The organism is Streptomyces sp. NPDC029041, from assembly GCF_040637515.1.
Lineage (GTDB): Bacteria > Actinomycetota > Actinomycetes > Streptomycetales > Streptomycetaceae > Streptomyces.
In genome coordinates this window covers 409576-467246 of the sequence record NZ_JBEZWO010000004.1, presented here as the reverse complement: position 1 = coordinate 467246, position 57671 = coordinate 409576, and the positions used below count along the sequence as shown (strand labels likewise).

The 57671-nt window shown below is 70.4% G+C and carries 54 protein-coding genes and 2 pseudogenes (2 of these 56 only partly in view); 43 read left to right on the top strand and 13 right to left on the bottom strand.

Translation table 11 applies throughout. The features are described 5' to 3' along the window. Positions 1–594, top strand: partial view of a serine protease gene (locus tag AB0F04_RS12485; protein ID WP_362040529.1) — the 3' portion only. 333 nt of this gene lie to the left of the window's left edge; only the last 594 of its 927 coding nucleotides appear in the window; the start codon falls outside the window, past its left edge; it ends in the stop codon at positions 592–594. A gap of 115 nt (positions 595–709) precedes the next feature. Here the strand turns inward: AB0F04_RS12485 and AB0F04_RS12480 are convergent, their stop codons facing one another. Beyond that, complete coding sequence (locus AB0F04_RS12480) at positions 710–2323, bottom strand: D-aminoacylase (protein WP_362040526.1); 1614 nt, start codon at positions 2321–2323, stop codon at positions 710–712. A 13-nt stretch (positions 2324–2336) separates the two neighbouring features. Further along, positions 2337–3617, bottom strand: coding sequence for an amino acid deaminase (locus tag AB0F04_RS12475; RefSeq protein ID WP_362040524.1), 1281 nt, complete (start codon positions 3615–3617; stop codon positions 2337–2339). 141 nt (positions 3618–3758) lie between these two features. Between AB0F04_RS12475 and AB0F04_RS12470 the strand changes: the two genes are divergently transcribed. The 4 genes from AB0F04_RS12470 (at position 3759) to AB0F04_RS12455 (ending at position 6627) form a co-directional block, all read left to right on the top strand. Beyond that, positions 3759–4811, top strand: a complete 1053-nt coding sequence (locus AB0F04_RS12470; protein WP_362040522.1) for a sugar kinase — start codon at positions 3759–3761, stop codon at positions 4809–4811. Then, positions 4808–5569, top strand: coding sequence for an IclR family transcriptional regulator (locus AB0F04_RS12465; RefSeq protein ID WP_362040521.1), 762 nt, complete (start codon positions 4808–4810; stop codon positions 5567–5569). Before AB0F04_RS12470 ends, AB0F04_RS12465 begins: the two co-directional genes overlap by 4 nt. Beyond that, the gene (locus AB0F04_RS12460; RefSeq protein ID WP_362040519.1) at positions 5566–5976 is read left to right on the top strand and encodes a RidA family protein; all 411 of its coding nucleotides are present in this window, start codon (positions 5566–5568) and stop codon (positions 5974–5976) included. The genes AB0F04_RS12465 and AB0F04_RS12460 overlap by 4 nt, the downstream gene beginning before the upstream one ends. A 108-nt stretch (positions 5977–6084) precedes the next feature. Next, on the top strand, positions 6085–6627 hold the full coding sequence (locus AB0F04_RS12455) for a hypothetical protein (RefSeq protein WP_362040517.1): 543 nt from the start codon (positions 6085–6087) through the stop codon (positions 6625–6627). On the opposite strand, the gene AB0F04_RS12450 is transcribed toward AB0F04_RS12455, so the two are convergent. Continuing rightward, positions 6624–7976, bottom strand: a complete 1353-nt coding sequence (locus tag AB0F04_RS12450; RefSeq protein ID WP_362040516.1) for a M14 family metallopeptidase — start codon at positions 7974–7976, stop codon at positions 6624–6626. The genes AB0F04_RS12455 and AB0F04_RS12450 overlap by 4 nt on opposite strands. Before the next feature lie 273 nt (positions 7977–8249). Between AB0F04_RS12450 and AB0F04_RS12445 the strand changes: the two are divergent. From AB0F04_RS12445 to AB0F04_RS12420, 6 genes and pseudogenes are all read left to right on the top strand, one after another. Continuing rightward, a pseudogene (locus tag AB0F04_RS12445) lies at positions 8250–9146 on the top strand (AAA family ATPase); the annotation flags it as partial. Positions 9147–9998: 852 nt separating this feature from the next. Next, positions 9999–11492, top strand: coding sequence for a LuxR C-terminal-related transcriptional regulator (locus AB0F04_RS12440; RefSeq protein ID WP_362040822.1), 1494 nt, complete (start codon positions 9999–10001; stop codon positions 11490–11492). Continuing rightward, positions 11489–12388 (top strand): MEDS domain-containing protein, encoded by a 900-nt coding sequence (locus AB0F04_RS12435; RefSeq protein ID WP_362040514.1) that lies wholly within the window; start codon positions 11489–11491, stop codon positions 12386–12388. Before AB0F04_RS12440 ends, AB0F04_RS12435 begins: the two co-directional genes overlap by 4 nt. An 81-nt stretch (positions 12389–12469) precedes the next feature. Continuing rightward, entirely contained in the window at positions 12470–12955 is a 486-nt protein-coding gene (locus tag AB0F04_RS12430) for an ATP-binding protein (RefSeq protein ID WP_362040512.1), read from the top strand. A gap of 101 nt (positions 12956–13056) precedes the next feature. Continuing rightward, entirely contained in the window at positions 13057–14373 is a 1317-nt protein-coding gene (locus AB0F04_RS12425) for an Nramp family divalent metal transporter (RefSeq protein WP_362040510.1), read from the top strand. A 24-nt stretch (positions 14374–14397) separates the two neighbouring features. Further along, entirely contained in the window at positions 14398–14865 is a 468-nt protein-coding gene (locus tag AB0F04_RS12420; protein ID WP_362040509.1) for a hypothetical protein, read from the top strand. Positions 14866–14877: 12 nt separating this feature from the next. On the opposite strand, the gene AB0F04_RS12415 is transcribed toward AB0F04_RS12420, so the two are convergent. Continuing rightward, positions 14878–16566, bottom strand: a complete 1689-nt coding sequence (locus AB0F04_RS12415) for a glycoside hydrolase family 18 protein (RefSeq protein WP_362040507.1) — start codon at positions 16564–16566, stop codon at positions 14878–14880. Positions 16567–16995: 429 nt separating this feature from the next. On the opposite strand from AB0F04_RS12415, the gene AB0F04_RS12410 reads away from it, so the two are divergent. From AB0F04_RS12410 to AB0F04_RS12330, 17 genes are all read left to right on the top strand, one after another. Continuing rightward, positions 16996–17829, top strand: a complete 834-nt coding sequence (locus tag AB0F04_RS12410; RefSeq protein WP_362040819.1) for a hypothetical protein — start codon at positions 16996–16998, stop codon at positions 17827–17829. Between the two features lie 70 nt (positions 17830–17899). Then, positions 17900–18607: a Flp pilus assembly protein CpaB gene (gene cpaB / locus AB0F04_RS12405; protein WP_362040505.1), complete on the top strand. Its 708-nt coding sequence runs from the start codon at positions 17900–17902 to the stop codon at positions 18605–18607. 9 nt (positions 18608–18616) lie between these two features. Further along, on the top strand, positions 18617–19849 hold the full coding sequence (locus tag AB0F04_RS12400; RefSeq protein WP_362040503.1) for an AAA family ATPase: 1233 nt from the start codon (positions 18617–18619) through the stop codon (positions 19847–19849). Beyond that, complete coding sequence (locus tag AB0F04_RS12395; protein WP_362040500.1) at positions 19846–20238, top strand: TadE family protein; 393 nt, start codon at positions 19846–19848, stop codon at positions 20236–20238. Before AB0F04_RS12400 ends, AB0F04_RS12395 begins: the two co-directional genes overlap by 4 nt. Further along, on the top strand, positions 20238–20594 hold the full coding sequence (locus AB0F04_RS12390) for a TadE family protein (RefSeq protein ID WP_362040498.1): 357 nt from the start codon (positions 20238–20240) through the stop codon (positions 20592–20594). The genes AB0F04_RS12395 and AB0F04_RS12390 overlap by 1 nt, the downstream gene beginning before the upstream one ends. A 25-nt stretch (positions 20595–20619) precedes the next feature. Then, positions 20620–21957 carry a CpaF family protein gene (locus AB0F04_RS12385; RefSeq protein ID WP_362040496.1) on the top strand — a complete coding sequence of 446 codons (1338 nt, stop codon included), beginning with the start codon at positions 20620–20622 and terminating at the stop codon, positions 21955–21957. A 9-nt stretch (positions 21958–21966) separates the two neighbouring features. Next, entirely contained in the window at positions 21967–22911 is a 945-nt protein-coding gene (locus AB0F04_RS12380) for a type II secretion system F family protein (protein WP_362040493.1), read from the top strand. 16 nt (positions 22912–22927) lie between these two features. Then, positions 22928–23815 carry a DUF5936 domain-containing protein gene (locus AB0F04_RS12375; protein WP_362040491.1) on the top strand — a complete coding sequence of 296 codons (888 nt, stop codon included), beginning with the start codon at positions 22928–22930 and terminating at the stop codon, positions 23813–23815. Between the two features lie 15 nt (positions 23816–23830). Further along, positions 23831–25549, top strand: coding sequence for an ATP-binding protein (locus AB0F04_RS12370; RefSeq protein WP_362040490.1), 1719 nt, complete (start codon positions 23831–23833; stop codon positions 25547–25549). 41 nt (positions 25550–25590) lie between these two features. Further along, positions 25591–26550, top strand: a complete 960-nt coding sequence (locus AB0F04_RS12365) for a response regulator transcription factor (protein WP_362040488.1) — start codon at positions 25591–25593, stop codon at positions 26548–26550. Positions 26551–26694: 144 nt separating this feature from the next. Next, positions 26695–26928 (top strand): hypothetical protein, encoded by a 234-nt coding sequence (locus AB0F04_RS12360; protein ID WP_362040486.1) that lies wholly within the window; start codon positions 26695–26697, stop codon positions 26926–26928. Then, positions 26925–27545 (top strand): pilus assembly protein TadG-related protein, encoded by a 621-nt coding sequence (locus AB0F04_RS12355; RefSeq protein ID WP_362040483.1) that lies wholly within the window; start codon positions 26925–26927, stop codon positions 27543–27545. Before AB0F04_RS12360 ends, AB0F04_RS12355 begins: the two co-directional genes overlap by 4 nt. Positions 27546–27561: 16 nt before the next feature. Continuing rightward, a complete protein-coding gene (locus tag AB0F04_RS12350) occupies positions 27562–28146 on the top strand; it encodes a hypothetical protein (protein WP_362040482.1) in 585 nt (194 codons plus the stop codon). Between the two features lie 8 nt (positions 28147–28154). Next, entirely contained in the window at positions 28155–28805 is a 651-nt protein-coding gene (locus tag AB0F04_RS12345; protein WP_362040480.1) for an OmpA family protein, read from the top strand. A gap of 230 nt (positions 28806–29035) precedes the next feature. Further along, entirely contained in the window at positions 29036–30421 is a 1386-nt protein-coding gene (locus tag AB0F04_RS12340; protein ID WP_362040478.1) for a cytochrome P450, read from the top strand. Positions 30422–30565: 144 nt separating this feature from the next. Next, complete coding sequence (locus tag AB0F04_RS12335; protein WP_362040476.1) at positions 30566–32764, top strand: hypothetical protein; 2199 nt, start codon at positions 30566–30568, stop codon at positions 32762–32764. Then, complete coding sequence (locus AB0F04_RS12330) at positions 32761–33591, top strand: hypothetical protein (RefSeq protein WP_362040475.1); 831 nt, start codon at positions 32761–32763, stop codon at positions 33589–33591. The genes AB0F04_RS12335 and AB0F04_RS12330 overlap by 4 nt, the downstream gene beginning before the upstream one ends. A gap of 368 nt (positions 33592–33959) precedes the next feature. Here the strand turns inward: AB0F04_RS12330 and AB0F04_RS12325 are convergent, their stop codons facing one another. Beyond that, entirely contained in the window at positions 33960–34337 is a 378-nt protein-coding gene (locus tag AB0F04_RS12325) for a DUF192 domain-containing protein (RefSeq protein WP_362040473.1), read from the bottom strand. A 315-nt stretch (positions 34338–34652) separates the two neighbouring features. Here AB0F04_RS12325 and AB0F04_RS12320 point away from each other — a divergent pair, with 315 nt between their 5' ends. From AB0F04_RS12320 to AB0F04_RS12280, 9 genes and pseudogenes are all read left to right on the top strand, one after another. Continuing rightward, complete coding sequence (locus AB0F04_RS12320) at positions 34653–35312, top strand: hypothetical protein (RefSeq protein WP_362040472.1); 660 nt, start codon at positions 34653–34655, stop codon at positions 35310–35312. Next, positions 35300–36328 (top strand): hypothetical protein, encoded by a 1029-nt coding sequence (locus AB0F04_RS12315; protein WP_362040469.1) that lies wholly within the window; start codon positions 35300–35302, stop codon positions 36326–36328. Before AB0F04_RS12320 ends, AB0F04_RS12315 begins: the two co-directional genes overlap by 13 nt. Positions 36329–36454: 126 nt before the next feature. Then, positions 36455–36778, top strand: a complete 324-nt coding sequence (locus tag AB0F04_RS12310; protein ID WP_352095673.1) for a hypothetical protein — start codon at positions 36455–36457, stop codon at positions 36776–36778. Next, a complete protein-coding gene (locus AB0F04_RS12305; protein WP_362040467.1) occupies positions 36775–38151 on the top strand; it encodes a hypothetical protein in 1377 nt (458 codons plus the stop codon). Before AB0F04_RS12310 ends, AB0F04_RS12305 begins: the two co-directional genes overlap by 4 nt. Then, positions 38148–38813 carry a hypothetical protein gene (locus tag AB0F04_RS12300; protein WP_362040464.1) on the top strand — a complete coding sequence of 222 codons (666 nt, stop codon included), beginning with the start codon at positions 38148–38150 and terminating at the stop codon, positions 38811–38813. Before AB0F04_RS12305 ends, AB0F04_RS12300 begins: the two co-directional genes overlap by 4 nt. A 1-nt stretch (position 38814) precedes the next feature. Beyond that, positions 38815–39459, top strand: coding sequence for a hypothetical protein (locus AB0F04_RS12295; RefSeq protein WP_362040458.1), 645 nt, complete (start codon positions 38815–38817; stop codon positions 39457–39459). 171 nt (positions 39460–39630) lie between these two features. Next, the gene (locus AB0F04_RS12290; RefSeq protein WP_362040456.1) at positions 39631–40515 is read left to right on the top strand and encodes an LLM class flavin-dependent oxidoreductase; all 885 of its coding nucleotides are present in this window, start codon (positions 39631–39633) and stop codon (positions 40513–40515) included. A 145-nt stretch (positions 40516–40660) separates the two neighbouring features. Beyond that, positions 40661–41053 (top strand): annotated as a pseudogene (locus tag AB0F04_RS12285) (GNAT family N-acetyltransferase); the annotation flags it as partial. Between the two features lie 60 nt (positions 41054–41113). Continuing rightward, a complete protein-coding gene (locus tag AB0F04_RS12280) occupies positions 41114–41992 on the top strand; it encodes a class I SAM-dependent methyltransferase (protein ID WP_362040817.1) in 879 nt (292 codons plus the stop codon). Between the two features lie 18 nt (positions 41993–42010). On the opposite strand, the gene AB0F04_RS12275 is transcribed toward AB0F04_RS12280, so the two are convergent. Continuing rightward, positions 42011–43354, bottom strand: a complete 1344-nt coding sequence (locus AB0F04_RS12275) for a winged helix DNA-binding domain-containing protein (protein WP_362040455.1) — start codon at positions 43352–43354, stop codon at positions 42011–42013. Between the two features lie 905 nt (positions 43355–44259). Between AB0F04_RS12275 and AB0F04_RS12270 the strand changes: the two genes are divergently transcribed. From AB0F04_RS12270 to AB0F04_RS12255, 4 genes are all read left to right on the top strand, one after another. Beyond that, a complete protein-coding gene (locus AB0F04_RS12270) occupies positions 44260–45033 on the top strand; it encodes an isoprenyl transferase (protein ID WP_362040453.1) in 774 nt (257 codons plus the stop codon). 354 nt (positions 45034–45387) lie between these two features. After that, entirely contained in the window at positions 45388–46713 is a 1326-nt protein-coding gene (locus AB0F04_RS12265; RefSeq protein ID WP_362040451.1) for a PhoH family protein, read from the top strand. A 420-nt stretch (positions 46714–47133) separates the two neighbouring features. After that, a complete protein-coding gene (locus AB0F04_RS12260; RefSeq protein ID WP_362040450.1) occupies positions 47134–47826 on the top strand; it encodes a transglycosylase SLT domain-containing protein in 693 nt (230 codons plus the stop codon). Positions 47827–47962: 136 nt separating this feature from the next. After that, a complete protein-coding gene (locus AB0F04_RS12255) occupies positions 47963–49270 on the top strand; it encodes an AI-2E family transporter (protein ID WP_362040448.1) in 1308 nt (435 codons plus the stop codon). 74 nt (positions 49271–49344) lie between these two features. Here the strand turns inward: AB0F04_RS12255 and AB0F04_RS12250 are convergent, their stop codons facing one another. Together AB0F04_RS12250 and AB0F04_RS12245 are read right to left on the bottom strand one after the other, a co-directional pair. After that, on the bottom strand, positions 49345–49878 hold the full coding sequence (locus tag AB0F04_RS12250; RefSeq protein WP_031103031.1) for an alkyl hydroperoxide reductase: 534 nt from the start codon (positions 49876–49878) through the stop codon (positions 49345–49347). A 6-nt stretch (positions 49879–49884) separates the two neighbouring features. Continuing rightward, entirely contained in the window at positions 49885–50439 is a 555-nt protein-coding gene (locus AB0F04_RS12245) for a peroxiredoxin (protein ID WP_031132607.1), read from the bottom strand. A gap of 133 nt (positions 50440–50572) precedes the next feature. Here AB0F04_RS12245 and AB0F04_RS12240 point away from each other — a divergent pair, with 133 nt between their 5' ends. Beyond that, entirely contained in the window at positions 50573–51523 is a 951-nt protein-coding gene (locus AB0F04_RS12240; RefSeq protein WP_362040446.1) for a LysR substrate-binding domain-containing protein, read from the top strand. Positions 51524–51602: 79 nt separating this feature from the next. Here AB0F04_RS12240 and AB0F04_RS12235 read toward each other — a convergent pair whose 3' ends face one another. The 5 genes from AB0F04_RS12235 to AB0F04_RS12215 form a co-directional block, all read right to left on the bottom strand. Further along, positions 51603–53930 carry an FtsX-like permease family protein gene (locus AB0F04_RS12235; protein ID WP_362040443.1) on the bottom strand — a complete coding sequence of 776 codons (2328 nt, stop codon included), beginning with the start codon at positions 53928–53930 and terminating at the stop codon, positions 51603–51605. Next, positions 53927–54616, bottom strand: a complete 690-nt coding sequence (locus AB0F04_RS12230) for an ABC transporter ATP-binding protein (RefSeq protein WP_362040441.1) — start codon at positions 54614–54616, stop codon at positions 53927–53929. Before AB0F04_RS12230 ends, AB0F04_RS12235 begins: the two co-directional genes overlap by 4 nt. Continuing rightward, on the bottom strand, positions 54613–55137 hold the full coding sequence (locus AB0F04_RS12225) for a PadR family transcriptional regulator (RefSeq protein ID WP_352095685.1): 525 nt from the start codon (positions 55135–55137) through the stop codon (positions 54613–54615). Before AB0F04_RS12225 ends, AB0F04_RS12230 begins: the two co-directional genes overlap by 4 nt. Before the next feature lie 129 nt (positions 55138–55266). Then, entirely contained in the window at positions 55267–55530 is a 264-nt protein-coding gene (locus AB0F04_RS12220) for a hypothetical protein (protein ID WP_362040438.1), read from the bottom strand. Further along, a complete protein-coding gene (locus tag AB0F04_RS12215; protein WP_362040435.1) occupies positions 55527–56462 on the bottom strand; it encodes an SPFH domain-containing protein in 936 nt (311 codons plus the stop codon). The genes AB0F04_RS12220 and AB0F04_RS12215 overlap by 4 nt, the downstream gene beginning before the upstream one ends. Positions 56463–56724: 262 nt before the next feature. Between AB0F04_RS12215 and AB0F04_RS12210 the strand changes: the two genes are divergently transcribed. Beyond that, positions 56725–57671, top strand: the 5' end (the start) of a protein-coding gene (locus tag AB0F04_RS12210; protein WP_362040433.1) for a transglycosylase domain-containing protein. 1351 nt of this gene lie beyond the right edge of the window; 947 of the gene's 2298 nt are visible here — the first part of the coding sequence; it begins with the start codon at positions 56725–56727; the stop codon falls past the right edge of the window.

Here is a 57671-nt window from a genome sequence, read left to right as displayed (position 1 = left end):
CAGGTCCTCGTCGACAAGGCCTCCAGCCGCACCTTCACCCTGCTGAACGCCTCCGGCTCGCGCGTGGCCACCCTGCGCGCCGCCAAGCTCGCCTACGGCACGATGACCGACACGGACGTCGCGCTGTACCAGCTCACCACCACGTACGCGCAGATCAAGAGCTCGTACAACATCAACGCGCTGACCCTGAACGACAGCCACCCGGTGGCCGGCACCGCCATCAGCATCCCCTCCGGCTACTGGAAGCGGATCTACAGCTGCACCATCGACGGGTTCGTCCCCACCCTCAAGGAGGCCGACTGGACCTGGAAGGACTCGGTCCGTTACACCTCCGCCTGCAACACCATCGGCGGCACGTCCGGCTCGCCCGTCGTCGACCAGGCCACCAACAAGGTCGTCGCCGTCAACAACACCGGCAACGAGGACGGCGAGCGCTGCACGGTGAACAACCCGTGCGAGGTCGACGCGAACGGCAACGTCACCGTCCGCAAGGGCATCAACTACGCCCAGGAGACCTATGGGATCCCGGCCTGCTTCGGGATCGACAACAAGCTCGACCTGAGCGCGAGCGGCTGCACCCTGCCCAAGCCGTAGGGCCTGTCGTTTGGATCAGGTCGGCCGAGAGCGACTGCGCCTCTCGACCGACCCGAGCCCCGCGACGCCGGCATGATCCAAACGACAAGCCCTGAGGCTGTGTGCCGCCGGGCGGTCACGCGGGAGGAGTCCTGCGGACCGCCCGGCCCGCCAGCACGTCCGTGCGCCGGCCGTCCTCGATCACGAACCGGCCGTCGACCAGGACGTGGGGGATGCCCACCGGGAGCGTGCGCGGCCGCGCGAAGGTGGAGCCCGCCGCGACCGTCGAAGGGTCGAACAGCACCAGGTCGGCCTTGTAGCCCTCGCGGACCAGCCCCCGGTCGGGCAGCCGGAGCCGCGCCGCCGGGCGGGAGGTGAGGTGCGCGACGCACTCCTCCAGCGACAGCACCCCCGACTCCCTGACGTAGTGCCCCAGATAGTGCGGGAACGTGCCGTACGCGCGCGGGTGGGGCTTCGCGCCCTGGAGGATGCCGTCCGAGCCGCCGGTGTGCACCCGGTGGCGCATGATCGCCCGGACGTTCTCCTCGTGGCCGACGTGCTGGAGGATCGTCGGGGCCAGCCGGTCGGCCAGCAGCAGGTGGCGGGCGGTCGCCCAGGGCGTCTCGCCCCGCAGGTCCGCCGACTTCCGGACCGTCCGGCCGACGCATTCGGCCAGGGCCGGGTCGTTCACCCCCGAGATCTCGATCGTGTCCCACTCGACGGGCACGCCGTGACAGCCGTCCGAGCCGGTGACCTCCAGATGGTGCCGGATGCGCTCGGCCGTCTCCTCGTCCGCCAGCCGCTTCAGGGTCTGCTCGGGGCCGCCCTCGCTCGCCCAGCTCGGCAGCACGGCCGCCAGCGTCGTACAGCCCGGTGTGTACGGGTACGTGTCGAGGCTGATGTCGGACCCGGCCGCGAGGGCCTCGTCGAGCAGGGTCAGCAGCTCGGGCGCCCGGCCCCGGTTCACGCCGAAGTTCATGGTGGCGTGGGCGAGATGGAGGGAGCAGCCCGCCTCGCGGGTCAGCGCGACCATCTCCTCGTACGTCCGCAGGGCCCCGGCGCCGTAGGAGCGGTGGTGGGGGCAGTAGTAGCCGCCGTAGGAGGCCACCACCCGGCACAGCTCGGTCAGTTCGGCGTCGGGCGCGTACATGCCCGGTGTGTACGTCAGTCCCGACGACATGCCGACGGCACCCTGCTCCATGCCCTCGGCCACCAGCTGACGCATCCGGTCCAGCTCCCGCTCGGTCGCCTCACGGTCCTCCCAGCCGACGGCGAGCGCCCGCACCGTGCCCTGCGGGATCAGGTAGGCCGCGTTCACGGCGATGCCGCGGTCCAGCCGGTCCAGATACTCGCCGACCGTGCGCCAGTCGAAGTCGACATCGTCGCCCGGGCCGTTCCACCCGGCGATCGCCCGCCGCACCTCGCCGAGCGTGCGGTCGTCGACCGGCGCGTACGACAGTCCGTCCTGGCCGATGACCTCCAGGGTCACACCCTGCGCGGCCTTGGCGCTGTGGCCGGGGTCGCGCAGCAGCGCCAGGTCGCTGTGGGCGTGCATGTCGACGAAGCCGGGGGAGAGGACCAGGCCCTCCGCGTCCAGCTCCCGGCGGGCCTTCGGCCGCTGGCATCCGGCCGCCGCGGCCTCCTTGACGATGGAGACGATCCGGCCGCCGTCGACCACGACATCGGCGCGGTAGGCGTCCGCGCCGGAGCCGTCGACGACGTCGGCGTCCCGGATGACGAGCTCTTCCACCGCTGCCCGCCTCCTAGAAGAACGTGCGGACGTAGTCCACGACCGTGCCGTCCGCCTCCGCGACCGGGATCAGCGGCCACTTGTCGAACGAGGTGCACGGGTGGGACAGCCCGAGCCCGACCCAGTCGCCGACCTCCAGGTCCGCCTCCGCAGCGGTGGCGAGCCAGGCGTGCTGGTCGGACAGGCCGGTCACGGACACGCCGGTGGCCGGGCGCTCGGCACCGTCCCGGCGGATCACCTGGGCGAAGGGCAGATCGATGTCGTAGGCCGCGTCCCGCTTGCCCGCGTTGACGAAGGCCTGCTCGGCGGAGGGCCGCGAGACCACCTGCGTCCACAGGCGGAACGCCGGCTCAAGGGCGCCCTCCTCGGGGACCCGGTTGAACGGGGTCAGCTTGCGGTAGTGGCCGTCGTCGTGCGAGACGTACGCGCCCGAGCGCAGCAACTTCAGGACGGGCAGGGAGAGTTCGGGGATCTCCGCGAAGACCTCGGCGACCGCGTCGAACCAGGCGCTGCCGCCCGCGCTGACCACGATCTCGTCCAGGCCCGCGAAACGGCCCGCCCTGTCGAAGTCGGCGGCGAGCGCCACCAGCCGCCGCAGCCACGCCGACACCCGCTCGGCGTCGGCCTTCGGCACCTCGCCCTCGTAGCCCGCCACGCCGACGAGCCGCAGGGTGCCGGTGCCCGCCACCGCGTCCGCGACCGCCCCGCACTCGGTCTCCGTGCGGACACCGGTCCGGGCGCCCTCGCCCGCGGCGAGCTCGACGACGACGTCCACGGGGCGTGTGGCGCCGGTGTCCCGCAGCGCGGCGTCCATGAGCTCGACGCCGCGCACGGAGTCGACGTAGCAGACCAGTTCGAAGTCCGGGTCGGCGTCGAGCTCGGCAGCGATCCAGCGCAGGGCCGCCGCGTCGACCAGTTCGTTCGCCAGGAACACGCGCCGGGTCCCGAACGCCCGCGCCACCCGCACCTGGTGCGGCACGGCCAGCGTGATGCCCCACGCCCCGTGCTCGATCTGCCGCTGGAACAGCTGCGGCGCCATGGAGGTCTTGCCGTGCGGCGCGAAGGCCAGGCCGTGCCGGGCCGCGTAGGTCTCCATGAGCCTCAGGTTGTGCTCCAGCCGCTCGGCGGACAGCGCGAGCACGGGCGTGGCGAAGCCGCCGGTGAAGAGGTTGCGGCGCTGGCCGGCCAGCTCGGCCACGGTGAGCCCGTCCGCGTCCGGCGGGAGGCCCTTGAAGCGGTGGTCGACGCGCTCGGCGGCGAGCCGGGCGAGGGACTGGGCGGTGTCGGCCGTCATGAAGCCTCCTGATCTGCTGTGTTGCAGTATCTGCAACCTTCGTTGCGTAGGGCGCTCACCGGTGTCTAACATCTCGGCCACCCCCGGTCAATGAAACGCCACCGGCCGTCCCGACGGCCCCGACGAGGAGCTACGAGCATCGTGCCCCCCACCGGACCCTGCGACGTCTCCGACGTCCCCGGCGTCCCCGAGGTCGTGGACGTCGTCGCGCTCGGCGAGTCCATGGTCACCTTTCTGCCGTCCCGGCCGGGGCCCCTCGCCGACGTGCCGTCCTTCGAGCGGGGGATCGGCGGGGCGGAGTCGAACGTGGCCTGTGTGCTGGCGGCGGCGGGCCACTCCGTACGGTGGATCAGCAGGGTGGGTGCCGACCCGTTCGGCGACCACCTGGTGAAGACGATCGGCGGGTACGGGGTCGACGTGACGCACGTCCGGCGCGACCCGGACCGTCCCACCGGCATCTACTTCCGCACCGCCGGGGACCGGTCCGGCGACGCCCACGAGGTGGCCTACTACCGCGCCGGTTCGGCCGCCTCGGCGATGTCCGCCGACACGGTGCACCCGGCGGCGGTGCGAGCGGGCCGGGTGCTGCACCTCTCCGGGATCACCGCCGCCCTGTCCGGGACCTGCCTCGGCCTGATGCGCGAGCTGACCACCCGCCGCCCCGGCCGCCCCCTGGTCTCCTTCGACGTCAACCACCGGCCCGCCCTGTGGCGGGACGGCGACGCCGCCACGGTTCTGCGCGACCTCGCCCGGGGCGCCGACCTGGTGTTCGTCGGACAGGACGAGGCGTGGGGGCTGCCCAGCGCCGAAGCCGTCCGCGCCGCCCTCCCCGAACCCGAGGTGCTCATCGTCAAGCAGGGCGCCGCCGGAGCCACCGTCTTCGAGCGGCGGGACGTCACCTTCGTGCCCGCACCCCGGGTCGACGTCGTCGCCGCCGTCGGTGCGGGAGACGCCTTCGCCGCCGGGTTCCTCTCCGCCACCCTGCGCGCCCTGCCCGTGCGGGACCGGCTGCGGCACGGGCACCTCATGGCCGCCGCCGCCCTCACCGTGCCCGGCGACCTCGCGACACCGCCGGCGCGGGAGCACGCCGACCGGCTCGCCGCCCTGGACGACGCGGCATGGGGGAGACTGCGACTCGGCCCGGGCTGGACCGAGGGGATACAGCGGGCCCCCGAGGAGGTACGCACGCCATGAGCCAGACCGTCGACCGCGCGCTCAGCATCCTGCCCCTGCTCGCCGAGGGCCCCGCGGACCTGGGACGGGTCGCCGACCGCCTCGGTGTGCACAAGTCCACGGCCCTGCGCCTGCTGCGCACCCTCCACGAGCACGGCCTCGTCTACCGCCAGTCCGACCAGCGCTACCGCCTCGGCGCCCGGCTCTTCGCGCTCGCCCAGGAGGCGATGGAGAACCTCGACGTCCGCGAGATCGCCCACCCCCACCTGGTCCGCCTCAACGAGAACTGCGGGCACACCGTGCACCTCGCGGTGTACGAGGAGGACGAGGTCCTCTACATCGACAAGGTCGACAGCCGCTATCCCGTGCGGATGTACTCCCGCATCGGCAAACCCGTCGCCCTCACCGTCGCGGCGGTCGCGAAGCTGCTGCTGGCCGACCTGCCGGAACACGAGCGACGGGCGATCGCGCAGAAGCTCGACTATCCCGCCTACACGTCCCGTTCGACTCCCGACGCGGCCGCGTTCCTGCGCGAGCTGGAGAAGGTGCGCGAACAGGGCTGGGCCACCGACCTCGGTGGTCACGAGGAGTCCATCAACTGCGTCGCGGCGCCCGTGCGCGGCGCCGACGGCCGGGTCGTCGCCGCGATGTCGGTCTCCGCGCCGAACGTCGTCGCCACCGCCGACGAACTCCTCACCCTCCTGCCGCTGGTGCGCCGCACGGCGGACGCCATCAGCGGCGAGTACTCCGGCAGGACACCAGTGAAGGGCACCGCATGACGGACAAGATCGCGCTCACCCCGAAGACCCACACCACTCCGCCGGCGAAGTTCTCCCACGGTGTGAGGAAGGGCAACATCCTCCAGGTCGCCGGGCAGGTCGGCTTCCTGCCCGCCGAGGAGGGCAAGGCGCCCACGCCCGCCGGGCCGACCCTGCGCGAACAGACCCTCCAGACCCTGGCCAACGTCAAGGCGATCCTGGAGGAGGGCGGCGCCGGCTGGGACGACGTGATGATGATCCGCGTCTACCTGACCGACGTGGCCCACTTCGCCGAGATGAACGAGATCTACAACGCGTACTTCGAGGAGCAGGGGCTGACCCAGCCGCCCGCCGCACGCACCACCGTCTACGTCGGCCTCCCGGCGGGCCTGCTCATCGAGATCGACGCATTGGCCGTACTCGGCTGACGGTTCGCCCTGCGAAGCGTCCTCCAGGAGTCCGTTCGTGTAGGCGTCTGATAACGAAGTCGGGGTCGACTGTGTGCCGCACAGGTTTGTCGACCATACTGCTCCGCTGTGGAGCAGCGCATAGGTTCGAGCAGCCAGCCCCTGGAAGGTGCCGGATTCGACCCGGCTTTCATCCCCGGGCTCACGTCACCCGCGTCCGGACGGACCGGGGAGGACGGGCCGGAGAAGGAGCCTGAGGTCGCAGCGGCCGAGGAGGACGAGGAGGTCGAGGAGGCCGTCCCCGAGCCGGAGGAAAGGGCGGAGACGGAACCCTCCGGGCAGGAGGAGGAACCCGCGGCCGACGGTCCCGTCTTCGAGGCGTCCGACCGCCGCGCCCGGCTGGTCGCCGACCACAGAGGCGTACGGATGTCCCTGGACGACCAGGAGTGCGAGTTCCGCTGGGACGAGATCGGCGCGGTGGAGACGGAGACGGCCCGCTTCGGCAAGCGGTACACCGTCACCGTCCACACCCCTGACCGGCGCTGGTACCCGATCGAGATCGAGGCGCCGGCCAGGAGCCGTTTCACGGAGTGGGACGAGCAGTTGGACGCCGTCCTCGACGCCTACTTCGAGGACGGCGCACCCGAGGTGCGTGAGGAACCGGGCACCTAACTGCAGTACTGCGATTCCTTGCCGATCGACCGGTACATACAGTCGGCGTTCTCCAGCAACTGCAGTACCGCGTCGCGGTTACGGGAGGTCTCCCGCTCGATCACCTCGTCGGGCGGGTAGAACCCACCCCCACCGGAGCGTGGGTACATCTCGAAGGTGTACGCGAAGATCTTGTGCGTGCCCCAGAGGTAGTCGTCGATCGACCCGTCGGTGATGTACAGGTCGCTGGACTGCTCCGCCGTGTAGCCGTTGCTCGCGGCCATCTTCCGGCCGACCGCCTTGAACGCCGCGTTGTCGTCCGCGGTCATCCCGGTCGTGGTGTCGGAGTACGTGTAGCCGAACGGCCACAGCACCAGCTCGCTGTAGGTGTGGAAGTCGACCCCCGCCTTGATCTGCTGCTTGCCGCCGACGACACGGCTGCGCACGAAGTCGGAGACGACCTTCACCTCGGGCGCCGACTCCGCGGCCGTACCCCGGTAGGTGTCGGAGGACGCGGAGCCCGAGGAGCCGCCGCAGCAGCCCCAGCGGTAGTCCCAGTTGCGGTTGAGGTCCGTACCGACGTACGACGAACCGGAGTTGGGCTGCCGGTTCTTGCGCCAGGAGCGGTACGAGCCGGTGGCGATGTCGTACTCGCCGCCGTCCGGGTTGATGTCCGGGACGATCCAGATCTCGCGGTTGTTCACCATGGCGGTGACGCGTGAGTCGGAGCCGTAGCCGGAGGTCAGCTCGCGCAGCAGGTAGAGCGCCATCTCGACGGTCAGGTGCTCGCGGGCGTGCTGGTGGTGCGTGAACAGCACCTCCGGCTCGGACTCGTCGGCGCTCACGTTGTCGCTGATCTTGATGGCGACGATGTTCCGGCCCTGGTAGGACTTGCCGATCACGCGCTGGCTCGCGATGGAGGGATTGGCCGAGACGACCGAGTTGATCTCGTTCGTCATCTCCGCGTAGTTGTGGTACTTCGAGTCGGCCGACGGGAAGTCGAGGAGCCGGACGTCGTCCTCGCCGGCGGACCGGTCGGGCGCGGCGCCGAGCGGGGTGACCTCGTACCCCAGGGCGCGCAGCTTCTTGATCTGGTCGGCGCGGCCGGAGACCACGACACCGTGACCGTGGACCTCGTCGACGGTCACGCCCGTGCGCTGAAGTGCCGTGCGGTCCTTGGCGGTCGAGTGCAGATGGATCTCGTACTGCCGGACGTCGTCCGCCGAGGCGGCCGGCTTGCGGGCGCTGTCGGCGGTGGCGTCGCCGGTCGTCGCGGACAGGGGCGCCGCGAGGACAAGGGCGAGGAGGCCGGCGAGGGCGGCGGTGCGTCTGCCGGTGCGGGCACCGGAGCCTCGTATGCGAAGTCGCATGAAAACTCCTTGCGGGAGGTGGGGTTGTTCCGTGCGACGTACGTGGTGCGGGTGGCGCACATCGTTGTGCCAATGGCATGAGCAGGTCAAGACTGAAAGTGGCCGCGCAGTGTACGCGCGCGGCGCCACGGTCGAGGTGTCACGACGGAAGTGCACCCCCAGGGGTGGCTCCGGCGTGCCCGTACGTACGGGACTCGGAGAGAGTGGGGCCCGCGCACAGGGAGCCGGAGCGTCCGGATCCCCGGACCCCCACCCTCAGAGGACTGGCTGATCATGGGCGGACCAGCGCCACGACGGGACCACCACCTGCCGGCCGAGACGACCAGCTTCGTCGACCGGCGTGGCGAACTCACCCAGGGCCGAGAACTGCTGGCCCGCGCACGGCTGGTGACGCTGACCGGACCGGGCGGCGTCGGCAAGACCCGGCTCGCGGCGCGCATCGCGACCCGGGTGCAGCGCGCCTTCCCGGACGGCGTGCGCTACGTGCACCTGTCCGGGCTGCACGACCCCGCCCTCGTCCCGCTGGCCGTCGCCGACGCGCTCGGGCTCCACGACCGCTCCGCCCAGCCGCCCCTGGACGCCCTCGTCGAACAGGTACGGGACCGGCGGCTGCTCCTCGTCGTCGACAACTGCGAGCACCTGGCGGACGCGTGCGCCCGGCTCGCCGCGGCCCTGCTGCACGGCTCCGAGGGCGTCCGGATCCTCGCCACCAGCAGGCACCGGCTCGGCCTCACCGAGGAGCACCTGCTGGAGGTGCGTCCGCTGCCGGTGCCCGATCCGGACGGCGACCTGTCCGCCGCCGAGGGCTACCCCGCCCTCCGGCTCTTCAGCGACCGGGCCGCCGCCGTCGTCCCCGGCTTCCGCCTCACCCCGGCCAACCGCGCCTCCGTCGCCCGGCTGTGCCACCGCCTGGACGGTCTGCCGCTGGCCATCGAACTCGCCGCCGTCCGCATGCGGGTCCTCGACGTCGACCAGCTCCTGGACCGCCTCGACGACCGCTACCGCTTCCTCACCACCGGCAGCCCCGCGGCCCTGCCCCGTCACCAGACCCTGCGCGCGGCGGTCGCCTGGAGCCACGACCTGTGCACCGTCCCCGAGCAGACGGTGTGGGCCCGGCTGTCGGTCCTGCCGGGCAGCTTCGACCTCGAGACGGCGGAGGCGGTGTGCGCGGACGCCGCCGCCCCGGAGAGCAGCGGGCCTTCGGCGGGGAACGCGGGTGTGGCCGGGGCCGGCCTCCGGGACGGTGCCGGGGTTCCGGGTGGGGCTGCGGGGCCGGAGGGTGCGGGGCCTCCCGGTGGGGCTGCGTGGTGCGACGGTGCGGGGTTTCCGGGTGGCGCCGACCTTCGCGGCGGTGCTCGGCTTCCAGGTGGGGCTGCGGGGCCGGAGGGTGCGGGGCCTCCCGGTGGGGCTGCGTGGTGCGACGGTGCGGGGCCGGACGGTGCGGGGCCTCCCGGTGGGGCTGCGTGGCGGGACGGTGCGGGGTTTCCGGGTGGCGCCGACCTTCGCGGCGGTGCCCGGCTTCCGGGTGGGGCTGCTGGGCCGGACGGTGCGGGGCCTCCCGGTGGGGCTGCGTGGTGCGACGGTGCGGGGCCGGAGGGTACGGGGCCTCCCGGTGGGGCTGCGTGGCGGCACGGTGCGGGGTTTCCGGGTGGCGCCGACCTTCGCGGCGGTGCTCGGCTTCCGTGTGGGGCTGCGGGGCCGGACGGTGCGGGGCCTCCCGGTGGGGCTGACCTTCGCGACGGTGTCGGGCTTCGCGGTGGGACTGACCTTCCCGGCGGCGCCCGGCTTCCCGGTGGGGCTGACCTTCCCGGCGGTGTCGGGCTTCCCGGTGGGGTTGCGGGTCCCGACGGTGCCGGGCCGGCGGCGGGCACCCGCCCTGGCGGGGGCGTCTTCCCGGTTCCGCGGGGCCGGGGACAGCTCGTCGCGCTGCGGCGTGCGGCACCGCCCTCCCTGCCCGGCCCGCCGGACCGGTGCCCGGACGGCTCCGCCCCACACGCCCGGACCGCGGCAGCGCTCGCGGGGATGGAGGCCCCGCCGCCCGGCCTGCGCACGGACGACGTCCTGGAGGCCGTCGCCGGGCTCGTGGACAAGTCCGTGCTCTGCCGGGAGCCCGGGCCCGACGGTGTGCGCTACCGGCTGCTCGACACCCTGCGGCAGTACGGGCTGGAGCAGTTGCGGCGGAGCGCCGGGCAGGAGGAGGCCGTCCGGCGGCGGCAGCGGGACTGGATGGTGCGGCGGGCCGAGGAGTGCGAGCGCGGCTGGTTCGGGCCCGGGCAGCCGGAGACGGCCGCCCGGCTGCGCGCCGACCGGGACAACCTCCGCGCCGCCCTCGACTTCAGCCTCTCCACCCCCGGCGAAGCCCTCGCCGGGCTGCGTCTCGCCGGCACGCTCTGGTTCCACTGGCACGCCTGCGGCGCCTCCCGCGAGGGCCTGTACTGGCTCGACCGGGCCCTTGCCACCGCCCCCGGACCCACCCGGGAACGCGCCCGCGGCCTGTGGGTCGCGGGGCTGCTGGCCGCCGCCGGCCGGGACTTCCCCCGGGGCCGCCGCCACGCCACCGACGCCCTCGCCCTCGCCCGCGCCCTCGGCGACGCCGCCGAAGCCGCACACGCCGAGTACGTCATCGGCGTCATCCGGCTGTTCTCGGACGACCTCCCCGGAGCGCTGCGGCACTTCGAGGCCACCGTCGCCCGCGGCCCCGTACCCGGCCAGCACCTCAGCCTCGCCGGCCTCGACCAGGTCGAACTCGCCTGCGCGCTGGGCTACCTGGGGGAGGCCGAGCGGGCCGTCGAGGTGTGCGAGAGGGCCCTCGCGCTGTGCGAGCGGCACGGCGAACAGTGGGTCCGGTCCTACGTGCTGCGCATCCTCGCCCTCGCCCACACGGTGCGCGGCGACTGGTCCCGGGCCGAACGGCACGCCCGTGAGGCCCTGCGGCTCAAACTGGCCGTCCACGACGTCATCGGCATCGCCCTCACCCTCGATCTGCTCGCGTCGGTCGCGGCCGCACGCGGCGAACACGAGCACGCCGCCGTGCTGCTGGGCGGCGCCGACCGCGTCTGGGCCGACATCGACACCGGCCGCTGGGGCTCGCGCACCCTCAACTCCGTACGCCGGGACAGCGAGGAGCAGGCTGCCCGGGCCCTGGGACGCGAGGCGTTCGAGCGGGCCCACCGCCGGGGCGCAGCCCTCGGCCCCGCGGGACTGGCCGGCCACGAGCCCCGGGAGCCGGGCCGCCCGCACCCCGCGGAACCCGCCACCGCCGGCGCGCCCCCGCACGACGACGGCACGGTCCGTCTGACCCGCCGTGAGACCGAGGTCGCCCACCTCGTCGCCGAAGGGCTCGCCAACCAGCAGATCGCCGACCGCCTGGTGATCGCCCGCCGCACCGCCGAGGGCCACGTGGAACGCATCCTCGGCAAGCTCGGCTTCAGCAACCGCAGCCAGATCGCCGCCTGGGTGACGGCCCAGCGCTGCCCCGCCCCCACCCGCACCCACTCACCCGAGGGGATCACGTGAGCACCGCAGCACTCAGCCCGTTCGACCACCGCATGGCCGTCTTCGACTCCGACGAAGGCTTCCTGGCCGCCGCTCTGCCCTTCCTCGGCGAGGGCCTCGACGCCTCCGGCGAACCACCGCCGGTGGCCATCGCCGCCCCGCACCACCTGGACCTCCTGCGCGACGCCCTCGGCTCCGGCGCGAAGGACGTCACCTGCATCCCGCACACCGACTGGTACACCGGCTCGGCCGCGAACGCCGTCGCCCGGGCCGCCGCGTACCTGGCGGCGCACGCCGGCCCCGACGGCCGGCTCCACCTCGTCATGGAGCCCGTCTGGAGCGGCCGCGCCGGCCGTTCGGCCCGGGAGACCACCGAGTGGATCCGCTACGAGGCCCTGGCCAACCTCCTCTTCGCGCCCATGTCCACGACCGCCCTGTGCGCGTACGACACCCGCACCGCCGGGCCCGCCGTCGTCGCCGCGGCCCGCCGCACCCACCCCGACACCGAGGTGTACGAGGACCCGCTGCGGCTCGCCGCCGAACTCGACGCCGTCCCCCTGCCGTTGCCCCCCGCCGGTGCGCTGCGCCTGCCGGAGCCGCACGGCGCGGCCGTACAGAGCTGGGCCGTGGGGCGGGGGCTGTCCGATGCGGACGCCGAGCTGTTCGCCGCCGCCGTGGCGGAGAGCGCGGCCGCCCTCGCGCCCCTCGGCGGAGACCTCCTGCTGTGGGGCGAGGCTCCCGGCTGCGTCTGCGAACTGCGCTCGGCCCACCGTCTCGACGACCCGCTCGCCGGCTTCGTCCCGCCGGCCGCTGCCCCGGATCCGGGCCCGGGACTGTGGTACGCCCGTCAGGTCTGCGCCTACGTGGACATCCGCGACGACGCCGGCGGAGCGACGGTCCGTCTCCAGTACGCGTGACGTCCTCACCTGCACAAGCAGGTAGCGGATCGGGTAGTCCTCCCCGTGCGCGGGACCGCCCGGGGGGATCACCCTGGACCCATGCTGCAACTCTCCGGGCGGCACCACCTCCCCGACCCCGACGCCCGCTACGGCCCGTTCCCGCAACCACCCCTGGGAGCGGGACATCTGAGGGCCGAGTACGCACCCCGGCCCTCCGCCGTCCGTGAGGCACGCGCGGAGGTCCGCAGGCAGTTGGAGGCCTGGGGGCTCGCCGAGCGCGGTGACGTCGCGGAGGTGGCCGAACTGCTCGTCGGCGAACTGGCCGCCAACGCCGTGGTGCACGCCGGGAGCCCCTTCCGGCTCACCCTCTTCGCCGCGCACGGCCTCCTGCGCTGCGAGGTCGCCGACGTCGCACGCGGTCTGCCGCGGGTGCTGGACGCGGGCACGGGGGAGAGCGGCCGCGGCATGTTCCTGGTGGACGCGCTCGCCCAGCGCTGGGGCTGCCATCGGGACGGGCCGGGCAAGACCGTGTGGTTCGAGCTCGGCACGTGCGGGGCGGACGGCTGTGGTCGGCGACGGCCGTAGCGCTCCGCCGGGCCTGACCGGGCCGGGTGTCCTACGGGCATCGGGTGAAGATCCGGTCAGGCCCTCTTGTCCCGCGGGCTCCTTTGGGATTTCTTGACCACATGGCGGACACCACGGGAAACACCACTGAGAACGAGGCCACCCACCCCCCACAGCCCCGGAAGGCGAGCTGGAAGTACATCGGCCCGGGCATCGTCGTCGCGGCGACCGGTGTCGGCGCCGGTGACCTGGTCGCCACCCTGATCGCGGGCAGCAACTTCGGCTACACCCTCCTGTGGGCCGCGGTCATCGGCTGCCTGGTGAAGATCTCGCTGGCCGAGGCGGCGGGCCGCTGGCACCTGTCCACGGGCCGCACCCTGTTCGACGGCTGGGCGAGCCTCGGCCGCTGGACCACCTGGTTCTTCGCGGTCTACGTCGTGGTCTGGGGCTTCGTCTACGGCGCCGCGGCGATGTCCTCGAGCGCGCTGCCGCTGCAGGCGCTGTTCCCGGACGTGATGGACCTCAAGTGGTGGGGCATCGCCTGCGGTCTGGTCGGCCTGGTCTTCGTCTGGTTCAACAAGTACGCGGTGTTCGAGAAGGTCATGACGGTCCTGGTGGGCGTCATGTTCGTGGTGACGGTGTACCTGGCGATCCGCGTCACGCCGAACCTCCCCGACGCCCTCGCCGGACTCCTGCCGGTGCTGCCGGACGAGAAGGACTCGATCCTCAACACGCTCGGCCTGATCGGCGGTGTGGGCGGCACGATCACCCTCGCGGCGTACGGCTACTGGGTCAACGCCAAGGGCTGGACCGACACCGGCTGGATGAAGATCATGCGGCTGGACAACCGCGTCGCCTACGCCACCACCGGCATCTTCGTCATCGCCATGCTGTTCGTCGGCGCCGAGCTGCTCCACTCCGCGAACGTCGCCATCGCCGGCGGCGACAAGGGCCTGATCCAGCTGGGTGACATCCTGGAGAAGGAGTACGGCCCGGCCACGGCGAAGTTCTTCCTGATCGGCTTCTTCGCCACCTCCTTCACCTCGCTGATCGGCGTCTGGCACGGCGTGAGCCTGATGTTCGCCGACTTCGTGGCCCGCCTGTCGCGCACGAGCCGGGCGGGGGGCGAGGAGGTCGCCTCCGGCACGCGCGAACGCTCCTGGCCGTTCCGCGCCTACCTGCTCTGGCTGACCTTCCCGCCGATGATCCTGCTCTTCGAGGGCCAGCCCTTCCGCCTGATCATCATCTACGGCGTCCTCGGCGCGGCCTTCCTGCCCTTCCTGGCCGGCACCCTGCTCTGGCTCCTCAACTCCTCGCGCACGCCACGGGAGTGGCGCAACGGGGCCCTCAGCAACGCCATGCTCGCCGTCGCCGGCCTGTTGTTCCTGATCCTGTGCGTGAAGCAGATCTGGGACCAGCCGTGGGGGGAGTTCTTCTAGGGCAGGTGCAGGGAGAATGGCCGGGTGACCCAGCAGCCACCGCCCCCCGGCCCCGGCTTCGGCCCGCCCCCACCGCACTACGCGCCGGCGCCGCCCCCGTACGCGGCCCCGCGGCAGCCGCCGTACGCCCAGGCGCCGCCGCGGCAGCCGCCGTACGCCCACGCGCCGCAGCAACCGTCGTACGTCCAGGCTCCGCCGCAGCCGGCGGCGGGCGGGCCGGACTTCCTGGCCGTCGACAAGCGCAACGCGGTCGTCGTCGACGCGGCGGGCGTCGCCTTCGAGTCGTCCGGCCTCTCGATCGAGTTCCGCTGGCCCGAGATCCGCAGCGTCCACTACCAGGCGAGTGCGAGCGGCAAGGCCCTGATGGTCGCCGTGGTCCACGTGGACGGCCGGTTCTTCGAGTGCGTGGTGGAGGCCAAGCCCAGGTCGCGGCTCCAGGAGTGGTTCCCGCAGCTGGCCCGGGTGCTCGGCCACTACCGCCCGAGGGGCTAGAGCCAGGGGCGGCTACGGCAGCCCGTGCACATGCGGCCCCACCGCGCTGGACCAGGCGTTGCCCGCCGTGGCGTCCCAGTTGGTCGACCAGGTCATCGCACCGCGCAGGTCGGGGTACGTCCGAGGCGGCTTGAAGGTGCCGCAGCCGGTGGCCCTGGTCAGGCAGTCCAGGGCGTTGTTCACCACGGCCGGTGAGACGTAGCCGCTGCCCGCCCCGCGCGTCGAGGCTGGCAGGCCCAGGCCCACCTGGGACGGGGCGAGGCCGTTCTCCAGCTGGATGCAGGCCAGGGCCGTCAGGAAGTCGACCGAGCCCTGGCTGTAGACCTTGCCGTCACAGCCGAGCATGGAACCGCTGTTGTAGTACTGCATGTTGACGACCGTGAGGATGTCCTTCACGTTCAGCGCGGTCCGGAAGTAGCCGTTGGACGTGGACTGCATGTCGATCGTCTGCGGGGCCATCGTCAGGACGAGCGAGGGGCCCGCCTTCGCCGACAGGGCGCGCAGCGCCTGCGTCATGTACGTCGCGTTCAGGCCGTTCTCCAGGTCGATGTCGACGCCGTCGAAGCCGTACGTCCGCATGACGGAGTACACGCTGTCCGCGAAGTTCGCCGCCGAGGCCGCGTCGTTGACCGACACGGTGCCGCGTTCGCCGCCGACCGAAATGACGACCTTCTTGCCGGCCGCCTGCTTCGCCTTCACGTCCGCTGTGAACTGGTCGACCGTGTAGCCCTTCAGCCCCGCCGAGTCCAGGGTGAAGGACACCGCCCCGGGCGTGCCCGTCGCGTCGGCGAAGGCCACGGCGATGATGTCGTAGGCGGCGGGGACGTCGGAGATGCGCTGGACGGTCGCCCCGTTGTCGAAGTTCTGCCAGTAGCCGGTCACCGCGTGCTTCGGCAGCGCGGGACCCGGGCCGTTCGGCTTGTTCGTGGTGCCCGTCACGGCTGCCGACCTCGGTGATTCACCGGCCCCGTTGGTCGCCGTGACCTGGAAGGAGTACGACGTCGAGGCCGCGAGCCCGGTCACCGTCGCCGAAGTCCCGGAGACGGCCGTCACCTTCGTGCCGTCGCGGTAGACGGTGTAACCCGTCGCCCCCGAAACCGTGTTCCACGCCAGGGAGACCGAGGAGGACGTCGTCCCCGAGACGTTCAGGCCGCCGGGAGCGGAGGGGATCGTGGGCCCCGGGTCCGTGCCCCCGCCGCCGTCGGGGCCGAACACCGACACGTCGTCCGCGTAGTAGGCCGCCTGCCCGTACCAGCCGTGCGTGTACACCGTCACCGAGGTCGTGGAGGGGCCCGTGGTGAAGGTGGTCGCCAGCTGTTTCCAGGAGGCGGAGTCGGGCGTCCAGGCGGACACGTCCGTCGTGCCCGTGCCCGTCACGCCGAGGTAGGCGTACCCGCCGCGGACCCAGGCGCCGAGCGTGTACGTCGAGCCCGGCTTCACCCGGACCGTCTGGGAGCACCGGGCGTTGTCCTGCCCCGAGGGGGTCGCCCGCAGCGCGGCCGTGCCGGTGCGGACGGGGGAGGAGACCGTCGTGCCGCTGCCGGCCGAGCAGGTCCAGTCGCTCAGTCCCGCCTCGAAGCCGGCGTTCCGGGCGTTGTCGACGTCGGCGGCGTTCGCCTGGCCGACGGTCGTGAGAGAGAGGGCCAGGGCAGCCGTGACGGCACCCGACCAGAGCCGCAGGGATCGTCTGTGTGGGGACATGACAAGAAAATGGTCCAGACCAAAGCGGCTGTCAAGAGGTCCAGACCAACTGGGCGGGTGGCGGTCCCGCCGCGCGGTCCGAGGGCGGGCATGGTGAGCGTCGCCGCGTCGGGCGTGGACCTCGGGACCCGGACGAAGGGCCGTCATCGTCACCGGGTCTGCGGCGGATGCCGCCCGGAAGGGGCCCCCGGCCCGTCAGGACGACCGGCGAGATGCTCAGCCTGCCCCGTTTTGACGCCTCTTGTGCAACGGCAGTTGCGCTCCAGCTACACAAACGCTGTTCTCCGGTCACAGAGGCGTGGATACAGTGCTGAGGTAGTCACGCAGTGAAGTCGACACGGTGCGCCGGAGTGACACCCGGCGTTCCGACCGGCATGGGGAAACGGGGAGCTGCGCGTGCCAACTGCCATTGCCGTGACCAGCGCCGACATGGCGCTGCCGCCACAGGACGAACGCACCCTGCCCGCCGTCGTGCTGCGGGACGTCGACCGGCGCCCCCTGGAGCAGACGCTGGCCGAGATGCAAGCGCTGGTCGAGCACCACGGGCATGTCATCGTCGTCTGCTCACAGGCCGCGCCCACCGCCGTGCGGCGACGGCTGCACACCCTGCGCTCCCTCATGGAGAGCGACCGCATCGCCCTCTTCCTGCCGGACCTGCCGCCCCTCGGACTCGCCGTCCTGGCCCGGCAGTTACGGCAGCTCGCCTCCTGCGACATCAGCCCCGGCGTGCTCGCCTCGGCCGGCCGGCTGCTCGTGCACTACATCCACGCCGGCGCGCTGCTGAACTCCGTCGCCCGCCTCGACCGGGTCCCCGTCGGCCTGAAGTCCCACGCCAAGTCCTGGGTGCCCGGCAGCCAGTTCGGCGTCCTCGCCCACCCCGAGCCGCACCTCGTGAGGATCACCCCCGAAGCGCAGCTGCCCGGCCCCGAGTTCGGCACCTGGATGCTGCTCGCCAAGGGGCAGCTCCCCTCCGACTGGGTCACCGGCACCCTCGCCCCCTCCTGGAAGGTGCAGGGACTGCGCGAGACCCCGCTCCCGGCGGAATCACCCGGCTGGTGGGGCACCGGCAGGCTCGTCGAGTTCTGCAGCTACCTGCCCGACCTTTCCGTCCTCTACCAGCTGGTCACCTCCGTGCGGCGCAGCCGGTGCCACTGGTGCGGCATCGACGTCATCGGAGACCGCTGCGTGTTCTGCTCGGCCCTGCCACCCGTCCACGACAGCCCGCCCCACCAGCAGCTCGAGAGCCGAACGGCCGTCGGCTGAGGCCTGACACCGCTCGTCAGCACTGTTCCGATCCCGCTCGACCGATATCCCCAACGAGGTTGTACGGTTCATGAACTCCCGTCAGCGCCGCGGCGTGATTCTCCTGCTCCTGTCGGTCGTCTGCGCCCTCGGCGCCTTCGCCGGCGTGCTCTCCGTCATCAGCGACGTGAAGTCGAAGGTCGGCCCCGAGGTCACCGCCTACCGGCTCAAGTCCGAGGTGCCGCCCTACACCACCCTCAGCACGGGCCAGTTCGAGAAGATCAAGATGCCCGAACGGTGGCTGTCCGACAACGCGGTCACCGACCTGCGGGAGATACGGGGCAAGATCGCCGTCACCACGCTGCGCGCGGGCTCCCTGCTCCAGTCCGACATGATCGTCCGCCGGCCGGCCCTCCAGCCCGGCCAGCAGGAGGTCGCCATCATGATCGACGCGGCGACCGGCGTGGCCGGCAAGATCACGCCCGGCGCCTCGGTCAACGTCTACGCCACCTTCGAGGGCGCCCGCGAGGGCGACCCCGACCAGTCGAAGATCATCGTCACCAGCGCCAAGGTCATCGACGTCGGCGAACTCACCCCGCTGGACCCCGACGAGAGCAACCGCACCCAGCAGCCCACCGACGGCGTCCCGATCACCTTCGCCCTCTCCGCCCTCGACGCCCAGCGCATCACCTACGCCGAGTCGTTCGCCAAGCGCGTGCGCCTCGCCCTCGTCGCGCCCGGCAGCGACACCACCGTCCCCGAGCGGGACCGGACGTACGAACTCGCGAAGGACAAGTGAGAGGCTGCCATGCCCACGAGGATCCTCCCGGCGGTCGGTGACACGGACGCGGTCCGGTCCGTCACGACACTGCTCAGCCAGCTCCCGGACGCCGAGCCCGTCTCCCCCGTGGTCGACTCCACCCAGCTCATCGACACCCTCGCGCGTCTCGCCGCCGAGTCGGTCGACGAGCTGCCGGAGGTCGTGATCGTCCACGAGCGGATCGGCCCGGTCCCCGCGCTGGAACTGATCCGCGAAGTGGCCCTGCGCTTCCCGGCCGTCGGCGTCATCCTCGTCACCTCCGACGCGAGCCCCGGCCTCTTCCAGGCCGCCATGGACTACGGCGCCCGCGGCCTGGTCGCCCTGCCCCTCAGCTACGAGGAACTCGCCAGCCGCGTCCAGGCGGTCGCCCAGTGGTCCACCGGCGTACGACGGCACCTCGGCGCCGGCGGCGACGTCTTCACGGGCGTCGGCGGCACCGTCGTCACCGTCAGCGGCGCCAAGGGCGGCGTCGGAGCCACCCTCACCGCGATCCAGCTTTCCCTCGCCGCCCAGGCCTCCGGCCGCAGCACCGCCCTGGTCGACATGGACCTCCAGACCGGCGACATCGCCTCCTACCTGGACGTCCAGTTCCGCCGTTCCGTCGTCGACCTCGCCGCCATCACCGACATCTCCCCGCGCGTCCTCGCCGACGCGGTCTACCGCCACGACACCGGCCTCGCCCTGCTGCTCGCCCCCGCCGAGGGCGAGCGCGGCGAGGACGTCACCGACCGCGCCGCCCGGCAGATCGTCAGCGCCCTGCGCTCGCGCTACGAGGTCGTCGTCATCGACTGCGGCGCCCAGCTCGGCGGCGCCGGCGCGGCGGCCGTGGAGATGGCCGACCGGGCCCTGCTCGTCACCACGCCGGACGTGGTCGCCGTACGGGGCGCGAAACGGGCCGTGCGAATGTGGGACCGGCTGCAGATCCGCAAGGCCGAGGAGACGACCGTCGTCGTCAACCGGCACTCGCGCGGTACGGAGATCCAGCCGCCCCTCATCCAGAAGATCACCGGCACGGCGGTCGCGGCCACCGTGGTCCCCGCCAACTTCAAGGAACTGCAGAGCGTCGTGGACGCGGGCCGCATCCACGAACTGGAGAACAAGAGCTCGGTGAAGCAGGCCCTCTGGGGTCTGGCGGGGGAGCTGGGGCTGGTCAAGACCCCGCAGGGCGCCCAGAAGGGGGGCCGGGGAGCGGGGGGATTCCGGCGGAGGAAGGAGGGATGAGGATGCTGAGGGTGCCATCAAGGGAGCGGGACAAGGGTCAGGTGACGATCGAGTTCCTCGGGATGACGCCGACGATCATCGTGACACTGATCGCCCTGTGGCAGGCCGTCCTCATCGGCTACACCTACATCCTCGCGGGCAACGCCGCGGACGAGGCCGTACGGCAGGGAACGGCTGCGGAGCCCGGGGTGCGGCAGGGCGTGTGCGAGGCGGCCGGGCTCAGGCATCTGTCGGACGCGTGGCGTTCCGGGGCCCGGGTGACCTGCGGCGGCTCCGGCTACGTGACGGCCGACGTGGCCCTGGAAGTCCCCGTCCTCTTCCCCGGCACGCTGTCCTTCGGGTTCACGGTCGAAGGCCACGCCGGGGCGGTCGAGGAGGCGAAACCCTGATGACCGACATCCGCAAGGGCCGCGACCGCGGCCAGGTCGCCATCGAGTACATCGGATTCCTGCCGATCCTGCTGATCGTCGCCCTGGGCGCCGTGCAGCTCGGCCTGATCGCCTATACGGCCCAGCAGGCCGGCACGGCGGCCAGGACGGGGGCGCGCAGCGCGTCACTGGACGGGCCGTCCGAGGCGGACTGCAAGGCGGCGGTGAGCAGTTGGCTGGCCGACGGGACGAGCTGCCCGGCGTCGATCGGCGGGGACGAGGTCACCGTCACGGCCACCGTGCAGATCCCGTCCCTCGTGCCGGGCTGGGAGTTCGACCCGGCCGTCAAGACCGCCACGATGCCACGCGATCACTGAGCGACGAGCGAGGAGCACCGCACTCATGAGCCTGCGAGCACGCATCAACACCCCCGAGGAGAACGGCAACCGGGGCGAGGACGGCCACATGGTCGCCTCCTACCGGGCCAAGCTCCTGGAGGAGATCGACCTCGCGGAGATGAGTTCGCTGGCCGCCGCCGAGCGCAGGGCCCGGCTGGAGCGGGTGCTCGGGCACATCATCAGCCGCGAGGGCCCGGTCCTGTCGACGGTGGAGCGCTCGCAGCTGATCCGCAGGGTGGTCGACGAGGCACTGGGGCTCGGCATCCTGGAACCGCTCCTGGAGGACGCGTCCATCACCGAGATCATGGTGAACGGCCCCGACGCGATCTTCGTGGAGCGCGGCGGCCGGGTCGAGCAACTGCCCCTGCGCTTCGCCTCCAACGACCAGCTCATGCAGACCATCGAGCGCATCGTCTCGACGGTCAACCGGCGCGTGGACGAGTCCAACCCGATGGTCGACGCCCGCCTGCCCTCCGGCGAGCGCGTCAACGTCATCATCCCGCCGCTGTCCCTGACGGGCGCCACCCTCACCATCCGCCGCTTCCCGCGCTCCTTCACACTCCAGGAGCTGATCGGCCTCGGCTCGCTCGACGAGCACATGCTGTACCTGCTGGCGGGCCTGGTGCAGGCGAAGTTCAACGTCATCGTCTCCGGCGCGACGGGCACCGGCAAGACGACCCTGCTGAACGCCCTGTCGGGGCTCATTCCGCAGGGCGAGCGCATCATCACCATCGAGGACTCCGCCGAACTGCAGCTCCAGCAGCCGCACGTGATCCGCCTGGAGTCGCGCCCGCCCAACGTCGAGGGCAAGGGCCAGGTGACGATTCGCGACCTGGTCCGCAACTCCCTGCGCATGCGCCCCGACCGGATCGTCGTCGGTGAGGTCCGCGGCGGCGAGTCCCTCGACATGCTCCAGGCGATGTCGACGGGCCACGACGGCTCGCTCGCCACCGTCCACGCCAACAGCGCCGAGGACGCGCTGATGCGACTGCAGACCCTGGCCTCCATGTCGGACGTGGAGATCCCCTTCGTCGCGCTGCACGACCAGATCAACAGCGCGGTCGACGTCATCGTGCAGCTGACCCGGTTCGCGGACGGCGCCCGCCGCATCACCGAGATCGCGCTGATGGACAGTCACGGCAGCGACCCGTACCGGCTGGTCACGGTCGCCCGCTTCCACGCACGGCCCATGACCTCCGACGGCCGCATCCACGGAGCCTTCGAGTACTTCCCGCTCCCGCGCCGCACCGCCGACCGCCTCTACATGGCGAGCCAGCCCCTTCCCCAGGCGTTCGGCATCGCTCAGTCGGCGGACCAGCTAGCCACCCGAGAAGCCAGGTAGGACCGACCGATGGAACTGCACACGCTCATCACGCTCACCACCGGCGTCACTCTGCTGACCTGCGCCCTCGTGGTCGTCGGCCTCCACTCCTACGCCATGGGCAAAGCGCAACGGCAGGCCCTGGTCGACCGCCTGTCCGCCACCGGACAGATCGAGGCCGGCGGCCGGCGCCGCGCCTTCCGCGGGATCGACCGCCGTCTGCGACGCACCAGGCTCGGCAAGAAACTGGAACTGCGCCTGGCGGCGACCGGCCTGGACATCACTCCGGGCGAGTTCTTCGTCTACATGCTCGCCACGGTCGCGGGCCTCTGGCTGATCGGCCAGGCGGCCCTGGCACCGTTCTTCGGGCCGCTCGCGGGACTGCTCGGCATCGGGGTCGCCGTGCAGTTCCTCAACTGGCAACGCCAGAAACGCATCGAGAAGTTCATCAACCAGCTCCCCGAGATGGCCCGGATCCTCGCCAACGCCACCCAGGCGGGCCTCGCCCTGCGTACGGCGATCGGCATGGCCGCCGAGGAGATGGAGGCCCCGGCGGGCGAGGAACTCGGCAAGGTGGCGAACCAGTTGGCGGTCGGTGCCTCGATGGACGACGCGCTCGGCGAACTGGCCGACCGTCTCCCGTCCCGCGAACTGGTCGTCCTCGTCACCACACTGGTCCTGTCGAACCGGGCCGGTGGTCAGGTGGTCAGCGCCCTGCGCAACCTGACGGAGACTCTGGAGGAACGCAAGGAGACCCGGCGCGAGGTCCGCACCCAGCTCTCCCAGGTCAACATGACGTCGTACGCCGTCCCGGTGCTGGGCGTCGGCTCCCTGTTCCTGATGAACGGGGTGAAGGACGGCGCCCTGGACCGCATGACCGGCTCCGCCTTCGGCCAGGCGGCGGTCATCATCGCCTTCTCGCTCTACGCCGTGGGCTTCGTCCTCATCCGCCGCCTGTCCCGCATCGACGTCTGAGAGCCAGGAGGCAACCATGGGACTGCTGCTCGCCTTGCTGATGGGCCTCGGTGTGTGGGGCGTCTTCGCCGGCATCCGCATGTACCGGGCGGAGGCCAAACTGCCCGGCGACCTCGCCCTCGCCCTGGAGGTCGGCTCCACCCGCACCGGCGCGGTCGACTCCCTCATCGACCGCCTGGGCATGCGCTACGCGCCCGCGGTGCTGCGCCTGATGGGGCCGAAGCAGGTGGCGAAGTACCGCCGCAAGATCGACCTCGCGGGCAACCCCGGCGGCCTGACGATCGACCGGTACGCCGCACGCCGGGCGGTCTACGGCTTCCTCGGAGCCCTCGGCTTCCTGGTCTTCCTCATGCGCGGCCAGCTGTTGGTCGCCCTGCTCCTGCTGGCCTTCGGCGCGTTCTGGACGGAGGTCGGCATCTGGTCGGCGATCCGCATCCGCAAGGACGTCATCGAACGGACCCTGCCGGACTTCCTGGACGTCCTGGCGGTCGTGGTGAGCGCGGGCCTCGGCTTCCGCCAGGCGCTGGACCGGGTCGCCTCCCGCTACGAGGGCCCCTGGGCCGACGAACTGCGCATCACCCTGCGCCAGATGGACCTCGGCATGAGCCGCCGCCAGGCCTTCGCGGAACTGCGCCGCCGCAACGACTCCGAGCAGGTGGCGATGTTCGTGACGGCGCTGCAGCAGGGTGAGGAACTGGGCGCGCCGATCGTCGACACGCTGGTGTCCCTCGCCAAGGACATGCGCCGCACGGACGCGCAGAACGCCCGCCGCAAGGCCGCCCGGGCCGTCCCGAAGGCCACGATGATGATCACGACCTTCATGGTCCCGGCCACCATGCTCCTGCTCGGCGCCGGCCTGATCCTCGGCTCGGGCACGGACTTCGGCTCGGTCACGGGGAAGTAGGGGAGGGGTGACGGCATGTCGATGACAGGGGAGCGGACGAGGCTGCTGGGCCGTCGCCGCCGCCGGGCCGGGCAGACGCCGGAGATCACGACGCCTCCGGCGGGAACCGTGCTGCCGGCGCATGTCCGCACGGGTGCGCCGGACGTACCGGTGACATCGGTGACCCCCGCGTTGCCACCCGGGTGGGAGGCGGCGGCGGGCGGCGAGCCGACACTGCGGATCAAGGGAGGTGGGCGGCGGAACCCCGGCATGCCGCGGGAGGCTGCCGCCGCGGATCCCGCCGCACCCGGCCCGATGCCGACGTCGGGGCCATCGTCGATGCCGATGCCCGCGGGCAGCGCACCGGAGGGCAAGGCGAACGGGGGGCCGGCGCCCTCGGGGCGCGGCCGATCGGCGGCCGCCTTCCCCCAGGCGCCACCCGCGCCCGACGACGACGGCCCCCCGCCCGGTACGGCCGGGGACCGGCTCGCGGCCGGAGGCAGGGACACCACCCACCCCGCCGGCCCCGCGATCGACATCCAGGTCAACGCCCTGCAGGCCATGTGCCGCCAGGTCTTCGGCTTCCGTCTGGCCATGATCGCCCTGGCCACCCCCACCGCCCTCGTGAACGCGAACGACGGCCTGCCCACGCGCCTCGTCGGCGCGGCCGTGGTCGTCACCTTCATGACCTCCTACGTCCTCTTCCGGGACTGGGAACGCTTCGGCCCCCTCCTCCTGCGCCACCCCTCCCTCCTCGCCGTGGACACCCTCTTCGGCGCACTGCTCCTCATCGCCGCCGGCCCCGACAGCACCCTCGCCTACGTCAGCGTCTGCACCCCGCTCCTGGCAGGCCTCGTCTACGGCTGGCGCGGCGCGGCGGTCTTCGCCTCCCTGCAGGTACTCCTCCTGCTTCTCATCCACGCGGCACAGCAGGACCCGGCCCCCGGCATCACCGAGTCCGCCCTCCTGCCCGGCCTCTGCGTCATCGCCGGCGCCGTCGGCTCCAGCCTGCGCAACCTCATGCTCCGCTTCGGCGCGGCCACCCAGGCCCTCACCACCGTCCAGGCCCGTCTCGCCGTGACGGAAGCGGTCAGCGCCGAGCGAGCCCGCCTGGCCCGCGAGATGCACGACTCGGTCGCGAAGACCCTGCACGGCGTGGCCCTGGCCGCCGACGGCCTGACCACCTCGGCGAACGCCGACCGCATGGACCCGGCCCTGGTGAGCCGGCAGGCCGCACTGGTCGCCCGCTCGGCCCGCCGGGCCGCAGCGGAATCCCGGGAGCTCCTGGCCGACCTCCGCCGCGAGTCGGACCCGTCCCAGGCCACCGACGTCCTGGTCGAACTGGCGGCCCGTACCCGGGACTTCAGCACCCGCACCGGCCTTCCCGCGGTCTACCGCCCCACCGGCGAGCACGCCGTACCACCCGTCCCCCCGGCCGTGGCCCGCCAGCTCCTGACCATCGCCTCGGAGGCCCTGGAGAACGCCCACCGTCACGCCCACCCGACCCGGGTCGACGTCAGCGCGGGCGTCCACGGCGACCTGCTCCGCATCAGCATCCACGACGACGGCCGAGGCCTCCCACCGGGCACCACGCTCGAACAACTCCGCCGGGCCGGCCACTTCGGCCTGGTCGGCATGGTCGAACGCGCCGCCTCGGTCGGCGCCCGCATCCGTATAGGCCGCGGCGGCCACTCCCAGGGCACGGAGGTCCGCCTGGAACTCCCCCTGGCCGCCCTGACCAACCCCACCGCATGACCGTCACGACCCACGACCCACGACCCGAGAGGAGGCAACTGATGCCGGACCAGAATCCCCACCCGACCGGCGCCCCGCAGCCGCCACCACACCACCCGTTCGCCGACCTCCCGGCACCACCGGACCGCCGCCTCAGGGTCGTCGTGGCGGACGACAACCCGGTCGTCCGGGCCGGCCTCACCGCGCTGCTCTCCGGCCGCGCGGACATCGAGGTCGTGGCGGAGGCCACCGACGGCCGCCAGGCCTGCGACGCCGCCCGGCAGCACCGCCCCGACGTCGTCCTCCTGGACGTCCGCATGCCCGGCGTGGACGGCATCTCGGCCCTGCCCTACCTCGTACAGATCGCGCCGGTGGTGATGCTGACCTACAGCAGGGAGTCCGAGATCGTCCAGGAGGCCCTGCGCCGGGGAGCGGGCGGCTACCTGGTCCACGGCGAGTTCACGGCCGACCAGCTGGTCGACGCCGTACGGGACATCAAGGAGGGCCGGGCCCACTTCACCCCGACGGCGGCGGGCGCCCTGCTGGCCCGACTCCGCAGAGACCAGACGCCGGGCCCGCCCCTGCCGGAAGGCCTGGGGGGCGGGTCGTCGAGTGCGACTGCATACGGAATTTCCACTTCCGCAAAATCGTATAGTCAACCTCAAAGTCCCACGCCACCAGCTCCTTTCATGCCACCCCTCACCCCACCCTCGTCCACTTACTCAGAAAACCTTTCGCAAGTGCAACCACATGTGGGACAGTCTTCGTCTGAGTGGAGGAGTGGCCGTCCGGCCGTTCCCGACAGGTCGCGGTTCCAACTGAGCACGAGGGAGGCGGAGATCATGGACCTCATCGCGTCCGGCATGAACAACCAGCAGATCGCCGCCACGTGCTTCATCAGCGAGAAGACCGTCAAGAACCACATCAACCGCATCTTCGCCAAGCTGCACAGCACGAGCCGCTCGGAGGCCGCCGCGAAGTGGATCGGCACGGCGCCGGACACGGGTCGGGGACGGGGGTGACCTCGGTGACGCGATGGGGGAACAAGCCGTTGGGTCCGAGCGATTGGGCCCGGAATTGGGCCCTGGGGCCCTCCCGCGGCCAGGACGTCCCGCCGTACGTTCCCCGTGTCGACAACGACACGGCCGAACCCGGAGGGGAACACCATGAGCGACCTGATGCTGAAGACCGCCGTCGCGACCAAGGTCCGTGTGAGCGGCTGGAAGAACACGACGGCCGAGGCGATGCAACGCCGCGCCGCCGACAAGGGGCAGACGGCGGTCGAGTACCTGGGCATCATCGCGGTGGTGGTGGCGATTGTGCTGGCGATTACGGGTACGAGCATCGGAACGACGATCCTCAACAAGATCACGACGTTGATCGACCGGGTCGGCAATTGACGCGACCTCGCAGGTACGGCGACGCAGGGCAGGCCTTCCCCATCTACATCACGGTGGTGGGGGGCCTGCTCTTCCTTGCGCTCGCCTACTTCGCGGTCGGCCAGGCCACCGTGAACCGGGGTGGCGCCCAGACGGCTGCTGACGCCGCGGCGCTTGCGGCGGCTCAGGACGCCCGGGAGCAGCTTGCAGGCAAGTGGGTCGAAGCCGTTCTCGACCCCGGCAAGTGGCAGGACATCTTCGACGGCGATGTACAGCTCGCGGGTGATCCGTGCTCGCGAGCGTCTCAGCTCGCCGGTCAGAACGACGCGGATATCGAAAGGTGTTCGAGCACCGGAGTGCCCATGGGCTACGACGTCGTGGTGCAGACGCGGAAGCCCATGGGGGAGTCAATAGTCCCTGTCACGGCGCAGAAGAGGTCGACGGCCAGTGCCAAGGCCGTCATCGAGTTCCGCTGCGAGTTCAAGCCCCTTGCCGAGGATGCGGGAGACGACGTGCTCCCTCGCCTCACCTGCGACGGCAAGAACTGGGATCTGAAGCCGGACGATCTCACTGAGCTTCCGGAACCCGAGGATCTCTTCGACGTCCACTTGGCCGACTCAGAAGCGAACGACGAGTGATGAAGGAAGCGGAGAGATGAGCATGCGGTTCACTGAGAGGGCCCGCAGGAGGATGGTCGCGTTGACCGTAGCGGCCGGACTTGCCTTGGGCGCTGCAGGGTGCGGCGGTGGTGGTGGCGACGACGACAAGAAGCCGGATACCTCCGCCTCCGCTTCCAAGGGTCGTGGCTCCGCGCCGAGTGCTCAGGAAGGCGAGTCCGAGGCGCCGCTGGCTGAACTCAAGGGCAGGGACGGACTGCTCCTGCAAATCACGTCGGCGCAGCGGGACGCGGGCGGCTTCCTCACAGTGAACGGTCAGTTCAAGAATGACGGTTCGAACTCGCTGACGATCCCTGCCGAACTGCGTGGTGATGAGACGGAAATCCTCAAGCACGGCACGTCACTCGGGGGCGCCACGCTCGTGGATTCGAAGGGGAAGAAGCGCTACTACGTACTGCGCGACACCGACGGACGGCCATTGACCACAACGGGTCTCACCACGATCCAGTCGGGACAGACCATCCCCGTCTTCGTCCAGTTCCCCGCCCCGCCCGCAAGCGCAACCGACGTCACTCTCCAGGTACCGACCTTCTCCAGCAGCACCATCAAGATCTCCGGGTGAGGCCGGCCATGAAAACCCGCACGCGCACGCGATCGGCGACTCCACGCCTCGCCCTGGTTCTCACCGCCACCGGCCTCATGGTCGCCACGAACCTCTACGGCGCCGCCTCGGCACACGCCGACGAAACCCCCGCCGTCCCGCCCGGCACCGAGGCCTCCGCCTCCGCCCCCGTAGAGGTCGACCCCAACGACCCCGACCTCAAGCTCCCCGAAGGCGGCACCCTCGCCGAACCCAAAGTCCTCGACATCAAACAGGTGGTAGAAGACCAAAGCGGCGACGAACGCCGCGAAGACACCAACGCCGACGTCAAGTTCGCCCTCCAGGCCGAAGTCCTCTTCGGCAAGGACAGCGCGAAACTCAGCGGCGAGGCGAAAGCCCGTATCTCCGCGATCGCCGAGGAGATCAAGACGCAGAACGCGACGAAGATCCGCGTCTTCGGCTTCACGGACAACCTCGGCTCCTCCGCACACGGCGACGTCCTCTCCAAGAAGCGCGCCGACGCCGTACAGAACGTTCTCGACCAGGAACTGACCGACTCCGACGTCACGTACGAGGTCCGCGGCTACGGCGAGCAGTACCCCATCGCCGACAACTCCTCGGAGACCGGCCGCAAGAAGAACCGCCGGGTCGAAGTCTCCTTCCCGCGCCAGGAAAGCTGATCGGGAGATGCGGCATGGCTTCAGCCGTGCCATCCGGCGTGCGGCGGGTGCCCGGACTCTGGCCCGGCCCGGGCCAGTGCACGGTTGCCCGTGCGCTGGCTTCGGCCGGGGATTCCCGCCCCCTCCCCCCCCACTCGTCACGTGGCACAGGACACTTTCACGACAGGATTGCGCCGGGGAAGCGGCAGGGAAGCCATAGGGCGTCCATGAACGCCGCGAAGGGATGACCCGTGACGTCCGCTGCGCCTCCCCCCATACCTCGGGCTGCCGGATCGCTTCCGTTCATCGGCCACGCTCTGAGAATGCGCGACAACCTCGGCTTCATCGACTCGCTGCGCGACACCCGGGAACCGCTCGTCGAGATCGTCCTGCAACCCGGCACGCGCACCGTCGTGGTGCAGGACCCGGCCCTGATCCACCAGATGCTCAAGGCCTTGGCCCCCACACTCGACAAGGGCCGGCTCTACGACAAGCTGGGCCAGCTGCTGGGCGACAGCGTCGTCACCGCCACCGGCCGGCCCCACGTACGCAAACGCCGCCAGCTGCAACCGGCCTTCGCCCACACCGAGATCAGCCGGTACGTCGACATCATGCGCACCGAGGTCACGGCCACGGTCGCCGGCTGGGAACCCGGGCGGACCCTCGACGTACGCGAGGCGATGGTCGGACTCAGCCTCGACATGCTGGCCAAGACGGTGTTCGCCGGCAGCCTCGACGACGCCGTCTTCCGCCGGCTGCGCAGCGACCTGTCGGTGGTGATGAACGGCGTCGGCGTGCGCCTGATGCTGCCCGACTGGGCCGAGCGCCTGCCGTTGCCTTTCAACCGCCGCTTCGACCGGGCCCGGGCCGGCGTGCGCGCCACCGTCAACACCGCCGTGGCGGAGTTGCAGGCCTCCGGGCACGACACCGGAGACATGCTCTCCATGTTGCTGCGCGCCGTCGACGAGGAGACGGGCCGACCGTTGACCGGGCATCAGATCTCCTCCGAGATCCTCACCCTGGCCGTGGCGGGCACCGAGACCACCGCGTCGGTGCTGTCCTGGACCCTGTACGAACTCGCCCGCCACCCCGCCATCGAGGCCCGGGTCCTGGCCGAGCTGGACGAGGTCCTCGGCGGCCGGCCCGTCACCCTCGACGACGTGGCCCGGCTGCCGTACCTGAACCGGGTGATCACCGAAACCCTGCGGCTGCATCACCCCGGCTGGTTGGTCACACGCCGTACTACCGAGGAGACCCGTCTCGGCGCGTGGACGCTGCCCGCCGGCACCGAACTGGCGTACTGCCAGCATGCTCTGCACCGCGATCCCGAGCGTTTCCCCGACCCGCTCACCTTCGACCCGGACCGGTGGAACGACGCAGCGCAGGAGCCTCCGCCGGGCGCGTTCCTGCCGTTCGGGGACGGCAAGCACAAGTGCATGGGGGACCGCTTCGCCCGCACCGAGATGGTCACGGCGCTCGCGACGATGCTGCGTTCGGTACGGCTGGACCTCGCCGAGGGCCGCACCGTCCGCCAGGTCGCCCGGCTCACGGTACGGCCACGCGCCCTGCGGATGACCGTCCTCCCCCGGAACCGTCCCCGACCCGGGGTCCGCCGGTCCGCCACCAGATCCGGATGATCGGTCCTGGCCCGGGTGGAAGTGCGCACCTAAAGTGGGCCCGGGGTTGGGGCCACGGGCCCATGTGCGAGTGATCGACGTTCCTTAGCCTCGGCTCGGTATTCGCCGTGAACGGCCGTGTATCGAGCTGAGCTGAGGTCGCGCATGTCCCCTGCCGGTGACCGGATACCCCCGCGCGGAACGGGGGGTGCGGAGAACATCCCGTCCTGGGTTCGGCGTTCGCCGCTGCCGAGGGAACTGGGCTGGGCGCAGGTACTGCTGTGGGCGCAGTTCGCGCTGACGGCGCTGTACGTGATCACCGTGCTGTCGGTGGTGACGTACCACTCCGGGGAGATCTTCGGAATCCTGGTGTACGACTCGCTGCCCAGCGTGGCCGGGATCTGCCTGGCCCGGTGCATGTGGCGGGGCGGGGTGTGGACGGCCCGCGCACTGATCGCCGTACAGGCATGGATCGTGTGGCTGTCGTTCGGCACGCTGCTGCACGGTGATCCGCGGGGCATCACCCAGGCGGCGATGCCGGTCGCGGTCATCGTGCTGTTGCTCCGGGCCCGGTCGCGTGAGTGGTTCGAAACCCCTCCCCGGGACAGGGAGGAGCGGCGGGCGTTCAGCCTGCCGAGGATGATCCGCTGGCGACGGGACGAGGGCCAGACCGCGGTGGAGTACGCGGGGCTCATCGCGGTGGTCGCGGCGATCATCGTCGCGCTCTCGGTGGGCGGCCTCGGCGGGCGTATCGCCGACGGCATCCAGTCGGCGGTCTGCTCGGTGACGGGGACGTCCTGCCCCGCTCCGCAGGGCGATGCGGACACCGGCGCGGGCGCGGACGGCGACGCTCACGCGGACGGCGGTACGGGCGCAGAGGACGGTACGGGCGCAGACGACGGTACGGGCACGAACAGCGATGCGGGCACCCAGGGAGACACGGAGGCCGGCGACGGCACGGCCACCCGCACGGGCGTTGGTGACACGGGCGGCGGCAGCGGTATCCCCGCGTCGGCCCAGCTCATCACCTACGACGGCGCGGGCCCGAACGACACGGTCCCGCTCGCTCCGGGCCCGTTCGAGGACAAGTCCCTCTGGGACGACGTACATGACCAGGAACGCCACGACAGGACGTTCATGGACCATGTCCGCGGCTTCTTCGTGGCGCCCACCAAGAGCTTCCTGGCCGACACCATGGACGTCGTGAGCGACCCGGTCGGCTCGGTCAAGGACGCCTGGAACGGTGTGAAGGGCTACACCACCGACTGGTGGGGCGACAAGGCCGACGAGCTGGGCGAGGAGTGGGACAAGGGGAACTATGTCTCCTCCGTATGGGGCTGGGTCAATTCGCCCGAGGACTTCGTGTCCGACCTGGCGACCGACACCTTCGTCGACAAGGAGAACTGGGAGAAGGGCAACTACGGCGCCTCCATCGGCAACACCGTGGTCGGCGTCGTCGGCATCTTCAGCCCGAAGACCATCACGAAGTTCACCAAGTTCAAGAAGCTGGCCGAGGTCGGTGAGGTCCTCGACAAGGCGTCCGACGCGGCGGAGAAGGCCCGCAAGGCGGCCAAGGCGGGTGATGCCGAGGGCGCTCGGAAGGCCGCGAAGGACGCCGACGAGGCGGCGGACGCGGCCGAGAAGCAGGCCCGGGAATCGGGCTGCACCATCGCGGCGCCGGCCCGCCGGATCCCGTACGGCGGAAACCCGCCTGGAACCACCACCGGCCTCATCACCGGCTCCTCCGGCACAGGCGCCACGATCCTCGCCGCCGGCCCGTCCGACTCCCCGTACGTCGTCCTCGCCCAGGACGGCTGTGACGAGGAGGCCAAGCAACAGGCGAAGGAGGCCCGCGAGCAAGCGGACGAGGCGGACAAGGCCGCCGACGAGGCTGAGAACAAGAACACCAGCGATAAGCCGACCACCGAGTGGCAGGCCACAGACGATGTTCCCGGTCCGGCAGCTGGGAAGAAGCTGAGGTTCCCCAACAAGCGGCACACCGTGGGCGGAGCGGGCAGCGGTCAGGTCAAGGAACGCAACACGGTCATCCTCCGAGGTAACGAGGATCTGGTCCGCGCGGACATCGAGGCGATAGCGAAGGGGCGTGCCAAGCTGCTGCCGGACAAGAACACGTACGAGATCAACGGACGGACGTATCGAGTGGAGGACACCGGAACCGTCTTTCCGGTCTCCGGCCCTGGCTTGGTCGACATGGACCGCATTGAATACGCTGCTCTGAAGGAGATCGTGCGGAACAAAGGTGATCTCAGCAAGTCACAGCAACTGCAGCGCAATCCGAAGTTCGTCAACAATCCGGACAAGGTCGCGAAGGCCAAGCAGGTGTATGACGGGACGTACAAGTGATCGCGAATCTTTTCACCGTCGCGGAGACAGAGGCGTCGCGGCTCCGCGGGGCGCTGGCTCAGTCGCTGGCCGTGACGCGCGAGGCGGTCGACGTCGCCGACACGGACGGGGACCAGGAAGCGCGTCGCTGGGACTCACCTGTTCTGTGCACGTACCGCGTGCTGCCGCCCGGTGACCTGGCGCTGGAGCTCGACATCTACGTCGAGGACGGGACGGCAGGAGCTCTTGGTGAGGCGGACTTGGCGCAAGGGCTCGCGATCCGTACGGCGACCTCGGTCCTCTACCCCTCGATGGACGTCGATCTGGGCTCCGCATACTGGGTCGCGGTGCCGGATGGACGCGTCGTGAGATGCCGGCTGGAGGCGATCGACTCCGACGAGGACACGAGATACCGGGTCGACGCGGTGGAGGAGAAGGTGGCCGATCTCCCTCGCGCGAAGGTGGAGTGGCTCCCCGAAGCTCTCGAACACGAGCCCATCGGGACGCCTCTCACCGATGCCTTCCTGGCCACGCTTCCGACGGACACGGCGGCGAGCGTCGAAGGACGTGTCCACTACAGCCTGCACGTGTGGGAGAGGCTGGTGCGCCGATTGGAGTCCGACTGGAGCCCTTCTGGCCGGTACCGGGAAGACCTCTTCCGACGTGATCTGGAGGCCCGGGACACCCTGGCGCGTCTCGAACACGAGGTCGATGACGTATACGCCGACGGCCTGCGATCCTCTGTGACGCGATTGGACGACATCTTCCGTGCATGCACCGAGCCCGGGAACGATGAGAAGGCCGAGCGCTGGTGGTGGGATCGGCGTCCAAGGCATGTCCCATGGTGAGCCCGCGAGGACGAGAAGGATCGCGTCACACGCCCTTGGAAAGGCACTGCTCACCGTCCTCTCCCGATGGTTATGAACAGGTGACGCTCACCCCCCTGCGCACCTGCACTGGGCCGTAGCATCAACTCGGCGGGCGCAGACATAGGCGGTGTGCTCGAGACTCGCTCGGCCGACGGACACGGGGAGAGGGCGGTCGACCTTCCGGACCTGCGATTGGGGCGGGACCACGAGGTGTGCGTTCAATGCGGCCGCTGGTGCGCTGTTGGCCGGCTCTGCACCCCGGACCCCGGTCGCTTCGCCGAACGGACGGTGGAGTCGGTCGAGGCCCTGGCAGCACCACCCGAGCCCTTCGAACGAGGCCACTCACCTCACTCCACCGGCCCGACGACCTCCACCCGCGTCCCGTCCCGCACCCCCCACTCGCCCATCGCCCCGGCCTCGGCCTCCACCACATGCCGGGCCCGCAACCGAGGCATCCCCAGCATTCCCGGCCGCATGGTCCGCACGGCGATCACCCGAAGACGCCGATCGAGATAGGCGACATCGATCGGCATGCGCATGCGAAAGGTGTGCACGCTGTTGGCGGGGGAGAGCAGGATCGCCCCGTCGATGGAGTCCCGCCCCAACAGCCCCTTCGTACGGGCCCGGTAGGAGCCGGCGATCTCCAGCGGCACCCTGAGGGACGGCTCCCCGTCACCCCCGTGCACGACCAGCTCCCCACGCCCGTCCCGCCAACGCCGCCCCATCCGGTCCCCCCCAGCCGCGCCACCATCTGTCGGCAGCTCTCCGCCCCGAACGTATCTGTCTCGACCACCCCCCCCCCACAGGGCCCCCTGCATCCCTGCCCTTTGCTGATTCCTGACTGAAACGCCCCAAGCAGCACCGCTGTTGAGGCCTCCGCTGGCGCGTTATGCAACCGTTACGGCGCGAAAGTGACGACAGATCACTAATTCCTCCCCATACGCCCCGTGCGTGACAACCTTCACCCTGGTGCGGCCGCACCCCGCTGGATAGCTTGGGTTCGCTCAAGAGAAGCCCTCGCCACCTCCCGGGAGCCGACCGTGACCCGCCGCCCCACCCTCCTCGCAGCGCTGACGCTGACCGCCGCAGCGGCCCTGACGCTGTCCGCGTGCGGGAGCGACGACAGCTCCAAGGACAAGGACAAGGACAAGATCGCGGGAGCGGACACGGGGGACAAGGCCTCCGCCTCGCCCAGCGAGAGTGAAGGGGCGCCCGCCGGCCGCCCGGCGATCACCTTCCCGTCCGACGCCAAGAACGTCTTCGAGTACGAGAAGACCGGTGACGCCGCCAAGGACGCGGTCCTCAAGGACAGCACGCTGAGCGTCAACTCTGTGGACGAGGCGATCCTCAAGGGCAGCACGGACACCAAGGCCCTCGGCTTCTACAACGTCGGCAAGGCGCTGGAGTCCTCGATCTCGTACGCCCAGCGGTACATCGATGGCGGAGACACGTGGATCGGGGAGACGCGCTACTTCGATTACAAGGTGACCCTCACCGGCGAGAAGAAGGCCTACGTCACCTACTGCTCCGATGAGAGCAAGTCCTTCATCAAGAACCGGAAGACCAAGAAAGTCGACAGGTCGCCGGCGGATGCGGACTCCTACGTGCTGTACAACACCAGCCTCACCAAGAACACCGACGGGGTGTGGCAGACCGCCAACATCGCCTCGGACAGGGGGAACAAGACGTGCCAGCCGTAAGGAAATCGGCGAGAGTCGTAACGGTCCTGACGTTGGTGTGCTGCTCCGTCTTCGCTGCACAGACGGCTTTCGCCGGGCGCGGCAAGTACGGCAACAACGGTGACAGTCAGCAGAGCGCCGACGCCGACAAGGACGGCACCGTCTCCGTCACCGTAGGCGGCGTCGTCTTCGACCGTTCGAAGAACGGCAGCGGTAACTCCGCCGGTGCGCTCACGTCGACCACGTCCTGGTCCCCTCCCCCCTGCTGGTACGCCCCGAAGTACACCCCGGACCAGTTGAAGAAGTACCTCGAGCCGACCTGGGAGGCCGGTTCGACCGGCTACGAGTGGGACGCCGAGCAGCGCGACCGCTACGTCAACGGGCACCCGTACAAGGACTTCAACAAGGACAAGACCGGCAAGGGTTACTTCTGGGACTCCTTCGTCAACAAGGACTTCCCTCCGGGGTGGGACTCCTGCGAGGAGCCCATCTTCTGGGTGGACCAGGGTGACCCCCCGCCCGCGAACATCGAGAACGCCGTCACTCCGGAGGTCCTCTCCGAACTCGCCTACGCCGAGATCCGCGTCCCCAGCACCAAGGTGACACTGGCCCCCGCCGAACAGACCAAGGTCAACCTCCCGACCTGGGCCTGGCTGGACGCCGCCGACTTCAAGCCGGTCTCCGTCACCGCGTCCGTACCCGTGATCGGCATCAGCGCGACGGCGACCGCGACCCCCGAGTCGCTCCGCATCGAGCCGGGCACGAAGGACGCCGTCACCTACCCGGCCTCCGGAGTCTGCGCGATCGACAACGACCGCATCGGCGAGCCCTACGCCCCGGGCAAGGCCGACCGCACCCCGCCCTGCGGAGTGAGGTACCTCCGTTCTTCGGGCGACGGCACCTACCCGCTCCGGGCCACCGTCACCTGGAACATCACCTGGACCGGCACCGGCGACACAGGCGGCACCCTCCCGAAGGGCTCCTTCGGCGCCACCCAGGATGTGGTCGTACAGGAGATCCAGGCCGTCAACCGCTGAGCCTGGCCACAGCTCCGACTGCCGACGGCCACCCGTGCGGGTGGCCGCCCCGTCCGCAACGTAAGCGGAACGGATAGAGTCACTTACTCGAGGAAGTGGCACGGAGCGTGGAGAGGAAGCGGCTGCATGGCGGAGCGGCTGGCCGTCGACGACGATGAGCTCGCGCACTTCATGAGGTTGTTGAAGAAGTCGGGCAGCTCCTTGAAGGGACTGCACAAGGCGCTGAGTGACGCTTCAGTGACGGGACTGGGCACGGACGACCTGGACGCTGCCTGTGAGAGCTTCCAGGAGGACTGGAAGTACGGCACCGAGCAGATCGGCGAGCAGACCGAGGACCTCGCCAAGATCATCGGTCAGAGCAAGGATAGCTACAACGAGGTGGACAAGGCGCTGGAAGAGGCGCTGAAGAAGGCCCGCAACGGCAAGGCGGGCTCGGCGGGTTCCACGTGACCCAGACCTCCGCTTCCGGCCGTCCGGGTACGGCTGCCGACCCGCGGTTCACCACGGATCTCGACCAGCCGCAAGGACTTCAGCGGGGCCGCCGCATCGCGAACCCCGAGTACGCGCACTTGGGCTTCAACCCCACGCCGGGCAGCCCGGACACCGTCCGGGAGCTGCGCAAGAAACTTGTGAACTGCGCCAAGGTCCTGGAAGAAAGCCGAGAGCTGGTCACCAGGCTGATGGACGGCAGTTACTGGAAGGGCGATGCCGCAGTCGCCTTTCGTGAGGAGTTGGACGGCGGGACGCTGCCCCTGAACCTCAAGAACGCCGCGCACTCGATCCGAAAGGCATCCAGGCAGTTGGATCGCTGGGAGGGAGAACTCGAGGACTTCCAGCGTCGTGCCCAACGCCTGGAAAAGGACGCGAAGGACGCCCAGGCAGTTCTGGACGCGGCGAAGGGCCGTGCGAGCAAGGCGGAGAAAGCCCCCGACCTGGACGAGAAGGGCGCCCGCCACGACGACGCCCAGAAGGCCCTCACCCATGCGAATACCGCGGTGGAGGAGGCCCAGGCCGACCTCGACAAAATCATCGGCCAGGCGAAGAAGCTCGCCGAGGAGCACGAGCAGAGGGCCCGGTACCGCGCCGGAAAGATCGGCGACGCCACGACGAAACTGGCTCCGCACGAACCGGGTGCCTGGGACAAGTTCACGGATTGGCTGGGCGACAATCTGCCGGACATTCTCAGTGGCGTCGCGGCGATCCTTGGGGTGATCGCGTTGTTCGCCACGGGCCCGCTCGCGGTGCCACTCCTTCTGCTGGGCGCTGGGCTGCTGAGCGGGACGGCCCTCACTCTGCGATTGCAGGACGACGAGGTGTGGGCTTCCTTGAGCGACGGCATCAGGAAGGGCGAACTCGACTTGGATTTCTGGAGCAATGCGATCTCTGTCGCCGGGGACGCACTGGGCATCGTGCCCGGGCTGGGTGCTGTGACCAAGGGGCTGATGAAGGCGCCGGAGGCGTTGAGCGCCGCAGCCCGTACCGCGGATGAGGCCCTGACCTTCGGGCAGAAGGCCGCTGCTGTTGGTGCGTCGATCCGCGAGGAAGCCGTGGCCATCTCCGAGGCGCCGAGTGTGCTGGAGCGATCACGCGTTTTCGGCGCGAGCACCGACCGGGTGCTTCCCAAGGTCGAGGCCGGGGCGACGTGGTTGGGAGCCGGCACAGCCGCATACGGGATCGCGGGCAGCCTGTACGACACGCTGGACTCCGACGGAGCCAAGGCCGTAACGGGCACGCTGGACGGAGTCAGGACCGGTGTCATCGACGGGGCGGCGACAGCCGGCGTGCTCAAGTACCTGTTCAGGGGAGTGGCTGCCGCCTCATGAGCTCGGACACCTTCGTCATCGATCCGTCCGCAAGGATGCCGGACGCGGACATCTGGTTCGCGCTGCCCGCCGGCTTCATACCGGTTCCGCTCGCAGACTTCGCTGCAGCGGAAGAAGTACCGGCAGGCGCTGAGGACCAGGAACACTCACTCGGTGCGCTTGCCACGATGCTGGCCGGTCCCGAGAACACACCACAATTCCTGGAGCTCCTGGCGCCGGTTCGGCGTTTGGGTCGGGTGCTTGCGTACAGCGGTGTCATCCATTGCTCTGTGGGGACGCATCGTGACGACGAGGGTGACGGAAGTCTTCTGTCGTCGCTGTTCACCCTAGGTTGCCAGGAGACGTCCTGGGCCCCCCGTGGCGTGATGGCTGCTCGTGCCGCAGCGGCAATGGCAGACGCCAGTCATGTGGAGACCCTCGAGCTGCCGTGCGGCCCTGCGTCGCTCGTCGAGATCCGATCGAGCCCCCAGGTCGGTGAGATGCGGCATGAACTGCTGCAGATTGTCACCTATGTGCCATTTCCGGATGCGCGCAAACTGGCAATCCTGACGCTGTCGACGACTGCGGTTCACCGTTCGGACCACTATCGGAACCTGCTCCGGGAATCGGCCCGCATGGTCACCTTCGAGAACCCGTTGCCGATGGATCATGGCGAGGCATGAGATGGACACCGTGCACCACCCCACAAACTCAGCAGCGGCCTGGGATCACTCCGCGACACAGAGCGCGTGGAAGAAGCTGCTCACCTCCGCTGCCGTAGGCCAATTTCTCTGGCCCGCGGTCTGTGTCGGCGCGTTCGTCCTCATGATCTTCGCGGGCCGGTGGTCTATGTGGATCATGCTCCCAGTCGCTGTGTACGCCCTGTATCGATCATTCCTTCAGCGTCAGTACCTCGTTGCGGCTGCGCAGACGCGCCGCCTCCTGAAGGTCTATCCCTGGCGGGCGCACAAGACACCGGCAAGCGGGATCGGGCAGATTCCGGGAGCGAAGCTCGGCGACGTCTGGCTGGCGTTTCCCAACCCGGATCAACCCGACGATGTTGTGCACGTCATTTTGCATGGTCATGCACGATCTGCCTGGTGGCGTCGTCGTCTCGGACGGGGCTACGGCAGCGAGAAGACCGCTCAGGTAGCGGAGATCTGGTTCGCCGGTGATCCACGATTCGCTGGAGTCATCGCGGTACCCGGCCCCAAGCGTCTGTTCCTGCTCTACCAGCTTGCCAATCCGAATGACCCGACCAAACGGTGGGTCGCTTCTCCTGAAGCACTGGAGCTAGCCCGTCGTGCTGGAGTACGTGTGCCTGACTGACGCTCGTTCACCAAGCGATTCGAGACGGTGTTGCAGGAGTAGCAGCTACCGGCGTCCATTCCTGCTGCGTCTGATCGACGGATACCTCAGTGCCAGTCGCGGCAGGCTCATCGACCGACACAGCTCATATATGAGTTGTCGGGCGCGCCTGACCGCGGGTAGGAAGCCCCCATGACCCCCCTAGGCGCAGTCTTCCGCCCCCAGTTGGCCCCCGAGCGGCTTCGAACCGTTTGTGATGTTGCTGAGGGGGCCGGGCTCGAAGAGCTCTGGCTCTGGGAAGACTGTTTCAGCGAAGGCGGGATCTCCACCGCCGCGGCCGCTCTCGCGTGGACCGAGCGGGTGCGGGTCGGGGTCGGGCTGTTGCCCGTGCCCTTGCGGAACGTTGCCATCACCGCCATGGAGGCCGCCTCCCTGCACCGGATGTTCCCCGGGCGGGCGATCCTCGCCGTGGGGCACGGCGTACAGGACTGGATGGGGCAGGTCGGCGCCCGGGTCGAGTCACCTGTCACCCTGCTGCGGGAGCACCTCCTCGCCCTGCGGGCCCTGCTGGGCGGCGAGCGCGTCACGGTCGACGGACGGTACGTCAAGCTCGACGACGTCGCCCTCGACTGGCCGCCGCACACTCCGCGGAGCGGCGTGCTGGCCGGGGCTACCGGGCCGCGGTCGTTGCGGCTCAGCGGAGAGGCCGCCGACGGCACCCTCCTCACCGCCGCCACCAACGCCGACGGCGTCCGCCGAGCACGGCAGCTCGTCGAAGAGGGGCGCGCGGCAGCCGGCCGCGAGGCCGGACCTCATCCCCTGGTCGTTTATCTGCTCACCGCCACCGCCACCGGGCCCGACGCCGCCGCCCGTCTGCGCGCCGAACTCGTCGCCGAAGGGCTCGCATCCGTGCCGGACCTCGGCATCGCAGGAGACGCCAAGGCTGTGGCCGACGCGGTCCAGCGGCTGGTGGAGGCCGGCGCCGACAGCGTCGTCCTCCAGCCGACCGCGGACGAGCCCGACCCGGAGGGGTTCGTGCGGTTCACGGCCGAAGAAGTGCGTCCCCTCGTCCCCTGAACACCGGGCCTGGGCCCAACCTCAGGCCCGAACCCGAGCCCGAACCCGAACCCGAACCCGAGCCCCGGCCCGACAAGTCCAGGACCGCAGCCCAGGCCGAAGCCCGGTCCGCGCCCTTGTCAGTGGTCGCTGCCACACTCCGGGCATGAGCGATGACCACGTGGACGTACGGCTGCGCGACGTCGTGGAAGCCGACCTGGAGTTCCTGCTCGCGTACGAGCACGATCCGGAAGCCGTCCGGCGGTCCCGATTCACGCCACGGCCGCGCGAAGCGTTCCTGCGGCACTGGAGGACGAACATCCTCGGAGACGACACCGTCTTCGTCCAGGCCGTGACCGTCGACGGTGAGGTCGCCGGCAGCGTCGTCGCCTGGTGGGACGGGGACCGCCGCTTCCTCGGGTACGGGCTCGGCAAGCCGTACTGGGGGCGCGGTATCGGCAGCCGCGCCCTGGCCCTCTTCCTGGAGCGGGAGCAGAACCGGCCTCTCCACGCCGACCCCGCCCTCACGAACACCGGCTCCGTACGCCTCCTCGAGAAGCATGGATTCCGCCGGACCGGCACCGTACGGCACGGCGAGGACGAGCACGTCGTGTTCGTCCTGGACCAGCGGGAACCGCACCGACCGAGTTCATCGCATCCAGCCCACCCATCCGGCTCATCGCACCCTCCACGCCCCGCTTCCTACGAAGAGTTACTCGCTGAAGGTGCCTCCGTCCCGACAGAAGGATGGGACTTCTCCTGGTTCGAGGGGCGGGCGACGGAAGCGCGCCCCTCCTGGGGGTACGCCGTGTCGATGGCCGAGCGGCTGGGCCGGGCGAGTGCGGTGCTCGATGTGCAGACCGGGGGAGGAGAAGTGCTGGACTTCGCCCTCGCCAGGGTCGCCCAGGAGGCCACCCTCAAGAACACCCCAGCCCCCCGGCCGCCCCTCCTCACCATCGCCACCGAAGGCTGGCCGCCCAACGTCGCCAAGGCCACCGCCCTGCTTCGTCCGCGCGGCGTCGGCGTCGTCGCCGCTGCCGACGACGCCCCCCTGCCCTTCGCCGACGGCGCCTTCGACCTGGTCGTCAGCCGCCATCCCGTCCGCCCCCACTGGGACGAGATCGCCCGCGTCCTCCAACCCGGCGGGACGTACTTCGCCCAGCACGTCGGCCCCAGCAGCGTCTTCGAACTCGTCGAGTACTTCCTCGGCCCCCAGCCGGAGGAGGTGCGCGGCGCCCGCCACCCCGACCGTGAGCGGGCCGACGCCGAGGCCGCCGGCCTTCGCGTCGCCGGGCTGCGGGCGGAGCGGCTGCGCATGGAGTTCCATGACATCGGCGCGGTCGTGCACTTCCTGCGCAAGGTGGTCTGGATGGTCCCGGGCTTCACCGTCGAGGCGTACGAGCCGCGACTCCGGGAACTGCACGAGCGCATCCAGGCCGAGGGGCCCTTCGTCGCCCACAGCACCCGCCACCTCTTCGACGCACGCAAGCCCGGCTGACGCGCACCGAGCCGGTGCTCATGCGTGCGGACCCACCGTCACCTCTCCCACCACCAGCTCCGGCGTCGCCTCCAGCACCTCGCCCACCCGCTCCACCTGCTCGCCCAGCTCCCGCCGGTGCCGTGCCGTCAGCGGTACGAGCGGCTCGACCGTGACGGTCGTACGACGGCCCGTGCGCCGCTGGTGCCACACTCCCGCGACCACGCCGTCGATGAGCAGGACCGGGTAGTTGCCCGCCTGTCCGCCGCCGAGGGCGCGCTGGTACGCCTTCCCGGGGAAGAGCCGCTCGCGGGGCTGACCGGCGATGACGTACGCGTCGAAGTAGGGGAGCAGACGCACACGCGGCGGCGGCCCTTCCAGCTCGTCCGCCCCCTCGCTGTCGCCCGCCGTCACCCACGCCGACGTCCCCTCGAAGTCGACCTCCTCGATACGGCCCTCGGCGGCCAGTTCGCCGAACAGAACCGTCGCCCAGCCGGGCGGCGCCGCCAGCCAGCGCGCGAAGTGCTGCGGCGTCGCCGGACCGTACGCGTACAGGTAGCGATGCACGAAAGCGGCCAGAGCCTCCCCAGCCCCCGCGCCGCTCCCGGCCGGTGTCCCCGGCCCAGCCCCCGCGCCGCCCTCTGCCCCCGGCCCAGCCCCCGCGCCGCTCCCGGCCGGTGTCCTCGGCCCAGTCCTCGCGCCGCCCTCTGCCCCCGGCCCAGCCCCCGCGCCGCTCCCGGCCCCTGCCCCCGCCCCGGTCGCAGACCCCGCCCCGGAATCCGGTCGCGGCGGCCGTGTGTACGTCGCCTTGCGGCCGCGGTTCGGGCCGAAGCACAGTGCGCCCGCCCAGCCGGCCCGGTGCATCACCTGGCGCCAGCGCGGCCACAGGTCCTGGAACGCCGGCATCACGCGGTCACCGGCCCAGGGGCCGGTGCGGGCGACGACCTCCTCCGACAGCTCGTCAAGGGTCAGGTTCCTGCCGTCGAGCGCGTCACCGATCGCCGTCACGACCTGGCCCGCCTGCTCCTCGGTGAGCCGTACATCGGGCGGGAACGGGCTCGGCCCGGTCGGGACCGCGCTCAGCGCCGCCGAGAAGAGAGGGAGTTCACAGGCCGGGAGAAGGTGGACCGTGCCGCGTGGGCCGTACGTCTTGATCAGGGTTTGGTCGTCCCAGAGCGCGGTCCGTACGTCCGCCCGTGTCGCCGCGTCCGTCCGCATCCCCACCGACAGCTCGGCCGCGGAGAGCACCTGCGCGTGAGCTCCCAGCATCGCGCCCACCACCTCGGCGACCGGCGTCCCCGTCGGGGCCGGCCCGGTCAGGAACTGCCGCCGCGCCCGGCGCGCACTGGCCGCGTCCCACGTGATCCTCGCGCTCGTCGTCATGAAGCGACGTTAGACACCAATGAGGACAGTTCCCGTCCTAAAACACGTCCCGGAGTCCCTCCCAGAGCACGTCCTGAAGCACGCAGCAGAGAGCGCGCCTTGGATCCGTGCCCCCGTCCGCCGCCCTCGCGGCGGTGTCCCGTCCGCCACGCCGGCCTCACTCCTCCCGCTCACCGCACTTGCGCATCATCCGACGAGGGTTTTCACATCGTTATCGCCGTCGGCTCGCCTCCGCGCCGCCGCTCACGTACATTCGGACGAGTCAATTCGCGTGAGCAAAGCTGCGCGGGCGGTACCGCGCAGTGGAGGGGGCTGCGCGGTGCCAGGGCCCATTCGTCGAGCCGCACCGCGTCGACGTCCCGTCGGCAAAGCATCGGCAGGCGGGTGACGCGCGGCGATCCGCGGCCGCTCCCGGGTCAAGCAGGCGTTCACATGTGCGTCACCCGTCGGGGGGATGCCCGGACAAGTCACCCGAGTGGGCCCAAGGTGCGGCAAAACCTCCGGCCGTCCGGCGTGGAACGCCCGATTCCCCAGCTCACGCGGCACCTTCCGGCCGTGGGCGGCCCCTGAATGCGGACTTCCGCATGCGTCGCCACGTCGTCGGGCGGCTCCGGAGAGTAGTTGTGGCACGCCGATGCGCGCGGCAGCACTCACGAAGGGTTATGGTGGAAACCCCCCCTCGGGCCGGTCCGTCTCCCCCCCACGGACCGGCCCGTTTTTCTTGCCCCGCCGGGCGGCTGGAACCCTCGGCCGGAACCGCTCGCTCCGCCCCCGTTGGCGGCCCACGGGCGCAGCGAGGGTAGGCTTCGCCTCCGGGGACTGCCATCCGGGCAGGGACCGCCCGCGGCCACGACCGGGCCGCACGCCGCGGCCTGTCCGATCCGTACGGAGGGGCTGACAATCACGTGAACCTGCGCGACAAGCTGCGTGGCCTGCTGGTCAGGCTGTACGCGCGCCGGGTGGAAGGTCACCTGGACCACGCTCAGGTGCCCAAGCACATCGGCGTCATCATGGACGGCAACCGGCGCTGGGCGAAGGCCGCCGGTTCCAGCACCGTCGACGGCCACCGGGCCGGGGCCGGGAAGATCGAGGAGTTCCTCGGCTGGTGCAGTGAGACCGACGTCGAGGTCGTCACCCTCTGGCTCCTGTCCACGGACAACTTCGACCGCCCGCAGGAAGAGCTCGTCCCCCTGCTCGGCATCATCGAGGACGTCGTGCGCACCCTGGCAGCCGACGGCCGCTGGCGCGTGCACCACGTCGGCACGCCCGACCTGCTGCCTTCGGGAATGCAGACGATCCTCAAGGAGGCCGAGGAGACCACCGCGCACGTCGACGGCATAGTGGTCAACGTCGCCATCGGCTACGGCGGCCGCCAGGAGATCGCCGACGCCGTACGGTCGATGCTGCTCGACGCCCAGGACAAGGGCACCTCGATGGAGGCGCTCGCCGAGGCCGTCGACATCGACATGATCGGGCGTCACCTCTACACGAGCGACCAGCCCGACCCCGACCTGGTGATCCGCACCAGTGGCGAGCAGCGGCTGTCCGGATTCATGCTCTGGCAGACCGCTCACTCGGAGTACTACTTCTGCGACGTGTTCTGGCCGGCGTTCCGCAAGGTCGACTTCCTGCGGGCCATGCGCGACTACGCCGCCCGCCACCGCCGCTACGGCGGCTGACGTACCCGCAGACGGTCACCCGAACGCAGGACGTCCCACGTCATAGCGCCTCCCCCTACCCCCTTGGCGACGCTTGTAACGCCGAGTTCACCGGCTCGCCGTCATATGCCGTTGCATGGCGACGCTCGTTCGAGGGCATAACCCAGACAGGTCGACGCCCGAACCACGGGTGTCGGATCTCAGCGGACGGCACGGGGCCGTCCGCCCGGGAGGCCCTTTGCACCAGCCCGATCGTGCGGTCACAGCACGGACGAAGAGGCGGAGGGCCGGTTGTCGGCCCGCGCAGGGCGGCCGACGACCGGTCCAGCTCCATACCGTCGCTCCCCGACCTCATCCGAGGGGGTACGTCCTTCCGTGGTGACCAGCACAAAGCGCCACAAGCCCGACCGGCGCACCTATGTTCTCGACACCAGCGTCCTGCTGGCCGACCCGAACGCCCTGAACCGCTTCGACGAGCACGAGGTCGTGCTCCCCATCGTCGTGGTCACGGAGCTGGAGGCGAAGCGGCACCATCCCGAACTCGGCTACTTCGCCCGGCAGGCCCTCCGCCTGCTCGACGAGTTCCGGGTCCGGCACGGTCGCCTCGACGCACCCATCCCGACGGGGGATCTGGGCGGGACCTTCCGTGTCGAGCTCAACCACTCGGACCCCAGCGTGCTGCCCAGCGGCTACCGCCTGGGGGACAACGACTCCCGCATCCTCGCGGTCGCCCGCAATCTGCAGGCCGAGGGGTTCGACGTCACCGTCGTGTCGAAGGACCTCCCGCTCAGGATCAAGGCGTCCTCCGTCGGGCTCCTCGCCGAGGAGTACCGCGCGGAACTCGCCATCACGGACTCCTCCGGCTGGACCGGAATGTCCGAACTGACCCTGCCCGGCGAGCAGGTGGACATCCTCTTCGAGGAAGGCCACGTGTACGTGCCCGAGGTCTCCGGCCTCCCCGTGCACACCGGCCTGATGATCCAGTCGGAGCGCGGCAAGGCGCTCGGACGGGTCACGGCCGACGGCAACGTACGGGTCGTGCGCGGGGATCGTGAGGCGTTCGGCATCAAGGGCCGCAGTGCCGAGCAGCGGATCGCGCTCGACCTGCTGCTCGACCCGGACGTCGGGATCGTGTCGATGGGCGGCCGGGCCGGCACCGGCAAGTCGGCGCTGGCGCTGTGCGCCGGTCTGGAGGCGGTGCTGGAGCGCCGTCAGCACCAGAAAGTGATGGTCTTCCGGCCGCTGTACGCGGTGGGCGGGCAGGAACTGGGCTATCTGCCCGGCTCCGAGGCCGAGAAGATGAGCCCCTGGGCGCAGGCCGTCTTCGACACGCTGTCGGCGGTCACCTCCCGGGAGGTCATCGAGGAGGTCACCGCGCGCGGGATGCTGGAGGTCCTGCCGCTCACCCACATCCGGGGACGCTCGCTGCACGACGCGTTCGTGATCGTGGACGAGGCCCAGTCGCTGGAAAGGAACGTGCTTCTTACCGTTCTGTCCCGGATCGGAGCCAATTCACGGGTGGTTCTCACCCACGACGTGGCCCAGCGGGACAACCTCAGGGTCGGCCGGTACGACGGTGTCGTCGCCGTCGTCGAGAAGCTGAAGGGGCATCCGCTCTTCGCGCACGTGACCCTGACGCGGTCCGAGAGGTCCCAGATCGCTGCCCTTGTGACCGAAATGCTCGAAGACGGGCAGATCTGACCGGTCGCAGTAAGTAGTAGCGCTTATGCGATAGTTGGCGCCGTCCGGAAAAGGCCAAGAGCCTAGCCGGGCGGCGCCTTCGCGTGTGGCCGTTCCGTGGAATTTCCTGCGCCAAACGGGATGTGAGCTTTCACACGCAACTCGGAATTGCCATGCCCCGTCGTGTTACGGCAGAGTCTCACTCCTGTCAGGCCCCGCATACGACACACCTGTACCCCCAGCGGTACGGCACCACAAAAGCAACAGCACCAACTGCATAGCGATGTCGTATGCCGCCCGAGCAACACGCGGCGCTCCCTCCGGGGGAGTTGCCCACCGGGCCCGCGCCTCCCGTGACCCCGCAGTTGGGGAGGCCAGTGCCAGGGGCACGATTGCGTCCGCGAGGGTCACCGAAGCGGGCGATGCTGGAAGGAAAACCGTGTGAGCCGGATCTCGGTCCGGGGATTCGCAGTGGCTTCGGCCACGGCGGTCACCGCTGTCGGAAGCGTCGTCGGCGTTGCCTCGGGCAGCACCGCGCAGAACAACGACGCGGAAGCGACGGCAGCCGGCGCCACGCTGCTCGCGGACATCCCCGCGGGCCAGCAGGCCCAGGTGCAGACCGCGTCGCTGACGCAGCAGGCCGACGCACAGGCCATTCAGGCGGACGCGAGCGCGAAGAAGGACGCCGAGGAGGCCGCCCGCAAGGCCGCCGCCGACACGGCCATCGCCAAGAAGGAAGCCGCTGAGAAGGCCGCCGAGGCAGCGGCCAAGGAGCGCGCGCAGGCCAAGGCCGCCGCCAGCCGCTCCAAGGACATCTCCGACTTCCCCGTCGCGAGCTCCTACAGCATCGCCCAGATCCAGGCGATGGCGAGGCAGCTGGTTCCGTCGGGTCAGTTCCAGTGCTTCAGCAACATCGTGGACCACGAGTCCGACTGGAACTACAAGGCCGTCAACCCCTCCTCCGGGGCCTACGGCATGTTCCAGGCGCTGCCCGGCTCCAAGATGTCGTCCGCCGGCGCCGACTGGCAGACCAACCCGGCCACCCAGATCAAGTGGGGCCTCAACTACATGAACGACCGCTACGGCAGCCCTTGTGACGCCTGGTCGTTCTGGCAGGCCAACCACTGGTACTGAGCCGACCGGCCCCGGCCGATCCCGTCTCCTCGCGCGAGCCCCGCACCGTCGTCCGGTGCGGGGCTCGCGCCATGTACGGTCGGACGAACGGCTCCTCGGGGGAGTGGTGCGCCAAGACGGGGGAAAAGGACGGATCATGTCGCGAGTGCCAGGGTGGCTCGGCCGGCTCGGTGCCGGACTGACCGAGATGAGCGAGCGGTACAACGAACGCCGCGCCGCAGCCGAACGGGAGCAGGACGACCCCGGCCCCGGATCGCTCGCCGGGGAACACGTGCCGCCGCCCCCGGACTACGCCCCCGACGTCGCCGCCCGCCCCGATCCCGCGCTGGCCGTGCCGTGGGGCGTGCGGGTCGCGGCCGAGGCGGGCTGGCGGCTCCTCGTCCTCGCGGGCACGCTCTGGGTGCTGATGCGGGTCATCAGCGCCGTCCAGCTCGTGGTGCTCTCGTTCGTCATCGCGCTGCTCATCACGGCGATGCTGCAGCCGACGGTGGCGCGGCTGCGGCGCCACGGCGTGCCGCGCGGACCGGCCACCGCGCTGACGGCCGTCCTCGGCTTCGTCGTCATGGGCCTCATCGGCTGGTTCGTGACCTGGCAGGTCATGGAGAACATCGACGACCTCTCGGGCCAGATCCAGGACGGCATCGACGAGTTGCGGAACTGGCTGCTGAACAGCCCCTTCCACGTCACGGACAAGCAGATCAACGAGATCGCCACCAACCTGCGTGAGGCCGTCGGGGCGAACACCGACCAGATCACCTCGGCGGGGCTCGAGGGTGTCACGGTCGTCGTCGAGGCGCTGACCGGGATCCTGCTGGCCGTCTTCTGCACGCTGTTCCTGCTCTACGACGGCAAGCGCATCTGGGAGTGGACGCTGAAGCTGGTGCCGGCGGCGGCGCGGCCGGGAGTGGCCGGAGCCGGTCCCGCCGCGTGGCGGACACTGACGGCGTACGTGCGGGGCACGGTGATCGTGGCGTTGATCGACGCGATCTTCATCGGGCTGGGAATCTACTTCCTCGACGTGCCGATGGCCGTGCCGCTGGCGGTGTTCATCTTCCTGTTCGCGTTCATCCCGCTGGTGGGCGCGGTGGTGTCCGGGGCGCTGGCGGTCGTCGTCGCGCTGGTCACCCAGGGGGTGTTCACGGCCGTCATGACCCTGGTCGTGGTGCTGGCGGTGCAGCAGATCGAGGGGCACATCCTGCAGCCGTTCATCCTGGGGCGGGCTGTCCGGGTGCATCCGCTGGCGGTGGTGCTGTCGGTCGCGGCGGGCGGCATGGTGGCCGGGATCGGCGGTGCGGTCGTCGCCGTGCCGCTGGTCGCCGTGACGAACACGGTCGCCGGGTATCTGCGGTCGTACTCGCAGAAGTCGGCGCTGCGGCACTCGGTGCGGCCGCGCGGGGCCACGGCCGTGAGCGCGGAACCGGCCCCGCCGCCCCCCTCGGAGTAGCCGGAAACGCCAGCAGGGCCCCGTCCACCGGTCAGGTGGGCGGGGCCCTGCGAGGTGAGGCGGGCGGCCTTGGGTTACTCGGCCAGAACCGCCTCGGCGTCCAGCGTGACGCCGACCGCCTGGATCACGGAGGCGATCTTGAAGGCCTCCTGGACGACCTCACGGTCGAGGCCGGCCTTGCGCAGCACCTGCTCGTGGGAGTCGAGGCACATGCCGCAGCCGTTGATGGCGGAGACCGCGAAGGACCACAGCTCGAAGTCGACCTTGTCGACGCCCGGGTTGCCGATGACGTTCATCCGCAGGCCGGCGCGCAGGGTGCCGTACTCGTGGTCCGACAGCAGGTGGCGGGTGCGGTAGAAGACGTTGTTCATCGCCATCACCGCGGCGGCGGCCTTGGCCGCCGTGTAGGCCTCCGGCGACAGGTTCGCCTTCGCCTCGGGCTCCAGCTCGCGCAGCACGATCGGGGAGCGCGAGGCGATGGCCGTCGACAGCACCGTGCCCCAGAGCTGCTGGGCCGGAAGGTCGGAGTTGCCGATGACCGAGCCCAGGTTGAGCTTCAGGTCCTTGGCGTAGTCCGGTATCGCGGACTTCAGGGCATCCAGCGACATGTCAGATCACTCCCCGGAGAGCAGCGCGACCGGGTCGAGGGTCTCGTCGCCCTTCGACCAGTTGCAGGGGCACAGCTCGTCCGTCTGGAGCGCGTCCAGGACCCGGAGGACCTCCTTCGGGTTACGGCCGACCGAGCCCGCGGTCACCATCGAGAACTGGATCTCGTTGTTCTGGTCCACGATGAACACGGCGCGCTTGGCGAACCCGTCCTCGCCCTCGATGCCGAGGTCGCGCATCAGCTCGTGCTTGGAGTCGGCCATCATCGGGAACGGCAGGTCGCGCAGGTCGTCGTGGTCCTTGCGCCAGGCGTGGTGGACGAACTCGGAGTCACCGGAGAAACCGAGGACCTGCGCGTCGCGGTCCGCGAACTCCTCGTTCAGCTTGCCGAAAGCGGCGATCTCGGTCGGGCACACGAAGGTGAAGTCCTTGGGCCACGCGAAGATGACCTTCCACTGACCCTCGTAGGTCTTGTGGTTGATCTGCTGGAACTCCTTGCCCTTCTCCAGCGAGACGCAGGCGGTCAGGTCGAACTCGGGGAACTTGTCACCGACGGTGAGCACACACTCTCCTTGCAGCGAAGAAACTCCCGGATCGCGGGGGTTTCCCATGGGTTGGACTGTGTTGATGTTGGCACAGGCTCGATTGATTACGGAAATAGCTACACTCGGTCGAGTTGATCGGAGGTAGTTATCAGTGACTGTCGGTAATAAGCGCAGGCAACCCAGCCTCGCCCAGCTCCGTGCCTTCGCGGCGGTCGCCGAGCACCTTCATTTCCGGGACGCGGCCGCGGCGATCGGCATGAGCCAGCCCGCCCTCTCGGGAGCCGTGTCCGCCCTGGAGGAATCACTCGGAGTGACGCTCCTCGAGCGTACGACGCGCAAGGTGCTGCTCTCACCCGAGGGTGAGCGGATCGCCGTACGGGTCAAGGCGGTTCTGGGGGAGGTCGGCGCGCTCCTGGAGGAGGCGGAGGCGGTCCGGGCGCCCTTCACCGGGGCGCTGCGGCTCGGCGTCATCCCCACGGTCGCGCCCTATCTGCTGCCCACCGTGCTGCGGCTCGTCCACGACCGGTATCCGCTCCTCGACCTCCAGGTGCACGAGGAGCAGACCTCCAGCCTGCTCGACGGTCTGACCAGCGGCCGGCTCGATCTGCTGCTGCTCGCGGTGCCCCTCGGTGTCCCCGGCGTGGCCGAACTGCCCCTGTTCGACGAGGACTTCGTACTCGTCACGCCACTCGACCACGAGCTCGGCGGGCGGGAGGGCATCCCGCGGCAGGCGCTGCGCGAGCTCAACCTGCTGCTGCTGGACGAGGGGCACTGCCTGCGTGACCAGGCCCTCGACATCTGCCGGGAGGCCGGCCGCGACGACGTGCCGGTCACCACGACCGCCGCCGGGCTGTCCACGCTGGTGCAGCTCGTGGCGGGCGGACTCGGCGTGACGCTGTTGCCGCGCACCGCCCTGAAGGTGGAGATTTCCCGCAGCAACCAGCTCCTCACCGGGTACTTCGCCAACCCGGCCCCCACCCGCCGGATCGCACTGGCGATGCGGGCGGGAGCCGCGCGCGGCGCGGAGTACGAGGAACTGGCGGCCGCCCTGCGGCAGGCCCTGCGACCGCTGCCCGTACGGGTCCTGGACCAGGACGGCTGACGGCGCTCGTGCCGCCGGCCGGGTCCCGTACTTCCACGGGCCCCGGCCAGGCGCCTGACAGCTCGTACGGGATCCGGCCCTACTCGGTCCGCAGCCCGTCCGGCCGCATCAGTTTCAGCAGCGGCGGCAGGCTCAGCAGCGTCACCACCAGGACGACGCCCGCGCCGATGCCGGTCATCGACAGCACGCTCGGCCAGTCCACCCGGACCGAGGTGTTGGTCATCCGCAGCAGCACCACGCCCAGGGCCATGCCCACCGTCGCGGCGAGCAGCAGACCCAGCCCGATCGGGATCGCCGTCTGCCACAGCACCGACAGGCCGAGCGTGCGGCGCCGGGTGCCGAAAGCGACCAGGGACGACAGCAGTTTGCGGCGCTCACGCAGCTGCTCCAGCTGTGAGACCAGCAGGCTCGCCCCGATCAGTGCCAGCACGCAGGCGGCACCGACGGACAGACCGGTGCGGATGGTGGCGTAGCGTTCGTTGCTCTCGGTGCTGCGCCAGGTCATGGGCTGGACCGCGGGGTCGAGCCGCGCGGCCGTGTTGCGCACGTGGTCGTAGGCGTCCGGCACCGAAAAGTCCAGGCTCAGGTAGAGCTGGGTGGAGGTGAGTGCCCCGAGCTTCTCGGGCAGCGCGCCGGGCGTGACCAGGATGCCGCCGCGCTCGTACCCGGTGGGGTCCTCACGGGACTGGGCCTGCCGGATGTCCTGCGGGACGGTCCAGGAGACCGAGCGGCCGGAGTCGTCCGATTCGGTCCACAGCTTCGTGCCGGGCTTGGCCAGGTGCTCGCTCTCGTTGTCGTACTCCGAGCCCTTGACCGCGAACACGTCACCGTCGTGACAGGAGGGGAACGTGGCCACCTCGCGCAGCGACGCGCAGTCGGCCACGGTGATCTGGATGATGGACTCCGCCTCGCCGCGCCGGTCGCCAAGATGGACATCGGACAGCGCGGTCACCTGGCGCACGCCCTGGGTGTCGCGGTACTTGGCGATGACGGGCGGGGCCTCGGCGCCCTCCGGCACGTTCACGCTCATCTGGGCCCGGGAGACGTCGTGCTGCGACGCACTGGTGTAGTTGCCCTCCACCCCGGCGAACAGCATCTGCAGGGCGATCGCCCCGGCCACCGCCACCGCGATGCCGTTGACCATCCGGGCTGCCGCGCCACTGCTCAACTGGAGTCGGCGAACCGCCAGTTGCCAGGCGACCCCACCCGAGCCGAGCCGGGCCACGACCGTCTCCACCACCCAGGGAAGCAGGGCCGTGACGCCGACCAGCAGGAGCATCACGCCGCCGACCACGAGGTACTGGTTGAAGTTCCCGCCCTCGTTGCCCTGCCCGATCATCGGGTAGAGCAGCGCGATCCCGCCCAGCGGCAGCAGCAGCCGCCACCACAGCCGGCGCCGTGAGGGCTTGGCCGTGCGCACCACTCCGAGCGGCTCGATGACCACCCCGCGCAGGGCGAGGATCGTCACCAGGACCGCCGCCGCGGGCACGGCCAGCGCGACCAGGACGGCCAGCGCGGGAGAGGGGTTCAGATAGCTCGGGAAGACGCTGACGCGGAACACCTCGACGGAGGCCGCCAGTTCGCGTCCGAGCAGGAAGAACCCGGTGCCGAGGACGAGCCCCAGTACGGATCCGGCGAGTGCCTCGCCGGCGGCGATCCGCCGGGTCATCCGGCTGTCGGAGCCGACCAGCCGCAGCGCGGCCAGCCGGCGGTCGCGCCGCTCGCCGCCGAACCGTACGGCCGCGGCGATGAACACGGCGACCGGCATCAGCAGCACCACGAAGACGACCAGGACCAGCAGGAGCAGCACCGGATCCCAGCGGTCGGACGACCCCAGGTCGTCGTTGCCGAAGTGGTCGATCCGGGCGCCGCTCGCGAGGCCCTCCAGTACCTTCGCCAGCCCCTTGCCGCCCGCGAAGTAGGCGAGTTCCTGCGAGCCGACCAGCCCCTGCTCGCCGATGGTGCCGGCGATGCGGTAGTCCAGCCGCTCCCGCAGAAGCTTGCCGTCGTCGGAGGCGAGCAGCTCCTTCAGCGCGGGGGAGACGACCATCTCGCCCGCCGCCGGGAACTCCGCGACCCCCGGCGGCAGCGGGGCCCGCGGACCCTCCGGCTCCAGCAGCCTGCCGCGCACGTCCAGGTCCCGGAACGTGCTGTCCGCGTCCACGACCAGCAGTGTGTTGTCGGCCTTCGGTATCTCCTTCTGGCTGAAGGTGTGGTCGCTGCGGGCCTCCTCGCGCCGGTCGCGTTCCGCCAGCGCGTTGGGGATGGCGGTGGTGAGCAGCAGCAGCGCCACTCCGAGTCCGACACCGACGGCCGTGAGCAGCGACCGTGTCCATCCCTCGCGCCCGCCGGCGAGGGCGAACCGGGCCCCCATGGCGAGGTCCCGGCTCCACTGCCCGACGCTCATACGACGCGCTCCATGTCGCGGGACTTGCCGTCCCGTACGACGATCTCGCGGTCGGAGTACGCGGCCACCCGGGCCTCGTGCGTGACGAGCACCACGGCCGCGTTGGCGGACCGGGCCGCGTCCGTGAGCAGCTCCATCACACGCTCGCCGTTGAACGAGTCGAGCGCGCCGGTCGGCTCGTCGGCGAAGACCACCCGGGGGTTGGTCACCAGCGAGCGGGCGACGGCGACCCGCTGCCCCTGCCCGCCGGACACCTCGCCGGGCCGCTTCTTGCGGAGGTCGTCGACCTCCAGCCGTTCCATCCAGGCCAGTGCGCTCCGTTCGGCCTCCTTGCGGGAGGTGCCGTTCAGCCGCAGCGGCAGGGCGACGTTCTCCACGCAGGTGAGTTCCGGCACGAGCTGGCCGAACTGGAACACGAACCCGAACTCCGAGCGCCGCAGCGCACTGCGCTCGGCGTCGCCCATGGCGGTCACCTCGCGCCCGTTGTACGTGATCGAGCCCGAGTCGGGCATCACGATCCCGGCGAGACAGTGCAGCAGCGTCGACTTGCCCGACCCCGACGGCCCCATCACGGCGACGACCTCGCCCGGGTGGATGGAGAACTCGGCGCCGTCGAGCGCGGTCGTCGGCCCGTACGCCTTGCGCAGGTCCTGGGCGGTGAGGAGCGAACCGGCGGGAATCGTCATCGGGTCACCGCCTCACGGAGCTTGTCCAGACGCGCCGCGGTCAGCTCCAGCCAGCGCAGGTCCGCCTCCAGGTGGAACAGCGCGTGGTCGCAGATGAGCTGGTCGGCCAGATCGCCCTTGCGCTTGCGGTCGGTGAGGATCCGCATGCTGCGCAGGTGCTCCGAGCGCTGGGTGTCGAGGATGTCACCGGCGTCGCGGTGGGTGAGCAGCGCGAGGACGACCTTGGTGTAGAGGGTCGACTGGAGGTACGGCTCCGGCTTCTCGGGTGTGGCGAGCCAGCGCGCGACGTCGGTGATGCCGGCCTCGGTGATGGCGTAGCGCTTGCGCTCGGGACCGTCGCCCGCCTCGATGCCGTCGACCTCGACGAGCCCGTTCTTCAGCAGGCGGGACATCGTCGAGTAGACCTGGCCGTAGTGGAGCGGCCGGTCGTGACCGAACTTCTCGTCGAAGGCCCGCTTCAGGTCGTAACCATGGCGCGGGCCGGACTCCAGGAGTCCGAGGAGTGTGTGACCGATGGACATGGGCAGGACTGTACACGGGGTGTATACGCGGTATGTATACGCCGAGTGTGTAGGTCGGGGCGTGGGGTGGGGCCGTGCAGGTCGGAGCGTGTTGTCACGCTTCTGTAACAGCGGGTGCGGCCCGGGTGATCAGGCCGACGGCGGACCGGAGGCGGGACCCTGCCCCGGCGGCCGCCCCCGCCGGGGCAGGGGACCGGTCTCCCGCGGCAGCCGCCCCGTCTCCGCCAGTGCCTTCCGGAGCAGGAACTCGATCTGCGCGTTGGCCGACCGCAGCTCGTCCCCGGCCCATCGCGCGAGCGCCTCGTACACCGCGGGATCCAGCCGCAGCAGCACCTGCTTGCGCTGCTGCTGCGGCCGGCGCTGCGGGCCCTGGCCTTCGGGAGGGACCGTCACTGGTAGAGGGACCCGGTGTTGAGGACCGGCTGCGCGGCCCGGTCACCGCACAGCACCACCATCAGATTGGAGACCATCGCCGCCTTCCGTTCGGAATCCAGCTCCACGATGTCCCGCTCGGTGATCCGGGCGATCGCGGCCTCCACCATGCCCACCGCGCCGTCCACGATCTGGCGCCGTGCCGCGACCACCGCTCCGGCCTGCTGCCGCTGGAGCATGGCCGAGGCGATCTCGGGGGCGTACGCGAGGTGCGTGAAGCGGGACTCGATGATCTGCACACCGGCCGCCTCCACGCGCGCGTGCAGTTCCACGGCGAGCTTCTCGGTGATCTCCTCGGCGTTGCCGCGCAGCGAGAGGCCGTCCTCCTCGTGCGCGTCGTAGGGGTACTCGATGGCGATGTGCCGCACGGCCGCCTCGGTCTGGGTCGAGACGAACTCGATGTAGTCGTCGACCTCGAAGGTGGCCTGGGCGGTGTCCTCCACGCGCCAGACCACGACGGCGGCGAGCTCGATCGGGTTGCCATAGGCGTCGTTGACCTTGAGGACGGCGGTCTCGTGGTTGCGGACCCGCGTCGAGATCTTCGTGCGCGAGGTGAAGGGGTTCACCCAGCGCAGGCCGTCCTGCCGGATGGTGCCCCGGTAGCGGCCGAAGAGCTGGACGACGCGGGCCTCGCCGGGAGCGACCATGTTCAGTCCGCACATGGCGAGGAACGCCGCGAGCGCGACCAGGATGCCGCCGATGATCAGCGCGGCCTGCGCACCGGTCGCGTGCAGGGTGGTGGCGGCCGCGATCAGCCCGGCGCCGGCCAGCAGCCCGAGCAGGCCGAGCAGCAGGGCGAGCCCGCCGCCGATGCTGTGGGCGGCGAACTCCCGCACGCGGGGCGCCGGCATCTCGGGCACGTCGGCCGTGACCTGCGGTTCCGAAGTGGACATGGGTGATCCCCCGTTTCTCCTGGGAAGCCGCTCCTGCCTAGCTTCCGTCTATCTAAGTGATATCACTTTTTCCGCTCCTGGCAACCCTGCGGGTGTCTCGAACGTCGGTTCCGTTGGGAATGGGTGCTGATTGTCACGTCCGCAAAGGGCCGGATCGGCTGCCCTATCTCTTATCTCCCGGTGTTAGCTTTCTGAGCTGACCTGAGCGGCGAACCTGTGTGACGCGTGAGCACACATGAACGAAGCGGAGCGGATCGGACCCATGGGACGAGCGGAAGAGAGACGCGCCAGACAGCGCGGTGGGCGCCGGGCGGCGCCCAAGAGCCACCGTTCGTCGGGCGCGCCGACGAAGGGCGGCATACGCAGGCTCTTCACCTGGAAGAAGATCCTCGGCACCTTCTTCGGCCTGTGCCTGCTGGGCATGGGGGCCTTCATCGTGCTGTACATGATGATCGGGATCCCGGAGGGGAACGCCGACGCCAAGCTGCAGAGCAACGTCTACAAGTACAGTGACGGCTCGCTGCTGGCCCGCGCGGGCGACCGCAACCGCGAGATCGTGGGTCTGGCCGAGGTGCCCAAGGCCGTCCAGAAGACCTTCGTCGCCGCCGAGAACAAGACTTTCTACAAGGACGCCGGTGTCGACCTGAAGGGCACGGCCCGCGGTCTGCTCAACACCGTCTCCGGCAAGGGCGCGCAGGGCGGCTCCACGATCACCCAGCAGTACGTCAAGAACTACTACCTGACGCAGGAACAGACGGTCTCGCGCAAGCTGAAGGAACTGGTCATCTCGCTCAAGCTGGACCGGGAGAAGTCCAAGGACTACATCCTCGCCGGCTACATCAACACCAGTTACTACGGCCGCGGCGCCTACGGCATCCAAGCCGCCGCGCAGGCCTACTACCGCGTGGACGCCAAGGACCTGTCGGTCGAGCAGGGGGCCTACCTCGCCGCGCTCCTCCAGGCGCCGAACCAGTACGACTGGGCGATAGCCTCCGACACCGGTAAGAGACTGGTGAAAGCCCGCTGGAACTATGTCCTGGACAACATGGCCGACGAGGGCTGGCTGAACCAGGGCGAGCGTCAGGCCATGAAGTTCCCGGTGCCGAAGGGGCCGAAGGCCGACCCGAGCATGGGAGGGCAGACCGGGTACCTGGTGAAGTCCGCCAACGCCGCTCTCGAGAAGCAGCTCGTGGCCGAGGGCACCGCCGA

Excerpts from the sequence above, each read along its gene's own strand:
- AB0F04_RS12385 (WP_362040496.1), top strand. The coding sequence starts at position 20,620 with ATGAGCCTGCGAGCACGCATCAACACCCCCGAGGAGAACGGCAACCGG.
- AB0F04_RS12360 (WP_362040486.1), top strand. The coding sequence starts at position 26,695 with ATGAGCGACCTGATGCTGAAGACCGCCGTCGCGACCAAGGTCCGTGTG.
- AB0F04_RS12335 (WP_362040476.1), top strand. The coding sequence starts at position 30,566 with ATGTCCCCTGCCGGTGACCGGATACCCCCGCGCGGAACGGGGGGTGCG.
- AB0F04_RS12225 (WP_352095685.1), bottom strand. The coding sequence starts at position 55,137 with ATGTCCATCGGTCACACACTCCTCGGACTCCTGGAGTCCGGCCCGCGC.
- AB0F04_RS12390 (WP_362040498.1), top strand. The coding sequence starts at position 20,238 with ATGACCGACATCCGCAAGGGCCGCGACCGCGGCCAGGTCGCCATCGAG.
- AB0F04_RS12300 (WP_362040464.1), top strand. The coding sequence starts at position 38,148 with ATGAGCTCGGACACCTTCGTCATCGATCCGTCCGCAAGGATGCCGGAC.
- AB0F04_RS12400 (WP_362040503.1), top strand. The coding sequence starts at position 18,617 with ATGCCCACGAGGATCCTCCCGGCGGTCGGTGACACGGACGCGGTCCGG.
- AB0F04_RS12250 (WP_031103031.1), bottom strand. The coding sequence starts at position 49,878 with ATGTCGCTGGATGCCCTGAAGTCCGCGATACCGGACTACGCCAAGGAC.
- AB0F04_RS12410 (WP_362040819.1), top strand. The coding sequence starts at position 16,996 with ATGGCGCTGCCGCCACAGGACGAACGCACCCTGCCCGCCGTCGTGCTG.
- AB0F04_RS12415 (WP_362040507.1), bottom strand. The coding sequence starts at position 16,566 with ATGTCCCCACACAGACGATCCCTGCGGCTCTGGTCGGGTGCCGTCACG.
- cpaB (WP_362040505.1), top strand. The coding sequence starts at position 17,900 with ATGAACTCCCGTCAGCGCCGCGGCGTGATTCTCCTGCTCCTGTCGGTC.
- AB0F04_RS12215 (WP_362040435.1), bottom strand. The coding sequence starts at position 56,462 with ATGTCCACTTCGGAACCGCAGGTCACGGCCGACGTGCCCGAGATGCCG.
- AB0F04_RS12370 (WP_362040490.1), top strand. The coding sequence starts at position 23,831 with ATGTCGATGACAGGGGAGCGGACGAGGCTGCTGGGCCGTCGCCGCCGC.
- AB0F04_RS12450 (WP_362040516.1), bottom strand. The coding sequence starts at position 7,976 with ATGCGACTTCGCATACGAGGCTCCGGTGCCCGCACCGGCAGACGCACC.
- AB0F04_RS12275 (WP_362040455.1), bottom strand. The coding sequence starts at position 43,354 with ATGACGACGAGCGCGAGGATCACGTGGGACGCGGCCAGTGCGCGCCGG.
- AB0F04_RS12290 (WP_362040456.1), top strand. The coding sequence starts at position 39,631 with ATGACCCCCCTAGGCGCAGTCTTCCGCCCCCAGTTGGCCCCCGAGCGG.
- AB0F04_RS12425 (WP_362040510.1), top strand. The coding sequence starts at position 13,057 with ATGGCGGACACCACGGGAAACACCACTGAGAACGAGGCCACCCACCCC.
- AB0F04_RS12255 (WP_362040448.1), top strand. The coding sequence starts at position 47,963 with ATGTCGCGAGTGCCAGGGTGGCTCGGCCGGCTCGGTGCCGGACTGACC.
- AB0F04_RS12475 (WP_362040524.1), bottom strand. The coding sequence starts at position 3,617 with ATGACGGCCGACACCGCCCAGTCCCTCGCCCGGCTCGCCGCCGAGCGC.
- AB0F04_RS12325 (WP_362040473.1), bottom strand. The coding sequence starts at position 34,337 with ATGGGGCGGCGTTGGCGGGACGGGCGTGGGGAGCTGGTCGTGCACGGG.
- AB0F04_RS12430 (WP_362040512.1), top strand. The coding sequence starts at position 12,470 with ATGCTGCAACTCTCCGGGCGGCACCACCTCCCCGACCCCGACGCCCGC.
- AB0F04_RS12465 (WP_362040521.1), top strand. The coding sequence starts at position 4,808 with ATGAGCCAGACCGTCGACCGCGCGCTCAGCATCCTGCCCCTGCTCGCC.
- AB0F04_RS12235 (WP_362040443.1), bottom strand. The coding sequence starts at position 53,930 with ATGAGCGTCGGGCAGTGGAGCCGGGACCTCGCCATGGGGGCCCGGTTC.
- AB0F04_RS12345 (WP_362040480.1), top strand. The coding sequence starts at position 28,155 with ATGAAAACCCGCACGCGCACGCGATCGGCGACTCCACGCCTCGCCCTG.
- AB0F04_RS12230 (WP_362040441.1), bottom strand. The coding sequence starts at position 54,616 with ATGACGATTCCCGCCGGTTCGCTCCTCACCGCCCAGGACCTGCGCAAG.
- AB0F04_RS12440 (WP_362040822.1), top strand. The coding sequence starts at position 9,999 with ATGGAGGCCCCGCCGCCCGGCCTGCGCACGGACGACGTCCTGGAGGCC.
- AB0F04_RS12295 (WP_362040458.1), top strand. The coding sequence starts at position 38,815 with ATGGACACCGTGCACCACCCCACAAACTCAGCAGCGGCCTGGGATCAC.
- AB0F04_RS12365 (WP_362040488.1), top strand. The coding sequence starts at position 25,591 with ATGCCGGACCAGAATCCCCACCCGACCGGCGCCCCGCAGCCGCCACCA.
- AB0F04_RS12380 (WP_362040493.1), top strand. The coding sequence starts at position 21,967 with ATGGAACTGCACACGCTCATCACGCTCACCACCGGCGTCACTCTGCTG.
- AB0F04_RS12460 (WP_362040519.1), top strand. The coding sequence starts at position 5,566 with ATGACGGACAAGATCGCGCTCACCCCGAAGACCCACACCACTCCGCCG.
- AB0F04_RS12350 (WP_362040482.1), top strand. The coding sequence starts at position 27,562 with ATGAGCATGCGGTTCACTGAGAGGGCCCGCAGGAGGATGGTCGCGTTG.
- AB0F04_RS12310 (WP_352095673.1), top strand. The coding sequence starts at position 36,455 with ATGGCGGAGCGGCTGGCCGTCGACGACGATGAGCTCGCGCACTTCATG.
- AB0F04_RS12395 (WP_362040500.1), top strand. The coding sequence starts at position 19,846 with ATGAGGATGCTGAGGGTGCCATCAAGGGAGCGGGACAAGGGTCAGGTG.
- AB0F04_RS12375 (WP_362040491.1), top strand. The coding sequence starts at position 22,928 with ATGGGACTGCTGCTCGCCTTGCTGATGGGCCTCGGTGTGTGGGGCGTC.